We start from the raw sequence: 57671 nt of genomic DNA on the forward strand, positions 1-57671 counted from the left end.
TGTCGAACCAACGATGACGAGAAGCCCTGCCTCCAGTTCCGTCCTGTGATGTGGAAGGTCCGTCATGCCAACAACACTCGCCACCATGCTGCGCCCAGAGACCGACAGTGTCGAACACTCCGGCGGTGAGGGTTATCTCGCCGTGTTGACTGCGATTCGCGAGGCGCTGTGGGATCTGCCCCCTGGCGGCGCGGAGCCGACCGGCCGTCAAGCGAGCACCGCGATGTCTCTGCTGATCGAACTGCGCTCCATCCTGGACCATCACGCCGCCGTCGGAGCTGCCACCCTCGACCGTCTCGGTGTGGCCCGACAGTCGACCGGCAAGACGTCCGCCCTGCTGATCACAATGGGCGCAGCACCCGCAATCGCGCACCGCTGGTTGCGGATCGGCAACGCACACGCATGGCTCTCTCGGTTGCCCGGTTACACTGCCGACGGCGCGATCCCCGGGGAACACGCCGATGCCGTCGTGAACGGCATAGTTCATGTCGCGCGTCGAGCACCCGAGGGTGTCTGCGCCGAGGAACGAGCAGAGGTCGAGCAGACCCTTATCGCGCAGGCGATGTCCGGCGCCACCCCTGCCGAAATCGCCCAGAAGGCGCGCGAACTGGGCAACGAGTATGCGGTCGAGTCCGGCGGCCTGCATGCTGGCGAGGACCGCACCATCAACGAGTTCACCGTCTCCCCGACCGGGGAAGGCCGGGTCCGCGTACGCGGCGATCTCGACACAGTCATCGGCGAAAAGCTGACCGCGGCAATCGAATCTCTGAACACTCCGAGGCCTGAGCCCGACGGCACCGACGACTCACGGACCACCGGGGCCCGCAACGCGGATGCTCTGGAACTCATCCTCGATGCCGCGGCGGTGGCCGACATCACCCTTGCAACCCCACCAAAGACCCACGTCAGCGTGCTCCTGCCGGCGGCTGCTCCCGACAAGGCCAGCCTGTTGTGGCTGGGTTCGATCAGCCCCACCACCGCGTCCTTGCTTGCGTGCGACTCCTCTGTCACCGACGTGGTCATCGACGGCGACACCGTCCCCCTGGAGATGGGCACTTCCAGACGACTGTTCCCGACGCATCTGCGTAGAGCGATCATCATCCGCGACCGGTGCTGCATCAAATGCGGTGCGCCTGCGGGCCGCACCCACGTCCACCACATCCAGTTCTGGAGCAACGGCGGTTCCACCGACATCGACAACGGGTGCTTGCTCTGCCCGTCCTGCCACGCCCACATCCATGCCGGCCAGTGGGAGATCATCATGGGGCGCGACCGCCACCCGTGGCTGGTCCCACCCGCATCGATCGATCCGATCCGAACGCCATTGCCGGCATACAACCGCCGCACCATGACTCTCGATGACCGGGCCGCAGCCTGATCCACCTCGGTGGTCGATGACCGACTCGTATCGGCGAACGGCCGGAGAGCCCGAGCGCCTGATACTTCTGAAGGCGAATCCGTCGAGAGACGACGCCCCGCGTAGCACCTTTTCGCACCGATCCGTCGGAGCGCGCATGCCCTTTGAGAACTTCATAGTGTTCACGCCCGACCTGTGGTGCGGGTGAACTGCGTAAGGCCCCACCTCCCTGGTGGGGGGTGGGGCCTTACAGCGCGACTGTCAGGCCAGTGCGAAGTCACCAGCTCGACTTCTGGCACACCGGCAAGTCGACGTCGCAATTGGGTGGCATCCGTGGGCGCTGAGCCCCAACGGGATCTCGTAACGAGAAACGCTGCCATAGTTCGCTTTTCGCCATGCAGTCCGGCGGGCGGGTAACGTCGACGTCATGCCCGAAGCAAGTGCGACCGTCCTCGTCCGACAACCCCTCACCACGGTGTGGGAGTACTGCCTCATCCCGGAGCACGTCGCGGCGCTGACGCCCGGCGTGATCGGCGTCGAGACCGTCACCGACGGGCCGGTCTCGGTCGGGACCGTCTGGCGCGGCCAGATGAAGGGGCTCGGCCGCGCCGTCGACTGGACCGGCGAGTTCACGCGGGTGGATGCGCACACCGCCACCGAGTTCTCCTCCACGGAGTCACCGCTCGAGTTCGCCATCTCGGCCACGTTCGCGGAGGTTGGTCGCGGCGTCGAACTCACCTACCGCATCCGCAACGCCGGCGTCGGCGGGGCGGTCGGGAAGCTTACCGACGCGCTGGCGATCCGCGCGTATCAGCGGTCGCTCGCCGCGAACGCGAAGAAGCTGCCGCGCCTGGTCGACGAATGGGCCGCCACCCGCTGACGACGACGCGGTCCGAGGAGTGCGATGTCGGCATCAGCCACGAGCGATCGATCTCCGACGGAGAAATCCATGAGGACGACGGTCATGAAAGTCTTTGTTAGACATACGAATCGGGGACAATTCGGACGTAGCCTTCGCGGCCGACGGGGAGTACTCTGACCGGCGGATGCATCTCGTTCGGACCGTGCACCACCCGCCCCGAGACGGTGTGCGGCGTGGCTCCGGCCTGCCGACCCACAATCGTTCGCACACAAAGGGTTCCGTCATGCCCGAATCCAGCGCATCCGTCACAGTCCAGCAACCACTCGACATCGTCTGGGAGTACATGTCCGCTCCCGAACACACCACCGCCTACCTACCGGGAACCGTCGAGGTCACTCCGCTGTCCGATGGGCCACTCGCCGTCGGCTCACAGTGGAAGGGTAAGACGGCCGTCCTCGGTCGGACGGTGGACTGGCGGGGAGAGTTCACCCGCGTCGACACCTGTAAGGAGACGGAGTTCCAGACCGTCGAAGCGCCGTTCCCGTTCACCACGCACATCTCTTTGGAGGAGACCTCCGACGGCGTCCGGGTGACGTGTCGGATCACGTCCTCGACCGGTTTCGGCGGGGTGTTCGGCAAGATGGCCGATCCCATCGTCAACCGCATCTATCAGCGTTCGCTCACCGCGTCGATCGAGAGCGTCCCCGACCTCATCGAGGAGTGGCTCGCTCAGCAGTGACACGACAACGGCCCCACCTCGCCGAAGCGAGATGGGGCCGCTGGGGAATCGGTAGCACGAATGCGCTCCATGAGCGCATTCCTGCTACGAAATCCGTCGGGTGAAAATCACCAGCTGGACTTCTGCACGCCCGGCAGCTCGCCGGCGTGCGCCATGTCGCGCAGGCAGATACGGCACAGGCCGAACTTGCGGAACACCGAGTGCGGGCGGCCGCACTTGTTGCACCGGGTGTAGGCCCGCACGGCGAACTTGGGCTTCTTGTTGGCCTTGTTGACCAGAGCCTTCTTTGCCATGTCAGTTGTCCTTAACGTTGTTGTCCTTGAACGGGAAGCCCAGGGCACGCAGCAGCGCCCGGCCTTCGTCGTCCGTGGTGGCCGACGTCACGACGGTGATGTCCATACCGCGGGGCCGGTCGATGTTGTCGATGTTGATCTCGTGGAACATCGACTGCTCGTTCAGGCCGAACGTGTAGTTGCCGTTGCCGTCGAACTGACGGTCCGACAGGCCGCGGAAGTCGCGGATACGCGGGAGGGCGATGGACACGAGACGGTCCAGGAACTCCCACATGCGGTCGCCACGGAGGGTGACGCGCGCACCGATCGGCATGCCCTCGCGCAGCTTGAACTGTGCGATGGACTTGCGAGCGCGACGGATCTCCGGCTTCTGGCCGGTGATCTTGGCCAGATCCTCGACAGCGCCGTTGATCAGCTTCGCGTCACGGGCGGCGTCGCCGACGCCCATGTTCACGACAACCTTCACGACGCCCGGGATCAGCATCACGTTGGGGTATTCGAACTCTTTGTTCAGCGTGTCCTTGATCTCCTCGCGGTAGCGAGTCTTCAGGCGCGGCTGGATCTTGGGTTCAGTAGAGGTCATGTCAGATGTCCTTCCCGCTCTTGCGCGAGATCCGGACCTTCTTGCCCGTTTCCTCGTCGACGCGGTAGCCGACGCGAGTCGGGTTGCCGTCGGAGTCCACGACCATCACGTTCGAGACGTGGATCGAGGCTTCCTGGGTCACGATGCCGCCGGAGGAGGCACCGCGCTCGTTGGCCGACGCGGCGGTGTGCTTCTTGATTCGGTTGACGCCCTCGACGAGGACACGCTGGGTCTTCGGGAAGGCCTGGATGACCTTGCCCTTGGCACCCTTGTCCTTGCCCGAGATGACGATCACGGTGTCACCCTTGTGGACCTTCATGTCAGATCACCTCCGGTGCCAGCGACACGATCTTCATGAACTTCTTCTCACGCAGCTCGCGGCCGACCGGGCCGAAGATGCGGGTGCCGCGGGGGTCGCTCTCACCCTTGAGGATGACGGCGGCGTTCTCGTCGAAGCGGATGTAGCTTCCGTCCGCACGACGGCGCTCCTTGGTGGTGCGCACGATGACGGCCTTGACGACCTCACCCTTCTTGACGTTGCCGCCCGGGATGGCGTCCTTGACAGTGGCGACGATGACGTCGCCAATGCCGGCGTAGCGCCGCGAGGAACCGCCGAGCACGCGGATGCACAAGATCTCCTTGGCACCGGTGTTGTCGGCGACTCGCAGGCGGGATTCCTGCTGAATCACTCGTTAGTCTCCTTGACCTGGCTTCTTATGTACGGCGGATTTCCGACCCGACGCACACGGTCCGTTGCCATCGAACACACGCCTGCCTGGGGTTTTGACCAGGTTGTGACACCTGAGCGGTCCGCCCCAGTGGGTTCGTGAGCCGACTCGCGACACAGCGGTGCCGCAGGCAACCCCACAAGTGTAGGGGAATGCCCAGGTCCGGGCCAAATCGATGGCCCCGGCGACCGCGCGGGGTTTCGGAGGACGCCGGGCCGGGAAAGTTTTTCGCGCACTGACCCATCTGGGGTGCACCGCCACGCGAAGCACCCATGAGACGAGATCGACCAGACACAAGCCCGTCCGGCGAGCAATCAGTGCGAGCCGGAAGGGAGCGAAACACCGGGGGCGTGTCAGCGCCGGGGGTAACTCTCGGCTGCCGATCGTGAGCCGAACGATCACCATGCTCCCCGGCTCCGCAGTTCAGTCCGACAACCGCGGGCCTGACGGCGAGTCCTCGACTCCGGGCCACCCGCCCCGAGTTCGTGGACCCGAGTTCGAATCCCCACGCTCGATCCGGGTTCGACGCTGCCGTGCGGGCGCATTCACAGGGGAGGCACGCGTGACCACAGACGACGCGGTCCGGAACACCGTTGCTACCGACATCGACGCCGGCCTGACGATCCCGATGACCGCCGCACAACGCGGCATCTTCTACGCTCAGCAACTCGAGCCGGACGTGCCGATGACCATCGACGCGTACGTCGAGTTCCGCGGCGACACATCGGGTCCGCAGGCCGAGCACGGTGACGACCCCCTCGTCGACGTCGATCCGGACATCATGCAACGTGCGGTCACCCTGACCGAGCGGGAGACCGAAGCCCCACTGCTGCGGTTGATCCCGACCGACGACGGCGAACCGATGATGGTGCTCGACCGGTCGCAGGGAGTGGTACTCGGGCGACAGGACTTCTCCGACGCCGACGACCCGCGCGCGGCAGCGCTGGCCTGGATCGACCGCCGGCGAAGCGCGAGTTCGGACGTGTTCGAAGACCGCATCCTCGAGACCCACCTGCTCAAGATCGGTCCCGGGCACTCGATCTGGTACTGCCACGGTCACCACATCGGCTTCGACGGCTACGCGGCCATGTACATGATGTTGCGGGTCGCCTCGCACTACACCGCGATCGTGAACGGGACCCCGCCCCCGATCGCGGACACCGCGTCGATGGTCGACATCGCGGAGTTCGACCGTGAGTACCGCGCCTCCGCGAAGTTCGTCGAGGATCGCGAACACTGGGCGTCGCATCTGGCCGACATGCCCGAGATGACCACTCTCACCAGCCTTTCGGCCTCGGCGGCGCCGTTGTCGGACGTACGGTCGGCAGTGCTGGACGACACGCTCGTCGCGCGCATCCGCGATCTCGGCCGCACCCAGCGGGTCCGGCCCGCCTCGGTCATCACCGCCGCCGTCGCCGCCTACGTCGCGCGCTACACCGATCGCGACGAGGCGATGCTGAGCCTGCCGGTCGCCGCCCGCGATCGCGATGTCCTCCGTACCTCGGCGGGCCTGACCTCGAACGTCGTCCCGCTGCGCATCGCGCTCGACGACGACACCGCCACCCTGGCCGATCTGTTGAAGTCGGCCAATTCAGAGATCAAGGTCGCCGTCCGGCATCAGAAGTTCCGGCATGAGGACATCACCTCTCAGATCCTCGGTGCGGCCGGTGCGCGACGAGGATTCTTCGGACCGCTCGTCAACGTCATGCTCTTCTTCCAGCACATCGACTTCGGTCCGCTCAAGGGGGAATTGCACGTCCTGTCCACGGGCCCCATCGAGGACCTGTCGGTGAACGTCTACGACAGCCTCGACGGCGGGATGACCCTCGACCTCGAGGCGAACCCCAACATCTACCCGGCCGAGGAGATCACCACCCACCACCGGCGCCTGGTCGACTTCGTCACCGCCTTCGTCGGCGCGCCGGTCGAGACCAAGGTGTCGGACCTGCACGTTCTCACCTATGCCGAACGAGCCGAACTCCCCGAGCGCATGACCGGGGAGCAGGTCGAGCACGGCGACACCACCCTCGTCGACCTGCTCGACGACGCGGCCCGGGCCCACCCCGACGAGACCGCGATCACCGACGCACAGGACGGACACTCGCTCACCCACCGCGAGTTCGACTGCGCCGCAACACAGATCGCATCCGCGCTCGCGCGTCGCGGGATCGGCCCCGAGAGCGTCGTCGGCGTTCAGCTGCCCCGCAGCACCGACCAGGTCGTGTCGTTGCACGGCGTCGTCCGGGCCGGTGCCGCGTTCCTGCCGATCGATCCGGCCGAACCGGCCGACCGGCTCGGTCACATCCTCGAGGTGGCCGCCCCCGACCTCGTCATCACCGAGTCGGTGCTCGCCGAACTGCGCGCCGACGACGATTCCGACGTAGCCGCACCGACGCCCCCGAGCCCCGACACGGCCGCCTATGTGCTGTTCACCTCCGGTTCCACCGGCAAGCCGAAGGGCGTGGTCATCACCCACCGCGCCATCGTCAACCGCCTCGCGTGGATGCAGGCCCGCTACGAGCTCGCACCGGACGACCGGGTGCTGCAGAAGACCCCGTCCACCTTCGACGTGTCGGTCTGGGAGTTCTTCTGGCCGTTCACCACCGGCGCGGCACTGGTCGTACCGACTGCCGACGGTCATCGCGACCCCTGGTATCTGCGTGACGTGATCGCCGAACACCGCGTCACGACACTGCATTTCGTGCCCTCGATGCTCGCCGCCTTCACCGCGGCACTCGACGCCGACGATGCATCGGAGCTGACGAGCCTACGCCGCATCTTCACCAGCGGTGAGGCTCTGACTCCCGCGACGGTCGGTGCCGCCGCGTCGCTGACGTCCGCTCCGATCCACAACCTCTACGGCCCCACCGAGGCCGCGATCGACGTCACCCACCACGACCACTGTCGCGCCGACGTCCCGGTGATCCCGATCGGCTCCCCGGTGTGGAACACCGGTGTCCACGTGCTCGACCACCGCCTGCGGCCGCAACCGCCCGGCGCGATCGGCGAACTCTATCTCGGCGGCGTCCAGCTGGCCCGGGGCTATCGCAGCCGCGCGGACCTGACGGCATCGCGGTTCGTCGCCTCGCCCGCGGCGCCGGGCGAACGGCTCTACCGCACCGGCGATCTCGTCCGTCTGAACGCCGCCGGCGAGCTGGAATACCTCGGTCGCACCGACTCACAGGTCAAGATCCGCGGCCAGCGGGTCGAACTCGGCGAGATCGAGTCGACCCTCAGCCGGCTGGACGGCGTGACCGCCGCGGGCGTGGTCATCCGGGATGATCTGGTCGCCGGTGAGCCCACGATCGTCGGTTACGTCACCGGCACCGGACTCACCGACAAGGACCTGCGAGCCGAACTCCGAACCGCGCTACCGGATCACATGATCCCCACCGCGATCATGGTCCTCGACTCGCTGCCCACCACCGCCAACGGCAAGCTCGACCGCCGTGCGCTGCCTCGGCCCGACCTGCGGACCCACCGCGAGTTCGTCCGGGCCCGCACCGCGCTCGAACGCTTCGTCGTGGCGACCGTCGCCGATGTGCTCGACCTGCACGACGACACGTCCGACGAGGTGGCGAACGAGGCCCACGCCACGGCTCCGGCGTCGATTTCTCTAAGCGACAACTTCTTCGAGATCGGCGGGACGTCACTTTCAGCGACACGGATGGCCTCGCGGCTGTCCCGCGCCACCGGCCATCGGATCGGGATCCGTACGGTGTTCGACGCCGACGACCTCGCCGGCCTCGTCGCGGCCCTGTCCGACCTGGGCGTCGACACCGATGAGCCGGCCGTCGGCTCCGCCTCGGTCCCCTCCGACGACACCGCCGGGCGGACCGTCTCCGGAGCCGTGCCGCTGTCCCCGGCCCAGCATCGGCTGTGGCTCGCGACACGGCTGGACTCCGCGTCCTCGGCGACCTACAACATGCCGTTCACCGTCCGCTTCGTCGGCGCACTCGACACCGACGCACTCCGGACGGCCCTGGTCGACGTCGTCCGGCGACACGAGCCGCTGCGCAGCGTCGTCACCGAGATCGACGGTGTGGCGTGCATCTCCGCGATCGACCCGGACGCGGTCGACGTCGACCTGCCGGTCCTCGCGACCGGTGACGTCGCCCAGTGCGCGGACCGCGACTTCGCCTCGCTCCCCTTCGATCTGGCCGCCGAGATCCCCGTCCGTGCGCGCCTCGTCCGAACCGCCGACGACGATCATCGACTCACGATGGTCATCCATCACATCGCGGCCGACGGCTGGTCGCTGGCCCCCCTCGCCGGCGACCTGGCCACGGCCTACCGCGCCCGCCGCGACGGCATCGAGCCCGAATGGACGCAGCTGCCGGTCTCCTACTCGCAGACCAGCGCCGCACGTCACGCATGGCTCGACGAGAGTCCGCATGCCGCAGCCGAACTCGAGTTCTGGCGGGACACCCTCGACGGGGCGCCGAGCGAGACCGAGCTGCCCCTGGACCGTCCCCGAAGCCGGGATTCAGAGGTGACCGGCCGGTCCGGATCGTCGGTGACCTCGACCATCGGCCCCGACACCTACGGCGCGATCCGGACCATCGCTACCGAGGCCGACGCCACGGTCTTCATGGTGCTCCACGCCTCGGTGGCGGTCCTGCTCCGTTCCCTCGCGCAGTCCTCGGACGTCATCATCGGCACACCGGTGTCCGGACGCGGCGACGCCGACCTCGACGATCTCGTGGGCATGTTCGTCAACACGCTGGCGTTGCGCACCGTCGTCGACAAGGACCTGCCGTTCGCCGACCTGGTGGCAAGTGTCCGGGAAACCGATCTGAACGCGTTCGACAACGCCTACATGCCGTTCGACCGGCTGGTGACCGAACTGAACCCGGCCCGTTCGGGCAATGTCCACCCGTACTTCCAGGTGTCGATGGCCCTGGAGGACCGTTCCGCCATCCGGCTCGACTTCGCCGGGCTCTCGGCGACCGCATCCCGCGTGGACACCGGTCGCACCACCTTCGATCTGCAGTTCACGTTCACCGAGGTGCGCGGGGCGACCGGCGAGCCCGCCGGCCTCACCCTCGAGATCGGTTACGCCACCGCTCTCTTCGACCGGGACACGGTGGCCGGACTCGGTTCGCGCCTGGTCCGCATGCTGGAGGCGGCGACCGCGGACCCGAGCGCCCCGATCGGCGACCTGCCGGTGCTCGACCTGCACGAGCGTCTCGATCTCGTCCCGGCAGTCGGCGAAGGCCGCCGTCCGGTCGAACACCTCACCCGGCTGCTGTCGGCGGCCGCGGAGTCCTCGCCACACCGCGTCGCGGTCACCGACGGCACCCGGTCGCTGACCTACCGCGAACTCGACGCGGCGTCGAACCAGCTGGCGCGGGCGCTCATCGACGGTGGCGCCGGGCCTGAAAACCATGTGGCCGTGGCACTTCCGCGCAGTGTCGAGTGGATTGTCGCGATGTGGGCGATCGCCCGCACCGGAGCCGCCTGGCTCCCGGTCGATCCCGCGTATCCGTCCGGCCGCATCGAACACATGCTGACCGACTCGGGCGCACGACTGCTCGTCACCGATCGGTCGTCCGATCCCGGCGCCGGGCCCGCTCTGAGCACAGTCGTCCTCGACGACCCCGCGATCCGCGAATGGGTCGAAGCCGAATCAACGGAGCCCATCGCGGACTCGGAGCGACGAGGCGTCCTCGACGTCGACCAGCCCGCCTACCTGATCTACACATCGGGGACCACCGGCACGCCCAAGGGCGTCGTCGTCAGCCACCGCGGACTCGCCGACTTCGGCGCGCAACAGGTCACGCAGTACGGGATCACGCCCACCAGTCGGACGATGCACATGGCGTCGCCGAGTTTCGATGCGTCGGTACTCGAGATCCTGATGGCGATCTCCGCCGGGTCGACCATGCACATCGTGCCGCCGGGGATCGTCGGCGGCACCGAACTCGCCGAGCTGATGCGCGATGCGCGGATCACGCACGCGTTCCTGACCCCGTCGGTGCTGACGACCATGTCCCCGGACGACGTCCCCGATCTCGAGGCACTCGTCATCGGCGGCGAGCACCCGAACTCCGAGGTGGTCCGCACCTGGTCGACCGGCCCGAAGCTGTTCAACGCGTACGGTCCCACCGAGACCACCGTGGTGGCCGCGGTGTCGCCGCCGATCAGTCCCGACTACACGACGCTGACCATCGGCCGGCCCATCCGCGGCATCTCCGCGCTGGTCCTGGACGAGCGCCTGCGTCCGGTCGCCCCCGGCGCGATCGGCGAGTTGTACATCGCCGGTGAGCATCTCGCCCGCGGGTACCACGGCGTCCGACCGCTGACATCCAAACGCTTCATCGCCAACCCCTATGGCGATCCCGGCGAGCGCATGTACCGAACCGGCGACCTCGTCCGGTGGACCTCCGATCACGAACTCGAGTTCCGCGGGCGGGCCGACCATCAGACCAAGATCCGCGGGCATCGCATCGAACTCGGTGAGATCGACGCCGCCCTGGTCGCCGACGAGTCGGTGCGGGCGGCGGTCACCACCACGCACGGCGAGGGCGACCGCGCCCATCTCGTGTCCTACGTGACCGTGACCGCGGGCGCCCACGGGCAGGCCGCTGCGGTGCGAGACCGATTGGCACAGCGCCTGCCGCGGCACATGATCCCGTCGACGATCATCGAGCTCGACGAGATCCCCACGACCCCGATCGGCAAGGTCGACCTCCGGGCACTGCCCGCGCCGGAGCCGGGATCGGTGGACGGCGACGTGGCGTTCGTCGCGCCGCGCAACCCCCTGGAGCAGGCAGTCGCCGATCTGATCGCCGAGCGTCTCGAGCTGGAGCCGGGCACCATCGGCCGCGATCATGACTTCTTCGATCTCGGCGGCAACTCGTTGCTGGCGACCCAGATCGTCGGCGCACTCGAGAGTCTCACCGGGCGACGAATCCCCGTCCGCGAGGTCTTCGACCACTCGACCGTCGCCGGCATCGCCCGGCTCGGCGGCGCCGACGAGGGTGACACCGCCCTCGTCGAGGCGCGGACGCTCGCCGACCTCCGGCACGATCCGGACAGCCCGGCGCGACCGGGACCCGCGCAGCAGCAGCTCTGGTTCCTCAACCAGCTCGCGGGCGGTGCCGAGGCCGATCCGGGTCTAGCCGACTCCGACAACGGTTCGTCGACAGCCGATTACGCCATCGCCTTCGCGCTGGATCTGCGTGGCGATCTCGACGTGGACGCCCTCTCCGGCGCGCTCCGATACGCCGTCGACCGCCACGAGATGCTGCGCACCGTCTATCCCGAGCACGACGGGCGCCCCGACCTGGACGTACGTCCCACCGACGAGGTGCAGACCGAACTCACCGTCGTCGAGACGACTTCGGCGGAGTGGCCGGCCCAGGCGCAGGCGCTGGCGCGTCGTCCGTTCGACCTGACCGTCGACGTACCGCTGCGCGTCGCGCTGCACCGGATCGACAGTGACACCGCGCATCACAAGCTGACCCTCGTCATCCACCACATCGCGGCCGACGGTTGGTCGATGGTGCCGCTGCACCGCGACATCACCACCGCCTACGCCGAACTGCGGACGGCGGCCGAGAACGGTACCGAAGCCGCGGTCACCGCCGCTCCGCCGGCCCTGGACTATCGCGACTACCTGCGCTGGCAGGCCGATCACCTCGAGACCCGGACCGATCTGGCCGACCGGTGGCGACAGGACCTGGACGGGATCGATGTCGGTCCGATCCTCGTGCCCGACGCGCCGAGCGGGTCCGCCCGCACCGCGGGCGTGGTCGAGGTCGACTTCGACGCCGAACTGCGCAGCCGCCTGTCCGCACTGGGCGGCGGCCGGGCGACCGAATTCATGTGCGTGCATGCGGTGTTCGCCGCGCTGCTGCATCGGCTGAACGCCGACCCGGAGGTTCATGTCGCCGGTTCGGCGTCGGACATCGTGATCGGCACCCCCGTCGCCGGACGCGCCGATCCCCGGCTCGCCGACATCGTCGGCATGTTCGTGAACTCGGTCGTCCTCCGGACCCCGGTCGACGGGAGCCAGGGGTTCGCGGCCCTGCTCGACTCCGTCCGCAGCCGCGACCTGGACGCGCTGGCGGGCGCCGACATGCCGTTCGAGCAGATCGTCTCGATGCTCAATCCGCCTCGCACGGACCGGCATCCGATATTCCAGATCGCGCTGGCGTTCGACGCCGGGGTCTCTGACACCCTCGAACCGGACCACACCAGGGTTGATCTGCCCGGCCTGCAGGTCGTCGCCGAGGAGATCGAGACCGCGGCCGCCCGGTTCGACCTCGAACTGCGAATCCGCAATGGGCGCGCGCGGTTCACTTATGCGACCGATGTCCACACGCGCGAGCGCGTCAGCGAACTGGCCCGGATGTTCGTCGATCTCGCACGCGCGGTCGCCGCGGATCCGTCGACACCTCTCGACGACCTCACCGGGGCGGCCGATCTCGCGGCCGCCGCCGAACCCAAGGTCCGCGACCACGGCTCGATCGAGCCGAGGCATCTTGCCGACATCCTCGCCGACACCGTCATCGACCACTCCGATCGCGTGGCGGTCGAGGACGGAGACCGCACGCTGACCTACGCCGAGATCGATCGGATCTCCACGCGCTGGGCACTCACCCTGCGCGATCTCGGGGTCGGCACCGAGGACGTGGTCGCGATCGCCGTCGATCGCAGCCTGGAATCGGTGGTCGCCACATGGGCCGTGACGAAGGCGGGCGCGGCCGCATTGCCGGTCGACATGCGTTACCCGGCCGAGCGGATCGCCCACATGATCGCCGATTCGGGCGCCATCCTCGGCATCAGCAGCGCCGACCACCGTCGCGATGTGCCGCACGACATCTGGTGGCTGACCCCGGAGGATCTGCGCACCGGAGAGCGCGCGGGCTTCCGGCCCCCGGCCCGGCACCCGGATTCGATCGCCTACATCGTCTACACCTCCGGCTCCACCGGAAAACCGAAGGGCGTCAGCGTTTCCCATCGCGGCCTGGCCGCGTTCGCCCAGACCCAGCGGGAGCGGTACGAGGTCGGCCCCGGCGATCGCACCCTGCTGTTCGCCTCCCCCTCGTTCGACGCATCGATGCTGGAGTTCCTCCTCGCGGTCGAGTCCGGCGCGACGATGGTGGTGGCACCGACGACGATCTACGGTGGCGACGAACTCGTCGAGTTCCTCGACGAGCGCAAGGTGACCCACGCGTTCATCACGCCGTCGGCGCTCGCCGCCGCGGCACCCCATCCGCTCCCGCACCTGCGGACCCTCGGTGTGGGCGGCGAGGCCAGCACCCCGGAACTGGTGGCGCGCTGGGGAACCGGCCGTCGCTACATCAACTCTTACGGGCCGACCGAGACGACCATCGTCGCGACGATGTCGGCGCCGCTGCGCCCGGGTGAGCCGATCACCATCGGCACGCCGGTCCACGAGTGCACCGCACTCGTCCTCGACCACCGGTTGCGCCCGCTGCCCGACCACGTCCCCGGCGAGCTCTACCTCAGCGGGCCGGGAGTGGCACGGGGCTACCTGGGGCGCCGCAGTCTGACCGCCGGCCGGTTCGTGGCCTCCCCCGACGGAAACGGCGCCGTCATGTACCGCACCGGTGACATCGTGCACCGCGACGCCGACGGCGCGCTGACCTACCACGGTCGCAGTGACAACCAGGTGAAGGTCCGCGGTTTCCGCATCGAACTCGACGAGGTGAGTGCGGCACTGGCGGCCGTGGACGGAATCGACTTCGCCACCACCGTCGTCCGCGGCGAGAGCGCATCGGCCACCCTGGTCGGTTACGTGACGCGGTCGGGCGGGGCGGCCGGCACTGCAGACGCCCCGGAAACATTGGACAGCGCAAAGGTGTTGGAGTCGGTCCGCAGCCGCCTGCCGCGCCACATGGTCCCGTCCGCGATCGTCGTGCTGGACGAGATCCCGCTGACCGGCAACGGCAAGCTCGACCATCGGGCACTGCCGGAGCCGTCGGCGAGCAGCATGTCGTCCGTCGGTCGCGCACCGCGCGGTGATGCCGAGACCGCACTGGTCGGCATCGTCGCCGACGTGCTCGGCCTCGCCCGCGAGGAGATCGGAGCCACCGACGACTTCTTCCTGCTGGGTGGCACCTCGCTGCAGGCGACCACCCTGGTCAGTCGGATCAACCGGGTGTCGGCCGACGGTCGCCTCCGCGTCCGGGACGTCTTCGACCACCCGACCGCCGAAGCCCTCGCGGACCTGATCAGCCTGCCGGCCGACTGGGTACCGACCGCGGAGTCCGACGAGTCGTCGGGTCGCCCGGTCCGACGGGAGACATTCCCGCTCGCGCCGGTCCAGCGCCGCCTGTGGTCGCTGGCGGCGGCCGACCCCGGGTCGACCGAGTACCTGATGCCCTTCGTCCTGCGACTGACCGGGGACATCGATCTCGCGGCCCTCCGCGGTGCACTCACCGATGTCGTCGCCCGGCACACCAGCCTGCGGACGGTCTTCGAGGCGGTCGACGGGACACCGACGGGCCGGGTGCTCGACGATCCCGCGGCCGTCGTCGGCTCGCTGACCCCCGTCGTCCCCGCGGACCCCGACGCGCTGATGAGCGAGATCGCGCGCCTCGCGTCGACGCCCATCGACCCGACCACCGAGGCGCCCTTGCGTGCCACGGTCGTCGCCGACCCCGGTGCGCGTGGCGAGACCGCGACGCACATCCTCTTGCTCGTCGTGCATCACATCGCCGCCGACGGCGCGTCGTTGCCGACCCTCGTCGGCGACCTGGCGCAGGCCTACCGAGAACGACGCGCCGGCCGCGCCGAGACCTGGGATGCGGCCGCTCTCGACTATCGCGACCACGCCGTCGAGAGTGCGACGGCGCCCGCGGCGACCGACGAGCTGGGATTCTGGACCGATCACCTGGCAGGTGCTCCCGCCGAGAGCACGGTGGAACCGGTCGGCGGCGGCAGACGTGGTTCGGGTGCCCGGTCGGTGAGTCTGCCGCTCCCGGCACACACCCGGGCGGGCCTCACCGCCTTCGCCCGTGAACAGTCGACGACGCCGTTCTCCGTCCTGCACACCGCACTGGCGATCCTGCTGCACCGTCTGGGCGTCGGCGATGACCTGGTCATCGGCAGTCCGGTCGACAACCGCACCGGGATGACCGGCGTCGACCGTGACTACAGCGGCGTGGTCGGCATGTTCGTCAACATGGTGCCGCTGCGCAGCCACCTGCGCAGCGCGGAGACCGTCGCCGCACTGGTCCGCCGGACCCGCGACACCGACATCGACGCCCTCGATCACCGCGGGGTGCCCTTCGACGACATCGTGACCGCGCTCAATCCCGAACGCGCGCACGGTCGACACCCGCTCTTCCAGGTGGCGTTGTCGGTGCACGACTTCGCCGGTGGCGCGCCGACCCCGGAGGGCGGTGCTGATTCCCTCGCCGGGACCGCCGTTCCGATGGACGACGACCTGATGGCCGAGGTGGCCGAATTCGAGTCCCTCGCCGCCAAGTTCGACCTGCAATTCACCGTCACCGGCCTGGGCGCGACCGACTCCGACACCGACGCCGCCGTCCAGATCACCTACGACGCGGCGCGATACGGCCACGACGACGCCCAGATGCTGGGAACGCGGCTCATGCGCGTGTTGCGCGGCATGCTCGGCGACCCCGGACGCGCGATCGGCGACATCCGCATCACCGACCCCCTCGAGGTGGCCGAGCGCACCCCCGCTCTCGGACCGCGCGGCAACGCACCGACGACGCTGGACGTGCTGATCGCCGATGCGGTGCGGCGGCACCCCGACGGGCTCGCCGCGATCGGGCAGCCCACCGCGGACGGCGAGGGCCCCGAGACGCTCACCTACGCCGAACTCGACGCCCGCTCGAACCGGCTGGCCCGGGTCCTCCTGGGCCGCGGGGTGGGGGCCTACTCGCGCTCGGACGACGAGCCGGGCACCGAGGGACCCGACGTCCGGTCGTCCCGCGAACCGGTGGTCGCGATGGCGATCAGCCGTTCCATCGACTCCCTGGTGGCGATCTGGGCGATCGTGAAGGCCGGCGCCGCATACGTTCCCATCGACCCCGAGTATCCCGCCGACCGCATCGCGCACATGCTCGACGACAGCGGCGCGCAACTGGTCGTGACGACCTCGTCGTCGTGGGAACGCATCGCGGAGAGCTCGGCCGGGAGCGAGGTACCGACCCTCGTACTGGACGCCGCGTCGACCCGGACCCGCATGAAGCACTCCTCGCCGGCGCCGATCACCGACGCCGAGCGGGCGTCGACGATCCGCCCGGATCAGTTGGCCTACATCATCTACACGTCGGGATCGACCGGTAAGCCCAAGGGCGTCCTGGTCCCGCACAGCGGGTTGCGCGCGGTGCACGACGAACTCGCGGAACGGATGAACCCCGGACCCACGTCCCGCGTGTTGCACTTCGCCTCACCGAGTTTCGACGCCTCCGTGCTGGAGATGCTGCTCGCGCTGGCCGGTTCGTCGGCACTGACCATCGTCGAACCCCACGTCTACGGCGGCACCGCGCTCAGCGATGTGATCAGGACGCGCCATGCGACGCATGCGTTCATCACCCCCGCCGCGGTCGCCAGCATGGACCCCGCCGCCGTGCCGTCACTGCGCGCACTCGCGGTCGGTGGCGAGGCCTACGGAACCGACCTCGTGCGGCGCTGGTCGCCCGGTCGCACGATGATCAACGTCTACGGACCCACCGAGACGACGATCATCACGACCGGCAGCCGGTCGCTGACCCCGAACACGCCGCTGACGATCGGCACGCCGAACAACGGCGTCGGCGCGCTCGTCCTCGACGATCGGCTGCATCCGGTGCCGCCCGGCGTCACCGGCGACCTGTACCTGACGGGCGTGCAGCTCACGCGCGGTTATCACCGTCGGCCCGGCCTCACCGCGGTCCGATTCGTCCCGGCTCCGATGGTCACCGGGCCCAGGTTCGCCGGCCAACGGATGTACCGCACCGGCGATCTGGTCCGCTGGACCGACGACGGGCAGCTCGTCTACGTCGGCCGCAGCGATTCCCAGGTGCAGGTCCGCGGATTCCGCATCGAACTGGGTGAGATCGACGACGCGCTCGCCGCCGAACCCGACGTCGACTTCGCCGTGACACTCGTGGACGGCACCGGGGCCCAGGCGATCCTGCGCAGCTACGTGACCGCGACGCGCGGGCACGAACCCGATCCCGCCGACCTGCGGCGCCGGGTGGGACGACGGCTGCCGCGGCACATGGTGCCGGTGTCCGTCTCCGTGCTCGAGAACATTCCGCTGACCCCCACCGGCAAACTCGACCGCGCGGCGCTGCCGACCCCGGCCGTCTCCGCCTCGGGCCGGGCGCCGGCCCCCGGGACCGAGACGACCATCGCCCGCGTCTTCGCGGAGGTGCTCGAGGTCGACCTCGATGCCATCGGTGCCGACGACGGATTCTTCGACCTGGGTGGCAACTCCCTGATGGCCACCGCCGTGACCGGCAAGCTGAGCGAGCTCACCGGACAGCACCTGGCGGCGCAATCGCTGTTCGGGGCCCCGAGTCCCGCCGAACTCGCCGAGCTGCTCGACGGAGGGGCGCACTCCGACGGGGACACCGGACCGTCGGCCTCCGGTCTCGACACCCTCCTGCCGTTGCGCCGCACCAGCAGCGACGCCGGAAGCGATGCTCCCCCACCGCTCTTCGTGGTCCACCCGGCGATCGGACTGTCCTGGAGCTTCACCTCCCTGCTGCCCCACCTGCCTGCCGACCGCGCGGTCTACGGCCTACAGCACCCGGCGTTCGCCGGTGATCCGTGCCCGCAGACGATCGCCGACCTCGCCCAGGTGTACGTGGCGAAGCTGCGCACGGTGTCACCGGAGGGGCCGTACCACCTGCTCGGATGGTCGCTGGGCGGGTTGATCGCCCACGAGATGGCCGTGCAACTCCAGGAGGCCGGCGAGACCGTCGAGCAACTCGTCGTGCTCGACAGTTACGTCGTCGCCGAACGGCCCGACCTCGACACCGAGGCGTCGATCGCAGAACTCATGCGCGAGTTCGGACTCGACGTCCCCGACGGTGGCGAGGAGGGCACCGAGCCTTCGGTCGCGGACGCGTTCCGCGTCATCTCCGCGGCGGGCGGCGCGCTCGGCGGCTTGTCCGAGGAGACGCTCACGACCGTGCACGAGGTGTTCCGCCACGCGTCCCCACTCGCCCGGAACTGGCGACCCCGGGTCTTCGACGGCGACCTCACCTTCGTCACCGCGACCGTGGACGCGCACGACGGCCCGCCGGCGGTCGCCGACTGGCGCAGCAAGGTCACCGGTCGCGTCGTCGAGGTCCAGGCGACCAGCACCCACGCACGCATGTTGCTGCCGGAGAACGTCTCCGAGTGGCTGACCGCAATCGAATCAGGCCCGATCGAATCTGACCCGGGCACACCGGGAATCGCAGCACAGGAGGAGGAATCATGACGAACCCGTTCGACGACACCGCGGGGACCTTCCGCGTCCTCGTCAATCACGAGAACCAGCATTCCTTGTGGCCGGACTTCGCCCCCGTCCCCGACGGTTGGACCGTCGTGTTCGGTCCGTCGGGTCACGACGAGTGCCTCGAGTACGTCGAGGAGAACTGGCGAGACATGCGGCCCGCCAGCCTGATCCGCGCGATGGAACGTTCGCAGAACAGTGAAAGGGAGGTCACACATGGGGCGGCACAGTATGGCTGACACCACGTCGGCCGAAACCACTCCGGGGACCACGGCGTCGCCGTCCGGTCCGGTCACGACTCCCGGCGAGACGTCCACCGATGGCGTCTCCCCCGCCCGCAACGCCCTCGAGCTGCGCGGCCTGCGAAAGACGTTCCGCACCGGGCTGTTCGGCCGGGGTCGCCGCGTCCATGCCCTCAACGGCCTGGACCTGACCGTGCCCGCCGGCACCGTGCACGCGCTGCTCGGCCCCAACGGAGCCGGCAAGACCACCACCGTCCGCGCGGTGGCGACGCTGATGAAGCCCGACGAGGGCAGCGTCGTGGTCGACGGTGTCGACGCGCTCGCCGATCCCGGCGCAGCCCGCAAGATCATCGGCGTGTCCGGGCAGTACGCCGCCGTCGACGGGAACCTGACCGGCTTCGAGAACCTGCGGATGGTCGGTCAGCTGTACGGACTCTCCCGGGGCGAGGCCTCGGCACGGGCGCGCGAACTGATCGCCGACCTCGCCCTGCAGGACGCCGCCGACCGCCCGATGCGTACCTACTCCGGCGGCATGCGCCGGCGGCTCGATCTCGCCGGCGCCCTGATCAACCGACCGTCCCTGGTCATCCTCGACGAACCGACGACCGGGCTGGATCCCCGTGGGCGACGCCAGATGTGGGAGGTCATCACCGAACAGGTCGCGAACGGCGCGACGGTCCTGCTCACGACGCAGTACCTGGAAGAGGCCGACGCCCTGGCCGACGAGATCACCGTCATCGACCACGGGACGATCCGGGCCCAGGGCAGTGCCGCCGACCTCAAGGCCTCCACCGGTGCGTCGATCCTCACCATCGAGGTGCGTTCGGACGGGACCGCTCACGACGAGCTGGTCGCCACGACCCTCGCCGAGGTCGGACTCGGCATGCCCGAACGACTCGACGAGTCGGATCGCCCCGACCCGGCACACACCGACAACTCACGGTGGTCCCTGCCGGTCAGCGACGGGAGCCGCAGCGCGGTCGCCGCCGTCCGGGCGCTCGACGCCGTCGGAATCGTCGTCGTCGACGCCACCGTCGCGACGCCGACCCTCGACGATGTGTTCCTGGCCCTCACGGAGCGGGACACGCCGGACAACGATGGCGGCAGTGACCACGGCGAAACATCGGCCACGGCCGATGCCGAGACCACCGTCATCCCGACGGTGGCCGACGCCGATCCCGATCTCTCCCACGCCCCGACGACCCGAACGGATCGACTCCATGCTCACTGACACCGCAGTGCTGGTCGAGCGGAACCTGCTCACCGTCAAGCGAATTCCCACCCTGCTCATCAGTGCCACCATCCAGCCGCTGATGTTCGTCTTCCTGTTCGCCTACGTCTTCGGCGCGACCTTCGGCGGGGGTTCCTACCGGGAATTCCTGATGGCCGGCATCTTCACGCAGACCGTCGTCTTCAACGCCGCCTTCACCACGGTCGGCCTGGCCAACGACACCTCCGACGGCATCGTCGACCGGCTGCGGTCGCTACCGATGTCCCGGTTGGGCGTCATCAGCGGCCGTGTCACCTCGGACATGCTCCTGGGCGTCGTCGGCCTCGCGGTGATGGTCGCGTGCGGGCTCGCGATCGGCTGGCGGGTCCAGGGCAGTGCCGGCGACGCCGCCCTCGCCTTCGGCATCATCGGACTGTTCGCGCTCGCCATGGCGTGGGTGGGTGCGGTGACCGGTCTCGCCGCGCCGAATGTCGAAGCCGCACAGAGCATCGGGTTCTTGTGGATGTTCCCGGTCACGTTCCTGTCGAGCGCGTTCATCTCCGCCCAGAGCCTGCCGGGTCCGCTGCGCGCGATCGCCGAGTGGAATCCGGTGACGGCAGTGGCGACCGCGTCCCGGCAGCTCTTCGGCAACGAGGCACCGCCGACCTTCCCCGAGGCCACCGGATGGGTCGCCGACCACGCGGTCGGATACTCGGTGGGATCGGCACTGGTCATACTGGCGGTGTGCATACCCGCCTCGCTCATCCTGTACCGCCGCGCCGCCAACCGGTGATCTGCAGGTCAGTGATCCATGGATTCGCGATCGGTAGCCCCGGGATCGACGATCACCCGAGAAATCCCTACGTCTTCGTTACCGTGGAACCGTGACACCGGACGATGGCAGCGCGGCCACCGACGCGCACCACGGACGCGGGGGCGAAGCACAGATGCTGCGGGAGTTGCTGGCCGCAGCCGCGACAGGCGATCGGACCGCGTTCTCCACGCTGTACGACCGCACGAGTTCACGGATCTACGGACTCGCGTTCCGCGTCGTGCGGGACCGTCAGTACGCGGAGGAGATCGTCCAGGAGGCGTACCTGCAGTACTGGCAGAAGGCCGGCGAGTACCAGCCCGGGCGCGGTTCGGTCATCACATGGATGATGACCATCGCCCACCGGCGGGCCGTCGACCGCGTCCGATCCGAGGAGCTGCAGCAACAGCGCATGTCGCAGTACGGCGCGGTCTCGGTGGAGACACCGCGGAACATACCGCTCGAGGTCGTTGTGCAGACCGACGAGGCGCGTACGCTACGAACATGTCTCGGCACGCTCACGGAACTGCAACGGAGCTGCATCGAGATGTCGTATTTCGGGGGCCTGACCTATCCCGAGGTCGCCCGGCACACCGATACCCCCTTGCCCACCATCAAATCTCGGATTCGAGATGGCCTGCGTCGGTTGAGAACCTGCCTGAAGACGCACGAGGACGCCTGATCCCACAATGACCACATCCGATACGACCGGGGACCGCGGGGCCACCTGGCTCGACGACCACGTCGAATTGTTCGCCGTCGGCGCGCTGACCCCCGACGAGACCAGACGCGTCGAGTCAGAACTCGCCGCACTTCCACCCCACGAGCGGGCGGAACACGACGCCCAGATCGCCGACATCCAGGCGGCCATGGCGGGTTTCGCGACGACGTATGCGCTCGACGCACCGCCCGAACTCCGGGACCGGGTGCTGCAGCACGTCTTCGAGGGTGCGGCGCTGACCCCGGAGGCCTACGTACCCTCGGGCATCGATCCGGGCCCGCAGAACCCGGCCGCCGCGGTCGATCCCGTCCCGCCGGTCGCACCCGCGGGAACGGGCCGATCCGGCGAGAGCGACCTCGCGCCGCCGCCGCCGGTCGAATTGCGGCCCCGCGACTCGCGCCACGGACAGCATCGATCGGGTGGAACCGCGCGGCGCCCGGCACGCGCAACGGCGATCCTGGCGGCCGCGGCGGTGACCGTGGCCGTGGCGCTCGGGGCAGGCGTGCTCATCGGTCGCACCACCGCCCCCGAGTCGTCCACCTCGTCGACGGCGCTCAGCGACTCCCAGCGTGAGGTGCTCGGGGTACTCACCGCCGCGGACGCGTCCGTGAGCGTCGAGCCATTGGCCGACGACCGGGGCACCATCGCGGTGGTGACGTCCGAATCGGCCGACCAGGCGGTCGCGCTCCTGCGGGACCTGCGCACGCCCATCCCGGCCGACAGCACGTATCAGTTGTGGCTGGTGGGCGGTGCACCGCAGCCGGTGCCGGCCGGGCTGATCCCCGGAGACGACACCGCCCCGGTGGTGGTGGACGACGTGCGCGGGTCGAGCGTGCTCGCGGTCACCATCGAACCGGCCGGCGGTTCGCCGCAGCCGACGACACCGATCCTCGCCCAGGTCGCCCTCTAGGCCGGCGAGAATTCGATCCTTCGGGTGACAGCCCTGGCGATCTCCGCTCGTATCGTTCTTCTGTGTGCGGGCGATCCATAGACTGTGGGGCCGGCACGTCGGCGCGTCCGATCCGACGGGATCTCGAGAACGAGTAGGTGCGATGTGAACGGAATCGGTCGTCGGGAACAGCGGCAGCGACATCTCGGCGGGTGGCGAGTCCTCGCCGGGTTGCTGACGGTGGGTGCGGTCATCGCGGGCCTCGCGACCGCTCCCGGGGCGCCGGCGGCCGCCACCCCGTCGTCCCCCGACGGTTCCCGCGTCGTCGACTCCTACACCGATGACCCGCAGCAGGTGACGCTGCTCGTCCACTCCGCCTCGATGAACCGCACGGTCCCGGTCACGGTGCTCACGCCACGGGATCGGACCCGGCCGGCACCCACCCTGTACCTACTCAACGGCGCCGGTGGCGGGGAGGACTCCGCGACCTGGGACGCACGGACCACCTACAAGCGGTACTTCGCCGACCGGCACGCTTATGTCGTCACCCCGATCGGTGGCGCCTACTCGTACTACACCGACTGGCAGCGCGACGATCCCGCTCTCGGCCGCAACAAATGGCAGACCTTCCTCACGAAGGAACTGCCGCCCCTGATCGACGACGAGTTCGACACCACCGGCGTCAACGCGATCGCGGGGATCTCGATGGCGGGGACCTCGGTGCTCAATCTCGCCATCGCCGCCCCCGGGTTGTACCGATCCGTCGCCGCCTTCAGCGGGTGCGCTCGGACCAGCGACCCGGCCGGCCAGCAGTACATCCGATTGGTCGTCGAGGACCGCGGTCAAGCGGACATGACCAACATGTGGGGCCCGCTCGACGGTCCCGGCTGGCGAGCCAACGATCCGTACCTGAACGCGGCGAAACTGCGCGGCAGCAAGGTCTACATGACGACCGGGACGGGAGCACCGGGTGTCCACGAGCAGCTGACCGACCCGAGTATCGCGGGCGACGGTTTCACGCTGGCGAACCAGGCGATCGTGGGCGGCGGGATCGAGGTCGCCATCGACATCTGCACCCGGCAGATGGTCGAGCGTATGCGTGCGCTCGACGTCCCGGTCGAGGTGAACTTCCGCCCGACCGGCACCCACTCATGGGGCTACTGGCAGGACGACCTGTACCGGACCTGGCCGCGTATCGAACGCGACCTGCGCTGAGCGCTCAGTATTCGAGGGCCAGGCCTCACCACTGGTCGAGACCGGTGTAACCGTCCTGGAGTGCTCGCGCGAAAAGGTGGGTTTTCGTCGGCGCACTTCGCCCGACCGCGGTGTACTTCGCCCGGATGCGCGCAAGGTGCGTGCTCACCGTGGACGCCGAGATGAAGAGTCGTGCGGCGGCATCTTCTTTGGACTCGGCGGCTAGCCAGGCGAGCAGAACCTCGACCTCCCGGTCCGACAGACTCGGACGTGTCACTGCCGCTGAGCGTTCGACGGGAACCAGGTAATCAACCGGCTTGGAACGTTGCCGTGGCACGACTCCGTGCCGCGGTGCGGCCGCCGTCCTGGCTCGGAAGATATCTGAAGTGACCGTCATTGTTCCCATCCCCTGTTCAGACCGGCGCTATCTCGTGTGTCCCCGACGCCCCAAATCAATCTGTTCCAACGTTAAGACGGCGTAGTAACTGTCGGTAGACCCAGAAATGGGGACTCGACTCCCGCTGCCATGCCGTCAGCCATGTTTCGTTCGCCCCCAGGCCCCGTCAGGTGTTGACCGTCCCTCGTGCCGGTACCGCTGCGGCACCGGGAGCCATCCGTCTTCGACGGCACGCTTGAAGAGATCCACCTTGGTGCGCGTCGGCCGCCCGGCGTCCGCATATTTCTGGCGAATTCGCTTGAGGTACTCGTTGACCGTCTCCGCGGAGACCCCGAGAGCAGCCCCGACTCGGGCCGACGTCTCGCCGGACGCGTACAGCGCCAACACTTTCTGCAACTGAGGCGACAGGTCGACAGTCGCCAGTTCGGGGTCGCCGTCTATGGCGGCAGCCCATTCTGTGGTGAGGACCGCCCGGCCGTCGGCGGCCGCCCGGATGGCGTCGATGATGACCGACTCGTCCGCCGACTTGAGCACCACGCCGAGCGCTCCGGCGCGCGCCGCCGATCTCAACAGCGCCGGATGCTCTCCAGAGGTGTACACGACGGTGGCCACTCCGGCCGCCGACAATGCGTTGACGTTCTCGCGAGGCGTGGTGCCGTCGTCGAGACGGAGGTCCAGCAGGACCACGTCGAGCTGCATGACACTGAGCACGCCGGCAACCGTCGTCGCCGAGCAGACCAACGAGATGTCCGAAACCGGGTCCAACACTCGTTCGATTCCCCAGATCGGGGACCGATGGTCGTCGACCATTCCAACCCGGATCGCTGCATGACCCTCCGACGAATCCTCGTCGATCAAGGTCGTCTGCTCGTCGTTCACCAACACCCCCACGAGGCACATGCGAGACTCTCAGCCTTTACTCAGCTTCACGTTACTGAAACCTCGACCAAAGCTACGTGCCGAGTCGGACATATCACCCGTCGGAGCGCGAAACTACATCAACTGGTCCCGATCTGACCGCTGGCGTGTCCACATTCTTGGGGACACCACCCGGATGGGTCCCGCCGGGAGCGAAGGCATGCAAGACTAGAACATGTTCTAAAAAGAGTGACCGTGCCGGCGCCAGCCGGCGACAAACCGACCAGCCCCCCCCCCGACCAGACCCGACCCGACACGCAGGAGCAGAACAGGTGAGCGCACCTTCGACGCACGATGTACTCGGCACCCCGGTGACCATGCCGGTCGAGATCCGGCACGCACGGTGCTTCGTCGCCGGTTTCACCGCCGACACCCGGGCCGTGGCACGGGCCATCGACGCCGAATCGGCACAGCCCGGGACGCTTCGCCCGTTGCGCATCCGACCGGGTCGCACCATGTGCATGCTCGTGTTCGTCGACTACGTCGACGGCGACCTCGGACCGTACAACGAGTTCGGCGTGTGCTTCCTCGTCGAGGATCCGACCACCCCACCCGCCTCACCGATCCGGGCATTGCGCTCCCTGCTGAAGGGGGACGCGCGTGCGCTGGTGCACCGGCTCCCCGTCGACGGCGACTTCACCCTGGCCGCCGGGCGCGGCATCTGGGGATTCCCGAAGACACTCGCCGAGTTCGAGGTCGATCACTCCTCCGCCACCAGACGCGGCCGCCTCGTGTCCGACGGCGCACTCGTCGCCGACCTGAGTGTGAAGCCGGGGCTCAAGGTCCCGGACTCCACCGCCGACACCGTGTTGCACGCCTATTCGCAGCTGGACGGGATCACGCGGATGACACCGTGGCGGCTCACCTCGACCACCGGCACCCGCACCCGGATCGGCGGCGCGCGCCTGACCCTCGGCGACCACCCCATCGCCGACGAACTCCGATCCCTGCAGCTGGGGCGGCACGCCCTGATGTCGAGCTCGGTCGATCGGATCACGATGCGTTTCGAGAACCCCACGCTGGTCTGACCGCCATCTCCGCCGGGTTCGCGGACGTCCGTGCCGTCGTCGCGGACAATGGTTCCATGAGCAATCTCGAGACGGACCCGGTCGAGGTCGAGTGCCATGCCGATGCCGGCGTCGCCGCGGGTTCGGGCCTCCTCCACATGGACGTCCTGACCGCGCGCGACGTACCGCTCGGCGGCCCACGCGCGATGACGGTGCACCGGACCCTCCCGCAGCGGTCACGTTCGCTGATCGGAGCCTGGTGCTTCATCGACCACTACGGCCCCGATGACGTCGCGAGCAGCGGCGGGATGGACGTGCCTCCACACCCGCACACCGGACTCCAGACGGTCAGCTGGCTGTTCACCGGCGAGGTCGAGCACCGCGACACGATGGGCAACCACGCGATGGTCCGCCCCGGCGAGATCAACCTCATGACCGCCGGGCACGGCATCGCGCACACCGAGGTCTCGACACCCGACACCACCACCCTGCACGGGGTGCAGCTGTGGGTCGCGTTGCCGGCCGAGAATGCCGACACCGCACGCGACTTCGCACACCACCGGCCCGATGCTCTCGACCTCGGCGGGGTCACCGCCAAGGTCTTTCTCGGCGAACTGTTCGGCACCCGCTCGCCGGTGCACACGTTCACGCCGTTGACCGGCGCCCAGCTCGACTTCGCACCCGGCGCCGCCGTCGACATCGACGTCGACCCCGAACACGAGCACGGCATTCTCGTCGACACCGGAAGCGTCGAGGTCGCCGGCGCCGACGCCGCACCGCTGGCCCGCACCGAGCTGGGCTACATCGGGTTGGGCGCAAGGCGGATCACGCTCACCAACGTCGCCGAGACCGACGCCCGGGTGATCTTCCTCGGCGGCGCACCGCTGGCGGAGGACATCGTCATGTGGTGGAACTTCATCGGGCGCACACACGACGACATCGTCGGCTTCCGGGACCAGTGGGAGGCGCGCAGCGAACGCTTCGGGCAGGTGCAGGGTTACGTCGGTTCGACGCAGCACCTGCCCGCGCCGCCGCTGCCGCACTCACGGCTGCGCGCCCGGGCCAACACCCCGGGGCGCGCCGCCCCCGAGTGAGAACGCGTCACGCCGTTCCGAGCAACCTCGCGAAGTTCGCGATCCCCGCGGCCTCGACCGCCTGCTGCCTGCCGTCGGCCACGGCCGCGCGCGGCGGTTCCCCGTCGGCGGCATTCCCCGGCCCTGTGCCACCCCTCGGTCCGAGGAGCGAGACGAGTTCGGCTGCGGCACGGCCGATCCGGTCGTTCAACGACGCGGTGTCCCCACCGGCGCCCGCCCAGTCCGCCGACGCGGCGTAGACGCCGGTCGGCAGGACGACGGCACGTAGGTAGGCGAACAACGGTCGCAGCGCGTGGTCGAGCACCATCGAGTGGCGCGGGCTGCCGCCGGTCGCCCCGATCAGCACCGGTTTGCCCGACATGGCGTCGATGTCGACGAGATCGAAGAACATCTTGAACAGGCCGCTGTACGACGCGTTGAAGACCGGGGTCGCCACGATCAGGGCATCGGCCCCCTCGACCGCGTCGAGTGCCGCGCGTGCCCGGCCCGAGGCGAAGCCGACCGTCATCGCCTGTCCCAGGTCGGCGGCGAGGTCACGCAGGTCGACGATCTCGACGTCCGAGCGGCCCGCCCCGAGTCCTTCGGTGACGGCGGCGATCATCCGGTCGACGAGCAGTCGCGTCGACGACGGTTCGGAGAGACCGGCATTCACCGCGACGATCCGCAGGGCGGTCACGAGGACACCTCCACATTCTGTTCGGTTTCCCGGCGGGCGGCGACGAGCGAGGCGTGCGTCGGCGCGTCGGGAACGTCGTCGGGACGTCCCTCCGCGAACCCGGCGCGCAGGTCCGGCAGCACCTCGCCCAGCAGGTCGAGCTGCTCCAGCACGGTCTTGAGCGGCAGTCCCGCATGATCGACGAGGAACAGCTGACGCTGGTAGTCGCCGAAGGTCTCCCGGAAGGTCAGCGTCTTGTCGACGAACTCGGCCGGGCTGCCGACGGTCAGCGGCGTCTGCGAGGTGAAGTCCTCGAGCGACGGACCGTGTCCGTACACCGGCGCGTTGTCGAAGTACGGGAGGAACTCGCGCACCGCGTCCTGCGACTTCGGCCGGATGAAGAACTGTCCGCCGAGCCCGACGATGGCCTGGTGGGCCTTGCCGTGGCCGTAGTGCTCGTACCGTTCGCGGTAGAAGTTGATCAGCCGCTGGAAGTGCTCGTTGGGCCAGAAGATGTTGTTCGCGAAGAACCCGTCCCCGTAGTAGGCCGCCTGCTCGGCGATCTCGGGACTGCGGATCGAACCGTGCCAGACGAACGGTGCCACGTCGTCGAGCGGGCGGGGCGTCGAGGTGAAGGACGTCAGCGGGGTCCGGAACTGTCCTTCCCAATCCACCACATGCTCGGTCCACAACCGATGCAGGAGGTGGTAGTTCTCGATCGCCAGCGGGATCCCCTGCCGGATGTCCTGGCCGAACCACGGATAGACCGGACCGGTGTTGCCGCGCCCGAGCATCAGGTCGACGCGCCCGTCGGCCAGATGCTGCAGCATCGCGAAGTCCTCGGCGATCTTGACCGGGTCGTTGGTCGTGATCAGCGTGGTCGCGGTACTCAGCTGCAGGCGCTCGGTCTGCGCCGCGATGTAGGCCAGGGTCGTGGTGGGCGACGACGAGAAGAAGGGCTCGTTGTGGTGCTCACCGAGCGCGAACACGTCGAGCCCGATGTCCTCGGCCTTCTTGGCGATCTCCACGATCGCCTTGATCCGCTCGTGTTCTGTGGGCGTCGTGCCCGTGGTCGGGTCGGTGGTGATGTCACTGACGCTGAAGAGTCCGAACTGCATGTCGCGCCTCCTTGTGATGGTTACATCGACCATAACCGGACCGCGGTCCGATTAATTCCGGTGGCCGGTGAGTTAGTGTTGGCTCACTGCGGAGAAGCGCCGCGGATAGACAACTGCATCGAGGAGAGTCGCATGAAGATCCGGAAGTCCGTCGCTGCCGTCACCCTCGCCGGGGCCGCTTTGTTCGTCGCCACCGGTTGTTCGGAGTCCACCGACACCGTCGACGAGGCGACGAGCGCGGTGTCCACCGCCGTCGAGTCCGCGGCGAGCCAGGTCGAGACCGCCGCCAGCGACGCGGTCGACGAGGTCACCGGGCTCAGCAATGACGACGCACAGGAAACCTTGCGCCAGGCCATCGACCCGAACACTTCCTCCGAGGAGCTCGACCAGGTCATCGACGTCACCAACCCGGCCACCAAACCGGCCGCGATGGCTTTCGCCAAGGGCGCCTCCGCCGCGGGATACACCCCCGACGCGTTCTCCGTGAAGGAGGTCACCGAGGACGGCGACAAGGCCACCGCGACCGTCGCGGTGAAGAGCCCGCATTCTTCGACGCCGGTCGACATCCAGCTCGGCTTCGTCGAGGTCGACGGCGACTGGAAGCTCAGTGGTGACGCCATTCAGCAGCTGATCAGCATGGGCAGCGGCCAGCAAGAGGGCAACTAGACCCACGGCGTACGTCGCCTCCTCGCCTACACTCGGACGGGTGCGGTTCCGACCCGGAGCCGGGCGGCGAGGAGGTGTACGTGCGTACCGATCAACCCACCCAACCGTTCGCTCCACCGGTGACCCAGCGGCACGCGCGGTGGCCGCTCGTCAACGATCTCGACGACACCGAGTTGCCGGCTGCGGCCGAACCGACCGGCACGCGGGTCGACCTGCACGTTGCGGTACCCGCGTCGCCGAAGCTGCCGACCAAGGTCGAGCCCGCGGCGGAATCGTCACCGCGGATGGTGACGCGCGACGCGGGCCGGCTGCCGGCACGAGAGCATGCCGCACTACCACCGGTGGGCGACTTCTGGGACCTGGAGAACGCCGGACGGGCACCCCTTGCCGCTATGCCGCTGCCCGCGCGGACCTTTCCGGTGCGCTCGGCACCGTACCTGACCCGGCCCGTCGGCGGCCGTTCCGTCGCACCGGCAGCCTCACTGGCGCTGACCACCGGGCTGATCTCCATACCCCTGACCCTCCTGCTGGGACTGGGCGCGATCCTCGGACTGATCGCCGTCGTCGCCGGCGCGGTCGGCGTCAGGCAGGTTCGACGCGCCCCCGCGGAGCGCAAGGGCACCGGTCGCGCGATCACGGGCATCGTGACCGGCGCCGGCAGCGTGATCGTGGGCGGCCCGATCCTCTTCCTCGTTCTGCTCCTCGCCGGACTGTAGCCGCGGGCGCATTCTTCGAGGCCTGTCGCCGCCACGCTTGTCGCCGCCACGGTCGCACGACCGCAGAAACAACGAGACCCGCCTGTCGGCGGGTCTCGTCGGGTATGTCGGTGCGGGTCTCTAGCTGACCGCGCGGAGTCGGGGCCGGACCGAGGCGACCTCGCCGCGCTCGCGGCCGAGCCAGGCCTGGATCTCGCCGATGACCTGCAACCGGGAATCGACCGGGTCGATGTCCACGAGAGACGGCATACAGTGCATCAGGGCGGCGTAGAACGCCGAGGTCGGCGACATACCGTACTCGGCCAGCACGCTGCCGTAGTCCTCGACGCGATCGGCGAGTTCACCGTAGGTGAGAGCGTCATCGCCCAGCCGAACAGCGGTCAGGTGGGGCGTGATCGCCCCTCGTGTCTGGATGTCATCCAGTAGTAGCTGGTCCATGATTACTGCCTTCCCGCCCGTGGAGCGTCGATCGCTGTGTCCCCGCCTCCCCTGACGTTGGTACTCATGCGATCCTTCAACCAAGTGTGCCCTACCTCATTCAACTAGTAGAACACTGACTCAACATGTGTGGGATATTCCACAACAATTTCGGTAACTGTGCTGCAATCCGATGTTACGGCTGTGACTGCAGTTGCGACAGGTCACCACTGGGTTGATTCTTTACCTGTTATCCACGTGCAACTGTCCCGACATTCGAGCACGACCGACTTTCGCGATCGCGAGTGTCGGGGCCCGTCACCGACTCAGGCGTCCCCGCTCTTGTCCGCCTCCATCGCCTCGATGAGGCTCTTGGGCCGGAGGTCGGTCCAGTTCTGCTCCACGTACTCCAGGCACGCGGCGCGGCTGTCCTCGCCGAAGACCTTGGTCCACCCGGCGGGGATGTCGGCGAACGTCGGCCACAGCGAGTGCTGGTTCTCGTCGTTCACGAGCACGTAGAAGCGGCCGTCCTCGTCGTCGAATGGGTTCGTCATGGGTGTCCTTTCTCCATCGGCACGGCGACTGTCGTCACCCGCCTGCTTTGTTGTTGTCGAACGTAGTGGCTCGCCGCCCGGATTCACGCGAGGTCAGTTCGATGATGTCACGCAAATCCCCTCATTCCGGTGTCCGCTCGCCGGCGCCGTCGACCTGCGACAGCTGGGCATCGAGCGCCGGTCCGACGACCGCTAGGGCGTCGGCGTTCGCCATCCCCAGGTGGTGGGTGGCCACGTCGACGTTGTCGACGGCGCCGGTGACGAACGGCCGCCAGGCCGCGGCCAGGGTCGACGGGTCGTCCTTGTCCTCGGTCGCGGTGAACACGTGTATGTCGCCGGCGAAGACATCGGGCCGGTAGTCGAGGACCACCTGGGTCGAGGACTCGAAGCTGTCCATGATGCGTTCCACCTGATCCTCCGCGAGCAGGCCCATGCCGGAGATCTGCTGCCGGATGATCGCGGTGACCTCCTCGGAGGTGGACGCCTGCACGTCGTCGCCGAGATCGAAGAGATCCCGCCAACCGCCGAGGACGTCGACCACGGTGGACGCGTCCGGCTCGATCGCCGGCCCGGGCTCCGCCGCGGCCGTCTCGACCGGCTCCCCGTGCTGGGGGACGTCGTGGACGATCACCGGTTCGTCCTCCGGGCGGGAGTCCATGATCCCCAGGTAGGCGACCTGCTGCCCGAGTTCCACGAGGTGTACGGCCATCGCGTGGGCGATCACGCCGCCGACCGACCAGCCGAGCAGATGGTAGGGGCCATGCGGCTGGACCCGCCGGATCTCCTCGACATAGCGCCGGGCCAGCACCCGCGCGTCGGTCACGCTCGGCTCTCCGGTCACCACATGCGGGTCCTGGAGTCCGTAGATGGGCCGATCCCGCAGGTGCGGTGCCAGCCCGCCGTAGAACCACGCCAGGCCGCCGGCCGGGTGCACGCAGAACAGCGGCGGCCGCGAACCCTCGCCGCGGAGGGTGATCACCACATCGTTGCTCACCGCGTTGCCCTCGGCCAGCCTGCGGGCCAGACCACGCACCGTCGGATCGCTGAACAACCACGCGAGTTCGATGTCGAAGCCGTTGCGGTCGCGCAGCGCCGCCGCGACCCGGGTGGCCGAGAGGGAGTTGCCGCCGAGGTCGAAGAAGCTGTCGGTGGCACCGATCTGTTCGACGCCGAGGACCTCGGCGTAGGCATCGGCGACCGCCTGCTCGACCGGGGTGGCCGGGGCGACGAATTCGACGGAAGTCACCTCGGGAGCCGGCAGCGCCGCTCGGTCCAGCTTGCCGACCGGGGTCAGCGGGAACTCGTCGAGCACCGTGATCGAGGCAGGCACCATGTGTCCGGGCAGCTGCGCGGCCAGCAGACCACGCAGAGCGTCCACCTCTACACCGTCACCGACGACATAGGCGGCGAGGCTCGACGCCACCGAACTCGGGGTCCCCGACGAGCCGATGCCGACGACGACCGTGGAACGCACCTCGGGCGCCGAGCGCAGCACCGCCTCGATCTCGCCGAGTTCGATGCGCAGGCCGCGCAGCTTCACCTGGTCGTCGCTGCGGCCGGAGTACTCGAGCGTGAGGTCGCCCGACGGTGACTCGCGCCAGCGCACGACGTCGCCGGTCCGGTACATGCGGCGTCCGGGTCCGGCGAGCGGACTGGCGACGAACCGCGCGGCGGTCAGGCCGGGCTGGTCGAGATAACCGCGCGAGAGTGCGGGGCCGAGGACGTAGAGCTCCCCCGCCACACCGACCGGCACCGGCCGCAGGTGGGCGTCGAGCACGAGGAACTCGAGGCCGGGCAGCGGACCACCGAGGCGGACCGGGTCGCCGGGCGCCGCCGCGTCGGAGACCGCGACCATGATCGTGGTCTCCGTCGGGCCGTATCCGTTGTGGATGCGGGTGTGTGGCGCCCAGACGTCCATCACCGACTGCGGCACGGCCTCGCCGCCGACGGAGACCGCCTGCAGGCTGGGCAGCGCGGCCGGGTCGAGCGTCGACAGCACCGACGGCGTGAGGAAGGTCGTGGCGACCTCGTGTCGCTGCATGAACTCCTGCAGCTCCGTACCGCCGACCGCGGTCGACGGCCGGTAGACGAGCGTGCCGCCGTTGACCGTCGCGAGGAGGTACTCGAGCACCGAGGCGTCGAAGCTCGGGGACGCGAATCCCAGGACCACCGCCCCGTCCTCGGTTCCCAGCGCCGTCGACTTCGCCACGGCGAAGTTGCGCAGTCCCGAATGCGACACCGCGACGCCCTTGGGGCGTCCCGTCGACCCCGAGGTGTAGATGACGTAGGCGACGTTGTCGGTTCTGACCGGACCGGTCTGCTCGGCCGGGTCCACCGGTGCATCCGACGTGGCGTCGAGTTCGGCGGCCACCGCGGCGTCGTCGAGGCGGAGCCACTCGAAGCCCTCGTCCGGCAACGCGCCGACGGCGTGGACCGACAGCCCCATCCGGGCGCCGGAGTCCTCCACCATCGTCGCGACCCGTTCGGCAGGGTAATCCGGATCGATGGGAACGTAACCGCCGCCGGTCTTCGCGACCGCCCAGATCGCGACCAACAGGTCGACGGACCGGGGAATCGCAAGCGCCACCAGTGTTTCCGCACCGACGCCGCGACCGATCAGCCAGCGCGCCAGGCGGTTGGACCGGGCGTGCAGCGCGGAGTACGACAGCGTAGCGCCGGAGGCGTCGACCACCGCGGTACGACGCCGGTACCGCGTGCCGGCCTCGGTGAAGAGCTCGCCCAGCAACACGGCCTCGGCGGCCTGGCCGCCGTGTACCGGCACCAGCGACTCGGCCTCACCGGCCAGCAGGATGGGCGCCGCGGCGACCGGGGCGGTCGGGGTCGCGGTGAGCGCGCCGAGCAGGTTGACGAATCGAGCCGTGAAGCCGGTGGCGGTGGATTCCGCGAACAGATCGGTGGCGTATTGCAGTGCCGCCGACCAGGTCTCGCCCGCCTCCGCCTTCGCGATCGAGAACAGCAGATCGACCTTCGCCGGCACCTCGCCCGCGTCGAGCGGGCTGACCGAGATGTCGCCGAGATCGGCCGACAGCGACTGTCCGGCGAGCTCGGGGACCACCGCCTGGTCCAGGGTCAGCCACACCTGGGTGAGCGGGGCGAACGCCTCGGAACGAACCGGGTTGAGCCGGTCGACGAGGGTCTCGAACGGCAGATCGGCATGGGCGAAGGCATCGAGGTCGGTGCGTCGGACGCGACCGAGGACGTCGACGAACGTGTCACCGGCCGCGTGGGCGGTACGCAGCACGAGCGTGTTCACGAACATGCCGACCAGCGGATCGAGTACCGCGGCACCACGTCCGGCGATCGGCGTGCCGATCGCCACGTCGTCGGTTCCCGACAGGTCGGCGAGCAGGACCGCCAGCGCCGCGTGCAGCACCATGAACGGGGTGACCCCGAACTCGTCGGCGACGGTGCCCATCCGGGTGGTGACGTCCGCCGGGATCGTGAAGGACACGCGCGAGCCACGCTGCGACGCGACCGCCGGGCGAGGCCGATCCGTCGGGAGTTCCAGGAGATCGGGCATCCCGGCCAGGTGCGCGCTCCAGTACTCCAGCTGGGCACCCATCACCGACGCCGCGTCGTCGACATCGCCGAGGGCGCGGCGCTGCCAGATGGCGTAATCGGCGTACTGGACGGGCAGTGGCTCGAACGACGGCTCTGTACCGGCGGCCCGTGCCAGGTAGGCGGCGGTGAGATCGGTGACCAGCGGCCCGAGGGATTCGCCGTCGGACGCCACGTGGTGCAGGACCACCGCGAGAATGTACTCGGATGTCCCGGAACCGGTTCCGATCTCGATCAGCCTGGTCCGCACCGGCCAGTCGACGGCGAGGTCGAATCCCGTTGTGACGGCGGCCAGTACGACCTCTCCCCCGTCGCGCCCGGCCGCGGCCGGCACGAACTCGTGGTCGAGCCGGGTCGCGATGTCGGCCACCGGGGCGATCAGCTGTACCGGCTGACCGCCGGTCTCGGGATAGGTGGTGCGGAGGATGTCATGGCGCGCGACGACGTCGGCGATCGCGGCGCCGAGCGCAGCCGGATCGAGATCGCCGGTCAGGCGCATCACCGCCGGGATGTTGTAGGCCGCCAGCGTCGGATCGAAGCGGTTGATGAACCACATCCGCTGCTGGGCGTACGACAGCGGGATCCGGTCGGGACGAGGCGTCACCGCGACGATGGGCGGGAGTCCGCCGGTACGGTCGCCGAGGCGTTCGGCCAGCAGGCGCGGCGTCGGCGCCTCGAAGACGTCACGCACCGTCACGTCGACATCGAGGGCGTCCCCGAGCCGGGCGGCTGCCCGCATCGCCGACAGCGAATTGCCGCCGATGTCGAAGAAATTCGTGGTGGCGCCGACGTTCTCCGGCGACATCGACAGCAGCTCGGCGAAGACCGACGCCGCCGCCGCTTCCCGCGGGCCGGCGACCGGCACGATCGCGGCGGTGTCGACGGTCGGCGCGGGCAACTGCTGTCGCACGATCTTGCCCGCGCTGCTCAGCGGCATCTCGTCGATCAGCATCCACATCCCGGGACGCATGAACTCCGGGAGCGCCTGCGCCACCGAGTGTTTGACCGCATCCAGGTCCACCGAAGCCGGTGTCAGGTAGGCCACGAGTTGCTGCCCGGCCGGCGTCTCGACGACGGCCGCCGCCGCGTACACGACGCCCGGCGCCGACGTGAGGGCCGACTCGATCTCGCCGAGCTCGATCCGCTGGCCACGCAGCTTCACCTGGAAGTCCGTGCGGCCCTGGTATTCCAGCTCACCGTCGGCTCGCCAGCGGACCAGGTCACCGGTCCGGTACAGGCGAGACCCCGGCACGCCGTAGGGGTTCGGCACGAAGCGTTCGGCCGTGAGCGCGGGCCGCGAGGTGTATCCGCGTGCCAGCTGGATGCCGCCGAGGTACAGCTCGCCGGTGAATCCCGGTGCCACCGGGCGCAATCGATGGTCGAGCACCAGCGCGGTCGTGTTCGCCACGGGCCGCCCGATGGAGACCGAGTCGCCCGCGACCCGCGCGACGGTCGCGTAGATGGTCGCCTCGGTCGGCCCGTACTGGTTGCTGACGGGGGCATACGGGATGAGCTCGCGCACGGTCTCGGCGACGCTCTGCGGGAGCGCCTCGCCGCCCGTGTGCAGGTAGCGCAGCCGTGAGAGACCGCGCAGCTGTTCGGGATCGGCGACCTCGGTGAGCACGGCGAGCATCGAGGGCACCAGCGTCGCCGACGTCACGCCGAAGTCCGCGAGGTAGCGCAGGACGGCGACCGGGTCACGATGCGCACCCGGCTCCATGACCACCAGGCGGCCACCCGAGAGCGGCGGGCGGAGGATCTCGCCGACCGACGGATCGAAGGTGAGTTCCAACACCTGCAGGAAGACATCATCGGGGCCGAAATCGTAGGCGCCGCGGTCGTAATCGAGATGGGCGCGCAGGGTTTCGTGACTCACCGTGACGCCCTTGGGACGACCGGTCGAACCCGACGTGAAGATGGTGTAGGCCGGATTCGCGCCGACGACTGCCGACGAACGCTCCGCCGGCGCGAAGAGCGACGCCGGCTCACCGGCGTCCGAGTCGTCGTCGACGGCCACGACGGTCACACCGGGGTCGAGGGCCTCGATGCCCGCCGGGACCAGTCCCGGGCCGATCAGCACCGCCGCGACATCGGCGGTGCGCGCCAGATAGTCGATGCGATCGGCCGGCGCGGCCGGGTCCATCGGCACGAATTGCCCACCGGCGGCGAGAATCGCGTGGACGGCGACGATCATCTCCGTCGACCGCGGGATGCACACGCCGACCGCGACCTCCGGTCCGACCCCCAGACCCACCAGCCGCCGGGCGAGAACGCTCACCCTGCTTCCCAATTCGGCATAGGTCGAATGCGCGCGGGTCGAGGCCCCGGCCGGACTCTCCACCGCGATCGCGTCGGGCGACGCGGCGACGCGCTCGAGTAGGAGATCGGCGACATGGGTGCCGGACGGGATCAGCTCCGGGCCGGCCGACCATGTGTCGAGGCGGGTCTCGTCGACCTCCGACATCGGCGGGATGTCGGCGATCAGAGTCCGTGCGTCGCTCGCGATGGTCCACAGGATGCGTTCGAGGGACCGTGCGAAGACGGCGATCTCGTCGTCGGCGAAGGCGTCGGGGAGATAGGTCAACCGGACCGCGATGCCCGACGCGGTCGGCGAGGTCGCGAGGTTGAGCGGGTAGTGCGTGGCGTCGGAGACCTCGACGTCCCGGATCGACAGTCCCACTGCGGCACTGGCGGCACCGCCGGCGAGTGAGTCATTGTCGACGGGATAGGACTCGTGCACGGTCAGGGTGTCGAACAGCTGCGGCCGCCCGACGGCGGTGAGGATCTCTGGCAGGCCGATGTGCTGATGATCGAGGACGGCGGTCTTGTCCGACTGCAACCGGCCGAGCACCTCGGCGATCGTCGCGTCCGGGTCGACGTCGACGACGGCGGGCAGCGTGTTGATGAACAGGCCGACCATCGACTCGACGCCGTCGAGTCCGGCGGGACGCCCGGACACGGTCTCGCCGAAGGTGACCACCCGGTTGTCGGTCAGCCGGGACAGCAGCACAGCCCAGGCGAGCTGCAACACCGTGGCCGTCGTCGAACCGGATTGCCGCGCCGTGCGCTCGAGACCCGAGACCAGGTCGGGTTCGAGGACCCAGCGATGCTCGCGCGGCAGATGGTCTGTCGCGGAGTCGTTCTCGGCATCCTCGACGGAGTGGCCGGTGAGTCCGGGGGCGACCAGGGTCGGCTCCTCGACCGGTTCGAGGACTCGTCGCCACGCCGCGAGACCGGCGTCGAGGTCGGTGTCGGCGATGCGGGCCAGGTAGTCGGCGAAGTCGGTGCGCTCGGTCGTTCCCTGACCGGTGAACGGGGTCCCGGTCGCGTAGAGCGCCAGCAGGTCGGCCAACACGAGCGGCCCGGACCAGCCGTCGAACAGGATGTGATGGTTGGTGATGACCACGCTCGTGCCCTGTGCGTGGCGCACGACCACCGCTCGCAGCAGCGGCGGGTCGGCGAGGTCGAACGGTTCGGTGCGCTCGGCCGCCGACACCTCGTCGACGGCAGCCCGGACATCCACCTCGGCGGTGGTCGGCACGTCGAGCACGCGCCAGCGCAGCGGCACCGTCTCGGGCACGACGGTCACCACGTGCCCGCTGGGCACCCGGACGAACCCGGACTTGAGGGTGCGGTGGTGATCGAGCAGTGCGACCACCGCGGTGCGCAGCCGCTCGAGGTCGACCTCACCCTCGAGGTGCAGAACCGCTTGCGTCACATACACATCGAGTTCATCGGCGCCCGCGAGTTGGGACTGGAAGTACAGCCCGCGTTGGAGCGGCGACAGGGCCCAGACATGCGCACCGGGGAACCGCTGCGCCACGATGTCCAAGTCATGCTGGGTCACCTCGGCACCCGGGACATCCGACGGCGAGCGGCCGACGTCGACGCCGTCGGTGACGAGGCGGACGACGTCGGCGAGTTCCGCGGTCCACCGTCGTGCGATGTCGCGGACATCCTCCGGCGACAGGATCGCCGCCGGGAACTGCAGATCGGCCGAGAGCACACGCCCCTTCGAGGACGCACCGGTGCTCGCGTTGACCGTCAGCACGCTCATGGCCGCCACCCCGTCGGACACCGTGGCCGGCAGGAACGGCGCGTCGGGTGCGGGCAGGAAGCCCGCACCGACCGGTGCTGCGGTGTCGGACGACGGGGCGACCGACGACAGGGGGTCGGCCCCGACCGGGGTCGTCGGGTCCTCGCTCTGACCGGTCGTACCGCGGGTCCCGAGATAGTTGAACGCGATCGTCGGCAGTGGACGCGAATGCAGTTGCGCGGCCGGGTCGCCGGGGCCGCGGCCGTCGGCGGCGTAACGCAGCAGGCCGAACCCGATCCCGGAGTCGGGCATGCCGAGACGTTCTTCCTTGGCCGCCTTGACCGCGTGGACGACGTCGTCGGCCGGATCGAGGGCGAGCGGGGCGATCGAGGTGAACCAGCCGACCGTGCGCGACAGGTCGGCGCGACGCGGGTCCGGGCCGGTGAGCAGGACGTCCTCGTATCGGCCGTGCCCCTCGGTGAGCACGGTGACGGGAGCGGCGTCGGCGATGCCGCGATCATGTTGCCAGGAGCGGACCGCGCGCGCGAGGGTGCCGAGCAGGACGTCGACCACCGACGCCGAGAACGCCTCGGGCACAGTCGTCGTCAACGGGTCGACGATGGCCGGGTCGACGCGGTGGACGATCGAGGTCAGGGTGCCGTATCGGTCGCGGTCGGGGTCGAGCGGCGCGCCGAAGTCGGTCGGAAGGGCTGGGGACCGGTCGAGCCAGTACCCGATCTCGCCACGCCGGGCGTCGAGCTGCGCGGTGAGTGCCCGCTGCCACGCACGTTGCGAGGTCTCCTCGGCACGGACCGCCACCGGGTGCCCGGCGGACAGTTGGGCATGCACGGTGAGGAAATCCTCGATCAGGATCGGCCAGGACACCGCGTCGACGGCGAGGTGGTGCAGTACCAGCACGATTCGTGCGGGTCGGTCGGCCTCGTCGGGAGATTCCCCGGGTGCGGCGCCGCTGACCACCGTCGCGGCGACCAGCCGCCCGGCGGCCGGGTCGAGGCGGCGCGCCGCCTGCGCATGCGCGTCGACCAGCGCATCGGCGAACCCGGCCTCGCCGGGTACGGTGTCCGTCGCCACCGACACGATCGAGGCGCCGGGATCGAAAGGTGTTCCGGTGGTGAGGGTCCAAGTGTCACCGGTCTGGGTGCCCCCGGTCTGGGCGTCCCCGGCGGACTCCAGGCGCGCACCCAGCATCGGATGCGCGTCGACGACCGCGCCGAGCACCTCGCCGAGGTGGGCGACGGTGAGTCCGGCCGGTGCCGTGAGCACCATCGACTGGTTGAAGTCGGCGAGGTCGGCCGGCGTCCGCGCGGCGTCGACGAGCCAGGACACGATCGGCGGGAGGTCGACCTGTCCGGCCGGATCGTCGGTCGGCTCCGCGAGCATCGGGGCCCGGTCCCCACCTGCCGACGCCACCCGCGCCATCGCGCGAATGGTCTTCTGCTCGAAGATCTCTCGCGGCGACAGCGACAACCCGGCGGCCTTCGCGGCGGACGCGAGCTGGATGGACATGATCGAGTCCCCGCCGAGCGCGAAGAAGGACTCGGTGACCGAGACGGTGCCCAGACCCAACAGCCCCGCGACGATCGCCGTGAGGGTCTCCTCGGCGGTCGTCGCCGGTGCGACGTATCCGTCGGCGGGCGTGGTGAACTCGGGCACCGGCAGTGCGCGCCGGTCGAGCTTGCCGCCCGGGGTCACGGGTAGCTCGTCGAGCACCATCGCCGAGTGCGGGATCATGTGTCCGGCAAGCCGATCCGCCGCCCCGGCCAGGACGGAGTCGGCGTCGAGGCGGTCACCGGCGGTGTCGTCACCCACGAGGTAGGCGACGAGCCGGGTGCGACCGTGGTCGTCGTCGACACCGGTCACGACGACCGAGCCGACGCCCGGCTGGTCACCGAGAACGGACTCGATCTCGCCGAGTTCGACTCGCTGGCCGTTGATCTTGACCTGGTGGTCGGCGCGCCCGGCGAACTCGATCTCGCCGGTAGCGGTGATCCGCACCAGGTCGCCGGTGGCATACATGCGGTGGCCCGCCTCGCGGGCGAACGGGTCGGCCACGAACGACGACGCGGTGAGGCCGGGGCGGCCGAGGTATCCGCGCGCCAACGAGTCGCCGCTCGACAGGTAGAGCTCACCCACCACGCCCTGGGGTACCGGATGCAGACGGCCGTCGAGCACGTAGGCGGCGAAGCCGCGGACCGGTCGTCCGATGGTCACGGGCGCGCCGGGCTCGGATCGTCCGGTGGTCGCCCAGACGGTGGCCTCCGACGGGCCGTAGAAGTTGAACATCCGGCGGCCGGATTCCGGTGTGGCCCACCGCGCGATCAGCTCGGGTGGGCAGGCCTCGCCACCGGTGACGAGGTTGCGGACGGTGCGGCCCCGGCGCGGGTCGACGGTCGCCAGCACCGTGGGGGTGATGAGGGTGTCGGTGACCCGGTCGCGCTCAAGGATGCGGCCCAGTGCATCGCCGGCGTACTCCGCCGCGGGCGCCACGACGAGGGTGTGTCCGACCGCGATCGACCACATCATCTCCAGCACCGAGGCGTCGAAGCTCGGGGAGGCGACGTGCAGGACACGGGTGTCGGGGGCCTGCGCCGGCGTTCCGGTGACCTCGGTCAGCGCGGCGACGAAGTTCGCGATGCCGCGATGCGGAACCCCGACCGCCTTCGGCCGTCCGGTGGAACCGGAGGTGTAGACGAGGTAGGCCAGGTCGTCGAGAAGGACCGGCCGATGACGCTCGGCGTCGGTGACGGGCTCACCGGTGACGGTCGGATCGTCGAGCGAGGCGAGTTCGAGCCATTCGCAGGATGATTCACCCAACCGGTCCCGCGTCGGCGCATCGGTGATACCGAGGCGCACACCGGAATCGGTCACCATGAACGCGATCCGGTCGCTCGGGTAGGCGGGGTCGATCGGCACGTAGGCGGCACCCGCCTTGATGACACCGAACACGGCGACCACCGACCCGATCGACCGCTCGAGGCCGACGGCGACCACGTCACCGGGCCCGACCCCGCGGGAGATCAACTGGCGAGCCAGACGATTGGTCCGTTCCTCGAACTCCGCGTACGAGATCTCGGTGCCGTCGTGGACCAGTGCCGGACGATGCGGGTCGAGGTCGCGCCGCGCGAGGAGTTCGGTGAGGGTCACCGGCTCGGTGACCCCGCCGTCGGCGGCCGGTGCCGTCTCGCCGACGGAGTTGCGGCTCGGCGCGCTGAGGGCGGCGGCGTCGATGCCGACGATGTCGACGTCCCCGACGGGCAGCGACGGATCGGTGGCCATCGCGGCGATCACCTGCAGCCAGACCTCGGCGAATCGGCGGATGGTGGCGGCGTCGAACAACGAGGTGGCGTACAGGAAGTCGGCCCGCATCGGCGATGATCCGGACCGTTCGGACACCGAGACGGTGAGGTCGAACTTGGCGATCGGGGCGGCGGCCCCGAGCGGTTCGGCCCTCAGACCCGAGAACTCCACCCGGTCGATCTCCTCCGGGCGTCCGCCCGCGGCGACGAGGGTGTAGGCGATCTGGACCAGCGGCGGGTAGGCCGTCGACCGCTCCGGCGCGAGTTCCTCGATCAGATCGTCGAACTGCACGTCGGCGTGCGCGAAGGCATCGAGGTCGGTGGCGCGGATCGTGGCGATGAGGTCGTCGACGGTCGATGCCGGGTCGACGTCGGTGCGCAGCACGAGCGTGTTGACGAACATGCCGACGAGGTCATGAAGCGCGGCGTCGGGGCGGCCGGCGATGGGTGTGCCGATGACGACGTCCCGGGTGGAGGCGAGCCGCGCGACGGTGACGGCGAGTGCCGCGTGCAGCACCATGAACACCGTGACGTCGCGGTTGCGCGCCAAGTCTTCCAGGGCGGCGGCGAGCGCGTCGTCGACGGTCACGGACTCGACGGCGGCCGCGGTGTCGAGCACGGCCGGCCGCGGGCGATCCATCGGCAGGTCGGTCACCGCGGGCAGATCCGCGAGGACCTCGCGCCAGTGCGCGAGTTGACGACCCATCGGTGCGCCGGGATCGTCGGCGGCGCCCAGGTATTCGCGCTGCCACAGCGCGAAGTCTGCGTACTGGACCGCGGGCGCGGCGACCGGTGGTGCGGCGTTCGTCCGGGCCAGGTACGAGCCGAGCAGGTCGCGCACGAAGACCGGGGTCGACTCACCGTCGAAGGCGATGTGGTGCACGGTGACGACGACGTCCACCACGTCGTCGGCGCGGCGCAGGACCCTGACCCGGAGGGGGAACTCGGCGGCGACGTCGAAGCCGGTGGTCGCGGAGACGAACAGATCATCCTCGGTCTCCACCGCCTGCCAGTCGAGGCGGGCGCGGGCCGTGTCGGCATCGGTGACGAGCTGGAACGGCCCCTGTTCGTCGCTGGGGTAGGTGGTGCGCAGGATCTCGTGGTTGGCGACCACGTCGCCGACCGCGGCCGCGAGCGCGTCGAGGTCGAGGGCTCCGGTCAGCCGCAGGGCCATCGGGATGTTGTAGGCCGCCGAGGCGGTGTCGAACTGGTTGATGAACCACATGCGGCTCTGCGCCGTCGACAACGGCAACCGCGCGGGCCGCGACATCGCGGTGACGCGCGGGACGCTCCGGCCGCGTCCGGACACCAGGGCGGCCAGATCCCGCACCGACGGCGCGTCGAACAGGTCGCCCACCGACACGTCGACGTCGAGCAGGTCGGCCACGCGCGCCGCCACACGCGCCGCGGACAGCGAGTTGCCGCCGAGGTCGAAGAACGACTGCGTCACGCTGACCCGGTCGGCGCCCAGCACATCGGCGACGATGGCCGCGATCGAGGTCTCGGCGTCGGACTCGGGTGCGGCGAATTCCTCGACGGTGAGTTCGGGGACCGGCAGCTTACGCCGGGCGACCTTGCCCGCACTGTTCAGCGGCAGCTGCTCGAGTGCCATCCACACCGTCGGCCGCATGTAGGCCGGCAGTGTCCGCGCGACAACCGATTTCACCGCGTCGATGTCGACCGACGCCGGCGAGACATAGGCGACGAGGTGTGATTGCCCGGACACCTTCGCCACGGTGGCGGCCGCGTGGAGGACACCCGGCGCCGACATGAGGACGGACTCGACCTCCCCCAGCTCCAGTCGCTGTCCGCGAAGCTTCACCTGGAAGTCCGTGCGGCCCAGGTATTCCAACTGGCCACGCGCATTCCAGCGGACGAGATCGCCGGTACGGTACAGACGTTCACCGGGTTCACCGAAACCGTCGGTGTTGTCGGCCGCCTCGCCGCGCGCGGGAGCCGCGAAGGGACTGGCGACGAACCGTTCGGCGGTCAGGCCGGGCTGTGAGGCGTAACCGCGGGCGAGCTGCACGCCCCCCAGATACAGCTCACCGGGCACGCCGGAGGGCACGAGCTGAAGTCGGGAGTCGAGGACGAAGGTGGTGGTGCTCGGCACCGGGACGCCGATCGGCACCGACGTCTCCCCCGCCCGGACCTGATGAGCGGTCACGTCCACCGCCGCCTCGGTCGGACCGTACAGATTGTGGACCTCGTTGCCCGGCAACGCCGCCACCAACGCCTGCGCCACCGGCGCGGTCAACGCCTCACCCGAGGTGAACGTCAACCGCAACGACGACAGCTCACCCACCCGATCGCCCAGGACATCCAGGAACACCGACAACATCGACGGCACGAAATGGATGACCGACACCCGCTCAGCCGTGATCAACTCCGCCAGATACCGCGGATCACCATGCCGCTCCGGTTCGGCCACCACCAGCGTCGCCCCCACCGCGAACGGCAGGAACAACTCCCACACCGACACATCGAACGTCACCGGCGTCTTCTGCACGAAGACATCCGAGTCCTTGATCGAATACCAGTCCCGCATCCACTCCAGACGGTTCACGATCGCCGCATGCGACACCGTCACACCCTTCGGCCGACCCGTCGACCCCGACGTGAACAGCGTGTACGCCGCATCGGCGGGCTGCAGGGGCGCGAGCCGTTCGTCGTCGGTGACCGGTGCGGTGGCGAGGTCGACCTCGGTGGTCGTGTCGACCACGACCGCGGTGACGTCCGCCGGCAGTTCGACGGCGGAATCGGCGGCGACGAGGGCCAGCCGGGCGTCCGCGGTGTCGAGCATGTACCGGGTGCGGTCAGACGGCGCGTCGATGTCGAGCGGAACGTAGTGACCGCCCGCCGCGACGACGCCGTGGATGGCGACGAGAAGCTCGACCGACCGCGGGATGGCGACCGCGACGGCGACGTCGGGTCCGACACCGATGGAGATCAGATGACGAGCCAGTGAGTCGACCCGTGCACCGAACTCGGCGTAGCTGACGCGACGCGAACCGAACACGATGGCCGGTACGTCGGACCTCGTCGCCACATGCACCACATCGGTCACCGTTGGGCCTCCATCTCGCCTCGTCGCCTGCCGTCTCGTCCTGCGTTCCCCATTCCCCCCCGTGTGTTCGCTGCGCTCAGTCATCCCCACCGGGACCACTGCCGTCGGAACCATCGTCACCGTAGCGACCCGCGTCCCCGTTCAGGCCGTTGTACCCGCCGCGACCGTTGTACCCGACCTCGCGGCCGGCCACACCGTTCTCGCCGACTCCCGGCTCCCCCGCGCCGGGCTGCCGGGATCCGATGATGCCCGGCAGGGTCGCACCGGTCGGCCGCGTCGCGGCACCCGCCGACCAGGCCAGCACGCGATCACGTTCCGCAGGTGTCACGAGCGGACACTCCCCGATCGCGGCATCCGGTCGGGCGGTGAGCCCGTCGAGGAGCGTAACCAGGCGCTGCGCGAACAGCTCGACCGTCCCCTCGTCGAACAGGTCCGTGGCGTACACCATCGACGCCGACCAGGACCGGTCCGGACGGGCGACCACCGCGACCGTCAGGTCGAGCTGGGCGGACGTGACCGGCGACTCGAGTGGCGCGACCCGCAGCCCCTCCGCCTCGAGCACCGGTGAACCGCTGCCGGCGTTGGTCAGCGTGAGCATGACCTGTGCCAGCGGCGAGAACGCCCGCGACCGGGTCGGGTTCAGACGTTCGACCAGTGTCTCGAACGGCACGTCGGCGTTGGTGAAGGCGTCGAGGTCGACGACCCGGGTGTCCTCGAGCAGTTCGGCGAAGCTCATCGACGGGTCGACCTCGGCCCGCAGGACCAGGGTGTTGACGAACATGCCGATCAGTTGGTCGACCTCGGCGCGTCCGCGACCCGCGATGGGCGTGGCCACCGCGATGTCGTCGGTCGCGGTGACCCGGGCGAGCAGCACCGACAGGCCCGCGTGCACCACCATGAACGGCGTCATCCCGCGATCGCGCGCCAGCGCCGAGATCCGCGTCGCGACGTCGTGCGGGATCTCGAAGTCCACCCGCGCACCCCGCATCGACGCCACCGTCGGGCGAGGCCGGTCGGCGGGCAGTTCCAGCACGTCGGGTACCCCGGCGAGCTGCCTCAGCCAGTACGTCAGCTGCCGGCCGACCACCGACGTCGGGTCGTCGACCGCCCCGAGCTCGCGTTGCTGCCACAGTGCGTAGTCGGCGAACTGGACCGGCAGCGGCGGCAGCTCCGGCGTGCGGCCGGCCGCACGGTCGCGGTAGGCGGTCACGACATCGGCCAATAGCGGCCGCATGGACTCACCGTCACCCACGATGTGATGCAGCACCGCGAGCAGGACCCACGAACCCTCGCCGCGCTGCCACAACCGGATCCGGACGGGCACCTCGGTGGTGACGTCGAACCCGGCCGACAGCGCGTCGAGAAGCTCGGCCTCCGAGGCACATTCGACGAGCCGGGGCAGCGCGGCCGGACCGTCGGCGTCGTGGACGACCTGCGTCGGCCGGCCGTCGACGGCGGGGAAGGTGGTCCGCAGGATCTCGTGCCGGGCGACGACGTCGCCGATCGCCGCGCTCAGGGCCTCGACGTCGAGCTCGCCGCCGAGTTCGACACCGATCGGCAGGTTGTACGCCGCCGACGCCGGATCGAGGCGGTTGATGAACCAGATCCGCTGCTGCGCGAACGACAGCGGGATCTCCGCCGGTCTGGGCTCGACCCGGATCACCGGAGCGCGCAACCCGCCGCGGTGTTCTCCGAGAGCGGCCAGGGCCCGCGGGGTCGGTGACTCGAACACGTCCCGGACGCCGATGTCGGCGTTCAACGCGTCGCCGACGCGTGCGGCCAAGCGGGTCGCCGACAGCGAGTTGCCGCCGAGGGCGAAGAAGTCACCCGTCACCGACACCGCGTCGACGCCCAGCAGGTCGGCGAAGACGGCCACGACGCGCGCCTCGGCCGCGGTCTCCGGGGCCACGAGGTCGTCCGCCGCGATCTCCGGGGCGGGCAGGGCCCGCTTGTCCAGCTTGCCCGTCGGGGTGAGCGGCAGGGCGTCGAGCACCGTGATCGTCGCCGGGATCATGTACGTGGGCAACCGATCCGCGAGATGGTCGCGCAGATCGCCGACGTCGACGGCAGGCGCCTCCGACGCCGACACCACGTAGGCGGCCAACGACGACGCGACCGACCCGCCGACCCCGAGCACCACCGCGGTCTTCACCGCCGCATGCGAGGTCAGCGCGTTCTCGATCTCGCCCAGTTCGATGCGCAGCCCGCGCAGCTTCACCTGGTCGTCCGAACGTCCCAGGTACTCGAGCACCAGCTCACCCGACGCCGAGCGCACCCACCGGACACGGTCGCCCGTGCGGTACATGCGATCGCCGGGCACCCCGAACGGGGACGCCACGAACCGTTCGGCGGTCAGTTGCGGGCGCCCGAGGTAACCGCGTGCCAGCGAGACGCCGGTGGCGTACAGCTCGCCGGCCATCCCGACGGGCACCGGCGCCAGGCGCTGGTCGAGGACCAGCAGGCCGGTACCCGGCACGGGCGCGCCGATGGTCACCGGTCCGTCCGGATCGAGCGGACCGCTGATGGTGACCGCCACCGACGTCTCCGTCGGACCGTACGCGTTGTGGAACGCGACCCGGTGCGACCACGCGCGGACGAGGGCGGTGGAAACCGCCTCACCACCCGAGGCGAGCATCCGCAGTGCGGGCAGCTCGTCGGGTTCGACCGTTGCCAGCACACTCGGTGTCAGGAACACGTGCGTCAGCGCGTGCTCGCGGAGGAATCCGGTGAGCACCTCGCCGCCGACGACCTCGTCCGGCCGGTAGACCAGCGTCGAACCCGAGGTCGAGGCGAGCAGCCACTCGAGCACCGAGGCGTCGAAACTCGGTGAGGCGTAACCGAGTACACGTGAACCCGGACGGATACCGAACCGCTGCGCCTCGGCGACCGCAAAGGCGTGTGCACCACGATGGGTGACCGCGACACCCTTGGGCACACCGGTCGAGCCGGAGGTGTAGATGACGTAGGCGAGCGCGTCGAGACGCGGGACACCAGCCATGTCGCCCGGGGTGAGCGGACTGCCGTCGACCTCGCGCACCGCCTCGGAGAGGGTGTGCACATCGATCGACTCGACGTCGCCCGGGACATCGACGCCCGAATCCGGTCCTCGTCGATCGGACGTGATGATCAGTCGCACACCGGAATCGGTGATCATGTGCGCGATGCGATCGGCGGGCAGCGTCGGGTCGACGGACAGGTACGCCGCACCCAGCTTCGCCAAGGCCCACTGCCCGACCAGACGGTCGACGGAGCGTCCCGCCGCGAGCCCCACCACGTGATCGACGCCGATCCCCCGACCGGTCATCCACCGCGCGAGACGATTCGAGCGCTCGTCGAGCTCGGCGTAGGTGAGCGATGCGCCGGTGCCGTCGGTGACCGCGACGGTATCGGCATGCGTGGCCGCGATGTCGGCGAAGACCTCGCCCAGCAGTCGCGGCTCCGGCGCCGCCGGACCGTTCACCGGGGCGAGCTCGGCGGCTGCCGCCGCGTCGAGGAGGGCGATCGCCGAGGTCGGCCGATCCGCATCGTCGACGGTCGTCCGCAGGATCTCGCGCAGCGCCGCGCCGAACACGCGCACCTGGTCGTCGGCGAAGGCCGACGGCAGGTACTTGAGCTTCAGCAGCAGGCGGTCTCCCGACGGTGACGACGCGAGGTTGAGCGGATAGTGCGTCGAGTCGTCGGCATCCACGCCGATGATCTGCAGACCGCCGGCCAGCGACGTGTCCGCGGTCGACAGCGAGTCGGAGTCCACGGGGAACGACTCGAACACGGTGAGGGTGTCGAAGAGGGCACCCATCCCAGCCAGCGCGGCGAGGTCGGCGAGGCCGACGTGCTGATGGTCGAGGACTGCGACCTTGTCGGCCTGCATCGCGGCGAGCACGTCACCGATGGCGGCGTTCGGGTCGACGTCGACGACGCTCGGGACCGTGTTGATGAACAGGCCGACCATGCCCTCGACACCATCGAGGTCCGACGGGCGGCCCGACACGGTCTCACCGAAGGCGACGACCCGGTTACCGGTCATACGCGACAGCAGTACCGCCCACGCGAACTGCAGGACTGTGCTGACCGTGACCCCGCGCTCGCGGGCGAGCTGGTTGATCGCGGCCGTCGTCCCGGCGTCGATCCACTCCTCGTGATTGCGCGGCAACGAGGTGGTCGTGGCCTCCTCGGCGCCGGACACCAGCGTCGGTTCCTCGAGCGGCGACAGCACCTCCCGCCACGCGGCGAGACCCGCGGCCCGGTCGGTGGCGGCGAGACGCCGGACGTGATCGCCGAAGTCGGTATCCGCGGCGATGGTGGCCGTGTACGGGCCGACCCCGGCGTAGAGCGCGAGCAGGTCCGCGAGGACCAGCGGCCCGGACCAGCCGTCGAGCAGGATGTGGTGGTTGGTCACGATCAGGCTCAGCGTCGTCGCGGAACCGGCGGCGTGCTCGACACCGACGAACCGCATGAGCGGCGGATTCTCCAGATCGAACGGCGTGATCCGTTCGGCGTCGGCGATCTCGCGCACCCGCTGTGCGGCCCCGAGGTCGTCGAGACCCGCCTCCAGGGACACCTCGGACCACGGCAGGTCGACGCGCGGGGGCACGACGGTCACCAGTGCACCTCCGGGCGTACGCACGTATCCGCTGCGCAACACCCGGTGGTGGGCCACCAGTTCCTCTGCGGCCGACCGCAATCGCGAGCGGTCGACGTCGCCCCCGAGGTGCAGGACCGCCTGGGTGACGTAGACGTCCACGCTCGCGGCTCCCGCCGACAGCCCATCGTCGACGGCCGACGGGTCTCGCGACGCCATCTGCGACTGGAAGTACAGACCGGACTGCAGCGGCGTGAGCGGCCAGACGTCCGCACCCGGGAAACGCACCGCGAGCGCGTCGAGTTCGGCCTGGGTGACGGGCGTGCCCGGCACGTCCGACGGCGAGCGGCCCGGGTCGCCGACCGCGGCGACGTGCTGCGCGAGCGCGACGAGTTCATCCGCCCACAGTTCGGCGAGCGAGGCGATGTCGTCGGTCCCGAACAGTGCCGACGGGAAGGTGAAGTTGGCCGTCAGGCGCCGGGCATCGCCGTCGCTCTGTGTTCCGACGTTGACGCTCAACGGGTTCAGCGCGACCATCGCGCCCGACACCGACGGCGGCATCCCCGGTGCGCTCGGCGCGCCGGTGAACGGGATGACGTCGTGCTCGGGTTCGGCCGCGGGGCGTCCCGCGCGTCCGGCGCCGAAGAAGTTGAACCCGATGCTCGGCAGCGGACGCTGCGACAGCTCGGTATCGGCGCCGTAGCGCAGCACACCGAAACCGAGCCCGCCGTCGGGTTGCCCGAGGCGTTCCTCCTTGGCCGACTTCACCGCGTGGGTGACGTCGGTCGACGGATCGACCGACACCGGCGCGATCGTGGTGAACCAGCCGACGGTGCGGGACAGGTCGACGGCGCGCTCGCCGTCGGCCGTGGCGATCTCGTCCTTGCGACCGTGGCCCTCGACCAGGACCGTCACGGGTGCGACGTCGGCGATGCCGCGCGCGGCCTGCCACGACCGGACCGCCCGTGCGAACGTTCCCAACAGGACGTCGTTGGCGTTGCCGCGGAACGCTTCCGGCACCGAGGTCAGCGCGGCCTCGGTCACCTGCGCGTCGAACGAGTGGACCACCGACACCTCGGTGGCGAACCGGTCCCGCGACGCGTCGAAGTCGATCCCGAGATCGGTGGGCCGGGCCGGGAGCCGGTCGAGCCAGTACGGCAGCTCGGCAGAGCGCCGCTCGGCCTGTGCGCCGACCGCGTGGGCCCACGCCCGCTCGGACGTCGCCTCGGCCCGCAGGGCGATCGGCTGACCCGCCGCCCGCTGAGCCCATCCGGTCACCAGGTCCTCGACGATGATCGGCCAGGACACCGCGTCGACACCGAGATGGTGGATCGCCAGGACGACCCGGCCGACTCCCTCGGCGTCGGTGACGATGCCGGCCGCGACGAGCACACCGGTCGACGGATCGAGGTGTGCCAGCGCCTCGGCATGTGCGGCACGCAGATCGGCGTCGTGGTCGGGACTGCCCGCCGGCGCGATCGAGGACCGCGTGAACACGTGGGGCGCTGCGCTCGGACCATCGGTGCGCGAACCATCTGTGGTCTCGTCCGATCCGGCGACCAGTTGCCAGCGGTCACCGTCGCGGGTGAGACGCGCGGACAGCATCGGATGCACCGCGACGAGTTCGGACAGCAACTCCGACAACACGTCGACGGTGATCCCCGCCGGCGCGTGGAGCACCCGGTACTGCGAGAAATCTGCGAAATCGCCCGGCTCCGAAGAGTGTTCGATCATCCACGACATCACCGGCAGCAGCGGCAGGTCGCCGTGCGCGCCGCCCGCGGGTTCGTCGAGCGCCGGCAGGCGGTGGGCCTCGCCGGCGACCACGCGGGCCATCGCCCGGATGGTCCGTTGCTCGAAAATGTCTCGCGGTGTCAGCGTGAACCCGGCCGCGCGAACCGCCGAGGCGAGCTGGATCGACATGATCGAGTCGCCGCCGAGCGCGAAGAACGACTGGGTGACCGAGACCCGCTCCAGTCCGAGCAGACCCGCCACGATGCTCGCCAGGGTCTCCTCCGTCGCGTTGGCGGGCGCGACGTGATCGGCGTCGAGCCCCGCGAAGTCGGGGGCGGGCAGGGCGCGGCGGTCGAGCTTGCCCGCGCTGTTCAGCACGACGTCGTCGATCGGCATCCACAGTGTCGGACGCATGTACTCCGGGAGTGCCTGTGTCACCGCGTCGCGCAGGACCTCGAGGTCCACGGTCGACGGCGCGACATAGGCGACCAGATGCTGTCCGCCCCCCGGCGCGTCGACCACCGTCACCGCGGCGTGCACGACGCCGGGCGCGGCCGCGACGACGGACTCGATCTCGCCCAGTTCGATGCGCTGGCCGCGCAGCTTCACCTGGAAGTCGGTGCGGCCGAGGTACTCGATCTCCCCGTCGGTGTTCCACCGCACGAGATCACCGGTTCGGTAGAGCCGCGAGCCGGGCCGGCCGAACGGGTCGGCCACGAAGCGTTCGGCGGACAGTCCCGGTTGCGCGGCGTACCCGCGGGCCACCTGCTCGCCACCGAGATAGAGCTCGCCCGGGACTCCCGTCGGGACCGGGTTCAGCCGCGCGTCGAGCACGTGGGTGGTCGTGTTCCAGACCGGCACGCCGATCGGCACGACCGACGGTGCCCGGGTGACGTCGGCGTAGGCCACCTCGACCGCCGCCTCGGTGGGACCGAACAGGTTCACGATCCGCACGTGTGGCAGCAGCTCGTGGGCACGGGCCACCACCGCGGGCGGTAGCGCCTCACCGGAGGCGAACAGCCAGCGGAGCGTACCCAGGCGCGAGATCGTCTCGGCCGGTACGACATCGAGGAACACCGACAGCATCGACGGGACGAAGTGCACCGAGGTGGCACCGCTGGACGCGATCAGGTCGGCGATGTAGAGCGGGTCGGCGTGACCGCCCGGTTCGGCGATCACCATCGTCGCCCCGGTCAGCAACGGCGCGAACAGCTCCGGCACCGAGACGTCGAAGGTGTACGGCGTCTTCTGGATGATGCGATCGCCCAGGGTCCAGGGGTACTCGTCGAGTCCCCACCACAACCGGTTGGCCACGGACGCGTGCGAGACGGTGACGCCCTTCGGCCGTCCCGTCGAACCCGAGGTGAACAGGGTGTACAGCGCGTCGTCACCGCGGATGGGCCGAACGCGCTCGGCGTCGGTGACCGTCGGAGTCGACTGATCGATGTCGCGGGTCGAATCGACGGTGACGCGCCGGATCCCGTCGTCGAGACCGGACAGGTCGGCCGCCACGGGCCGCGGTCCGACGAGGAGGACCCGCGCGCCCGCGGTCTCGACCATGTAGCGCACGCGGTCGCCCGGGGCCGCGGTGTCGATGGGCACGTACTGTCCACCCGCCGCGGTCACCGCGTGGACCGCCACGACCATCTCCACGCCGCGATCGATGCACACCGCCACCGCGACGTCGGGACCGACGCCCAGCGCCAGCAGCTCGCGCGCCACATCTGCGACCCGGGCTCCGAATTCGCGATAAGACAGCTCACGGTCAGCGAAGGTCAGCGCGATCGTGTCGGGATGCCGGGTAGTGCCGGCCTCTACCCCGGCGACAACGGATTCCGCTGCGATGACGATCTCGGTGCCACGGGACCGACGCAGTATGTCCGCAACCTCGGCGGGTTCGAGGAGCGCCGCCTCGGCCACCGGCGCCTCGGTCCGCGCCGTCAGCTGATCGAGGATCGCGACGAACCTGCGGGCCAGCTGAGCCACGGTGTCCTCATCGAAGAGGTCCCGTGCAAACACGAACTCGAGCGGCCAGTCGCCGTCGCCCTCGGGGACGGTGACACCGACGGTCAGGTCGAGTTTCGCCGGCGGGTCCGCAGGCACCATCGGTTCGATGTCGAGGCCGGCGACGGACGCCGGGGCCGTATCGGCTCCCATCTCGGGGATCGCCGTCTGACCGAAGGTCAACATCACCTGCGCGAGTGGTGCGAACGCCTCCGACCGCACGGGGTTGAGTCGCTCGACGAGCATCTCGAAGGCGACATCGGCGTTGGCGAAGGCCTCGAGATCGGTCTCGCGCGCCTGCTCGAGGAGTTCGGCGAACGTCATCGACGGAGCGATCTGCGCGCGGAGGACGAGGGTGTTGACGAACATACCGACCAGCGGGTCGAGGACACGCTGGCCGCGGCCCGCCACCGGCGTCGCGATCGCCACGTCCTCCCCCGCCGACAGACGCGCCAGCAGTACCGCGAGCGCCGCATGCACCACGATGAACGGAGTCGCGTCGGCCTCACGGGCGAGATCGCGTACGCGGTCACCGATCTCGGCGGGTATCGCCGCACCGACCCGGCCGCCCCGCTGCGAGGCGACGAGCGGCCGCGGCCGATCGAACGGCAGCGTGAGCACCTCGGGCAGATCTGCGAGTTTGGTTGTCCAGTAGGACAACTGGGCGCCGATGACCGAGTCCTGGTCGGACCCGTCGCCGAGGACCTCGTGCTGCCAGAGCGCGAAGTCGGCGAACTGGACCTCGAGCGGTTCGAAGTCGGGTGCCCGCCCGGCGACCCGCGCGTCGTAGGCGTTCATCACGTCGGCCAGGAGCGGATTCATCGACTCGCCGTCGGCGGCGATGTGATGGACGACCACTGCGACCACGGATCGCCCCGGCTCGACCGGCCAGACCCGCGCACGGACCGGCCAGTCGGCGCTCACGTCGAAGCCCGCGACGATCGCGCTTTCCAGTTCGTGCTGATCCGCCACGATGTCCCAGTCGAGGCGTTCGGCGATCTGCTCGCGCGGGTGGATCAGCTGATACGCCGCCCCCTCGACGGACGGGAAGGTGGTGCGCAGGACCTCATGGCGCCCCACCACGTCGGCCATCGCCTGGTGCAGTGCGTCGGTGTCCAGAGGCCCGGTCACCTGCAACACCACCGGGATGTTGTAGGTCGGCAGCGACGGATCGAACTGGTTGATGAACCACATCCGCTGCTGTGCGAACGACAGCGGGACGAGTTCCGGCCGTTCGGCATTCGCGACGATCGGGGGCAGCGCCTCCGCGTGTCCGGACACCTCGCCCACCAGCGCACGCACCGTCGGGGCCTCGAACAGGTCGCGCACCGAGGTCTCGACGCCGAGCACCTCGCCCACCCGGGCGGCGACGCGCGTCGCCGACAGCGAGTTGCCACCGAGGTCGAAGAAGGACTCGGTCACGCTGACCTGGTCGATGCCCAGGACCTCGGCGAACACCGCGGCGACCGCGACTTCTTGGTCGGTCTCCGGTGCCACGATCTCACCGACCTCGATCACCGGTGCGGGGAGCGCCGCCTTGTCGAGCTTGCCGACCGGGGTGAGCGGGAGCTCGTCGAGCACCGCCACCGATGCCGGCACCATGTGCGCCGGAAGTCGTTCGCCGACAAATGCTCTCAGCTCTGCCGGATCGACCTCGGCCCCGGTGGTGACCACGTAGGCGGCCAGTGCGGTGGCGACCGAACCGCCGACACCGACGACCACGGCCGAGCGGACCGCCGGATGCTCGGCGAGAACTGCCTCGATCTCACCGAGTTCGATGCGCAGACCGCGCAGCTTCACCTGGTCGTCGCTGCGCCCGGAGTACTCGATGACCGGGGCGCCGGCGGAATCCTGCTTCCAGCGCACGATGTCGCCGGTGCGATACATCCGGTCACCCGGGTGACCGTGCGGGTTCGCCACGAACCGATCGGCGGTCAGGCCCGGACGGTCGAGGTATCCGCGCGACAGCGCGCCGCCGTTGACATACAGCTCACCTGCGACCCCGATGGGGACCGGACGCAACTGCGCGTCGAGCACCATCAGGCCCACGCCGGCGAGCGGGCCGCCGAGCGAAACCGGCTCGCCCACCGCCATCGGCGCACTGATGGTCACGCCGATCGTGGTCTCGGTGGGGCCGTAGAGGTTCTGGATCCGCCGGAACGGCGCCCAGCTGTCCTTGAGCGCCTGCGGCACGGCCTCGCCACCGGCGTAGACGACCCGGAGGGCCGGGACGGCCTGCGGTTCGATGGTCGCGAGCACGGTCGGCGTCAGGAACGTGTGGGTGATCGCCTGCCGCATCATGAGGTCCTGCAGCGGCGGGCCGCCGACGGCGTCGGCGGGGCGGTAGATCAGCACGCCGCCGGACACGATCGCGAGCAGGTACTCGAGCACCGACGCGTCGAAGCTGGGCGAGGCGAAGCCGAGCACCCGCGAGTACTCGTCGGCACCCGACCGGCGAATCTCCTCCGCGGCGAAGTTCGCGAGGCCGGAGTGGGTCACGGCGACACCCTTCGGTCGCCCGGTGGAGCCCGAGGTGTAGATCACGTAGGCGACGTTGTCCACCCGCACCGGCCCACGACGATCCGCTGCGGTGATCGGCGCGTCGGACAGTGTCTCGATCTCGGCGGACAGCGTGGCGTCGTCGAGACGGAGCCACGAGAAGCGTTCCCCGGGAAGGGTTCCCGACGCCTGGACGGCCAGGCCCAGGATCGCACCCGAGTCCTCGACCATGTTCGCCACCCGTTCGGCGGGATAGTCCGGGTCGATCGGCACATACCCACCACCGGTCTTGGCGACCGCCCAGATCGCGACGAGCAACTGCGCGGAGCGGCCGATCGCCAGAGCGACCAGCTTCTCCGGGCCGATGCCCTGACCGATCATCCAGCGCGCCAGGCGGTTCGACCGCGCGTCGAGATCGGCGTAGGACAGCCAGACGTTGTCGGCGTCGACGACGGCCTGACGCGGACCCCACTTCGCGGCGGCCCGGGCGAACAGATCGCCCAGGACGACCGGCTCGGTTCCCGGTCCCCCGGTGACGACCGCGTCGGAGTCGGCGATCGACACCGTTGTGCGCTCCGGCTCGGGTTGCGCTGCGGCGCGGGCGAGTTCGGCCAGCGACATCGTGTCGCCGAGGGTGATCTGCCGCAGCGGGGTCCGGGGATCGTCGACGGCCTCGGTCAGCAGTCCGACGAGCTGCTCGCCCAGGCGGACCGCGGTCGACTCGTCAAACAGGTCCGTGGCGTAGGTGATGGTGCCCGCCCACTCCTCGCCGCGGCCGGGCTGGGTCATCCCGATGAGCAGGTCGACGCGCGCCGGGGTCTGACCGGTGTCCACCGCACTCACCTGGAGGCCGGCGACCTCTCCCACCGACAGGTCGGCGCCGGCGAGCTCCGGCAGGGTGGATTGGTCGAAGGTGAGCCAGACCTGGGTGAACGGAGCGAAGGCCGCCGACCGCTGGGCACCGGCGGCATCGACGACGATCTCGAAAGGCACATCGGCATTCGCGAACGCGCCGAGATCGGCCTCCCTGGTGGCCTCGAGCAGATCGGCGAAGCCGCGGTCGAGGTCGACGCTGGTGCGCAGCACGAGCGTGTTGACGAACATTCCGATCAGCGGATCGAGCACGCGTTGACCTCGACCCGCGACCGGGGTGCCGATCGCGATGTCGTCGGTCGCCGACAGGCGCGAGAGCAGCGCGGCCAACGCCGCGTGCACGACCATGAAGGGTGTGGCGCCGGTGTCCTGCGC

At 69.6% G+C, this 57671-nt stretch carries 26 protein-coding genes (1 of these 26 running past the window's edge); 14 read left to right on the forward strand and 12 right to left on the reverse strand.

Features of this window, described 5'->3' with window-relative positions:
- Positions 1-64 precede the first annotated feature (64 nt).
- From Q9R39_RS02930 to Q9R39_RS02940, 3 genes are all read left to right on the forward strand, one after another.
- Positions 65-1378 (forward strand): HNH endonuclease signature motif containing protein, encoded by a 1314-nt coding sequence (locus tag Q9R39_RS02930; protein WP_249145026.1) that lies wholly within the window; start codon positions 65-67, stop codon positions 1376-1378.
- A gap of 406 nt (positions 1379-1784) precedes the next feature.
- On the forward strand, positions 1785-2237 hold the full coding sequence (locus tag Q9R39_RS02935; protein ID WP_211538350.1) for an SRPBCC family protein: 453 nt from the start codon (positions 1785-1787) through the stop codon (positions 2235-2237).
- Between the two features lie 265 nt (positions 2238-2502).
- A complete protein-coding gene (locus Q9R39_RS02940) occupies positions 2503-2958 on the forward strand; it encodes an SRPBCC family protein (protein ID WP_211538349.1) in 456 nt (151 codons plus the stop codon).
- Between the two features lie 107 nt (positions 2959-3065).
- Here the strand turns inward: Q9R39_RS02940 and Q9R39_RS02945 are convergent, their stop codons facing one another.
- Genes Q9R39_RS02945 through rplN form a run of 4 tightly spaced genes read right to left on the reverse strand, consistent with a single transcriptional unit; the run spans position 3066 to position 4523 of the window.
- Positions 3066-3251: a type Z 30S ribosomal protein S14 gene (locus Q9R39_RS02945; protein ID WP_004019490.1), complete on the reverse strand. Its 186-nt coding sequence runs from the start codon at positions 3249-3251 to the stop codon at positions 3066-3068.
- A 1-nt stretch (position 3252) separates the two neighbouring features.
- Positions 3253-3834 carry a 50S ribosomal protein L5 gene (rplE, locus tag Q9R39_RS02950; protein ID WP_055475154.1) on the reverse strand — a complete coding sequence of 194 codons (582 nt, stop codon included), beginning with the start codon at positions 3832-3834 and terminating at the stop codon, positions 3253-3255.
- 1 nt (position 3835) lies between these two features.
- A complete protein-coding gene (gene rplX, locus Q9R39_RS02955; protein ID WP_005197643.1) occupies positions 3836-4153 on the reverse strand; it encodes a 50S ribosomal protein L24 in 318 nt (105 codons plus the stop codon).
- A gap of 1 nt (position 4154) precedes the next feature.
- The gene (gene rplN / locus Q9R39_RS02960) at positions 4155-4523 is read right to left on the reverse strand and encodes a 50S ribosomal protein L14 (RefSeq protein ID WP_004019493.1); all 369 of its coding nucleotides are present in this window, start codon (positions 4521-4523) and stop codon (positions 4155-4157) included.
- Between the two features lie 601 nt (positions 4524-5124).
- On the opposite strand from rplN, the gene Q9R39_RS02965 reads away from it, so the two are divergent.
- The 7 genes from Q9R39_RS02965 to Q9R39_RS02995 all read left to right on the forward strand — a co-directional run bounded on the left by Q9R39_RS02965 (position 5125) and on the right by Q9R39_RS02995 (position 24087).
- Entirely contained in the window at positions 5125-18984 is a 13860-nt protein-coding gene (locus Q9R39_RS02965) for a non-ribosomal peptide synthetase (protein WP_311277070.1), read from the forward strand.
- On the forward strand, positions 18981-19238 hold the full coding sequence (locus Q9R39_RS02970; RefSeq protein ID WP_068972014.1) for an MbtH family protein: 258 nt from the start codon (positions 18981-18983) through the stop codon (positions 19236-19238). Before Q9R39_RS02965 ends, Q9R39_RS02970 begins: the two co-directional genes overlap by 4 nt.
- Entirely contained in the window at positions 19216-20472 is a 1257-nt protein-coding gene (locus Q9R39_RS02975) for an ABC transporter ATP-binding protein (protein ID WP_165629711.1), read from the forward strand. Before Q9R39_RS02970 ends, Q9R39_RS02975 begins: the two co-directional genes overlap by 23 nt.
- Positions 20462-21244, forward strand: a complete 783-nt coding sequence (locus Q9R39_RS02980; protein WP_058252001.1) for an ABC transporter permease — start codon at positions 20462-20464, stop codon at positions 21242-21244. Before Q9R39_RS02975 ends, Q9R39_RS02980 begins: the two co-directional genes overlap by 11 nt.
- A gap of 91 nt (positions 21245-21335) precedes the next feature.
- On the forward strand, positions 21336-21944 hold the full coding sequence (sigK, locus tag Q9R39_RS02985) for an ECF RNA polymerase sigma factor SigK (RefSeq protein ID WP_068972012.1): 609 nt from the start codon (positions 21336-21338) through the stop codon (positions 21942-21944).
- 7 nt (positions 21945-21951) lie between these two features.
- Positions 21952-22893, forward strand: a complete 942-nt coding sequence (locus tag Q9R39_RS02990; protein WP_137809559.1) for an anti-sigma factor — start codon at positions 21952-21954, stop codon at positions 22891-22893.
- 144 nt (positions 22894-23037) lie between these two features.
- A complete protein-coding gene (locus Q9R39_RS02995) occupies positions 23038-24087 on the forward strand; it encodes an alpha/beta hydrolase (RefSeq protein ID WP_374247445.1) in 1050 nt (349 codons plus the stop codon).
- Between the two features lie 25 nt (positions 24088-24112).
- On the opposite strand, the gene Q9R39_RS03000 is transcribed toward Q9R39_RS02995, so the two are convergent.
- Together Q9R39_RS03000 and Q9R39_RS03005 are read right to left on the reverse strand one after the other, a co-directional pair.
- The gene (locus Q9R39_RS03000) at positions 24113-24463 is read right to left on the reverse strand and encodes a response regulator transcription factor (RefSeq protein WP_374100826.1); all 351 of its coding nucleotides are present in this window, start codon (positions 24461-24463) and stop codon (positions 24113-24115) included.
- Between the two features lie 135 nt (positions 24464-24598).
- On the reverse strand, positions 24599-25273 hold the full coding sequence (locus Q9R39_RS03005; protein WP_065631886.1) for a LuxR C-terminal-related transcriptional regulator: 675 nt from the start codon (positions 25271-25273) through the stop codon (positions 24599-24601).
- 380 nt (positions 25274-25653) lie between these two features.
- Between Q9R39_RS03005 and Q9R39_RS03010 the strand changes: the two genes are divergently transcribed.
- Positions 25654-26409 carry an acetoacetate decarboxylase family protein gene (locus tag Q9R39_RS03010; protein ID WP_058252004.1) on the forward strand — a complete coding sequence of 252 codons (756 nt, stop codon included), beginning with the start codon at positions 25654-25656 and terminating at the stop codon, positions 26407-26409.
- A 56-nt stretch (positions 26410-26465) separates the two neighbouring features.
- On the forward strand, positions 26466-27482 hold the full coding sequence (locus tag Q9R39_RS03015) for a pirin family protein (protein ID WP_311277071.1): 1017 nt from the start codon (positions 26466-26468) through the stop codon (positions 27480-27482).
- A 7-nt stretch (positions 27483-27489) separates the two neighbouring features.
- Here the strand turns inward: Q9R39_RS03015 and Q9R39_RS03020 are convergent, their stop codons facing one another.
- Positions 27490-28158: a CE1759 family FMN reductase gene (locus Q9R39_RS03020; protein ID WP_311277072.1), complete on the reverse strand. Its 669-nt coding sequence runs from the start codon at positions 28156-28158 to the stop codon at positions 27490-27492.
- Positions 28155-29255, reverse strand: a complete 1101-nt coding sequence (locus Q9R39_RS03025; RefSeq protein ID WP_311277073.1) for an LLM class flavin-dependent oxidoreductase — start codon at positions 29253-29255, stop codon at positions 28155-28157. Before Q9R39_RS03025 ends, Q9R39_RS03020 begins: the two co-directional genes overlap by 4 nt.
- 132 nt (positions 29256-29387) lie before the next feature.
- Between Q9R39_RS03025 and Q9R39_RS03030 the strand changes: the two genes are divergently transcribed.
- Together Q9R39_RS03030 and Q9R39_RS03035 are read left to right on the forward strand one after the other, a co-directional pair.
- Positions 29388-29921 carry a DUF4878 domain-containing protein gene (locus tag Q9R39_RS03030; protein WP_311277074.1) on the forward strand — a complete coding sequence of 178 codons (534 nt, stop codon included), beginning with the start codon at positions 29388-29390 and terminating at the stop codon, positions 29919-29921.
- A gap of 80 nt (positions 29922-30001) precedes the next feature.
- A complete protein-coding gene (locus Q9R39_RS03035) occupies positions 30002-30637 on the forward strand; it encodes a DUF4190 domain-containing protein (protein WP_311277075.1) in 636 nt (211 codons plus the stop codon).
- A 120-nt stretch (positions 30638-30757) separates the two neighbouring features.
- Here Q9R39_RS03035 and Q9R39_RS03040 read toward each other — a convergent pair whose 3' ends face one another.
- The 4 genes from Q9R39_RS03040 to Q9R39_RS03055 form a co-directional block, all read right to left on the reverse strand.
- On the reverse strand, positions 30758-31075 hold the full coding sequence (locus Q9R39_RS03040; protein WP_006360233.1) for a hypothetical protein: 318 nt from the start codon (positions 31073-31075) through the stop codon (positions 30758-30760).
- Positions 31076-31380: 305 nt separating this feature from the next.
- Positions 31381-31608: an MbtH family protein gene (locus tag Q9R39_RS03045; RefSeq protein WP_006360234.1), complete on the reverse strand. Its 228-nt coding sequence runs from the start codon at positions 31606-31608 to the stop codon at positions 31381-31383.
- 121 nt (positions 31609-31729) lie between these two features.
- Positions 31730-45607, reverse strand: coding sequence for a non-ribosomal peptide synthetase (locus Q9R39_RS03050; RefSeq protein ID WP_311277076.1), 13878 nt, complete (start codon positions 45605-45607; stop codon positions 31730-31732).
- Between the two features lie 76 nt (positions 45608-45683).
- Positions 45684-57671, reverse strand: partial view of a non-ribosomal peptide synthase/polyketide synthase gene (locus tag Q9R39_RS03055; RefSeq protein ID WP_311277077.1) — the 3' portion only. The gene runs 28173 nt beyond the window's last position; the window shows 11988 of its 40161 coding nt (coding positions 28174-40161); its start codon lies off the right edge, out of view — the gene reads right to left on this strand; its stop codon occupies positions 45684-45686.

Origin of the sequence: Gordonia sp. AC31 (genome assembly GCF_031844505.1) — a bacterium.
Classification (GTDB): Bacteria; Actinomycetota; Actinomycetes; order Mycobacteriales; family Mycobacteriaceae; genus Gordonia; species Gordonia hongkongensis.

Coding starts and splice junctions, on each gene's coding strand:
- Q9R39_RS02975 (WP_165629711.1), top strand. CDS start 19,216: ATGGGGCGGCACAGTATGGCTGACACCACGTCGGCCGAAACCACTCCG.
- Q9R39_RS03015 (WP_311277071.1), top strand. CDS start 26,466: ATGAGCAATCTCGAGACGGACCCGGTCGAGGTCGAGTGCCATGCCGAT.
- Q9R39_RS03025 (WP_311277073.1), bottom strand. CDS start 29,255: ATGCAGTTCGGACTCTTCAGCGTCAGTGACATCACCACCGACCCGACC.
- Q9R39_RS02990 (WP_137809559.1), top strand. CDS start 21,952: ATGACCACATCCGATACGACCGGGGACCGCGGGGCCACCTGGCTCGAC.
- Q9R39_RS02940 (WP_211538349.1), top strand. CDS start 2,503: ATGCCCGAATCCAGCGCATCCGTCACAGTCCAGCAACCACTCGACATC.
- rplE (WP_055475154.1), bottom strand. CDS start 3,834: ATGACCTCTACTGAACCCAAGATCCAGCCGCGCCTGAAGACTCGCTAC.
- rplX (WP_005197643.1), bottom strand. CDS start 4,153: ATGAAGGTCCACAAGGGTGACACCGTGATCGTCATCTCGGGCAAGGAC.
- Q9R39_RS03030 (WP_311277074.1), top strand. CDS start 29,388: ATGAAGATCCGGAAGTCCGTCGCTGCCGTCACCCTCGCCGGGGCCGCT.
- Q9R39_RS02980 (WP_058252001.1), top strand. CDS start 20,462: ATGCTCACTGACACCGCAGTGCTGGTCGAGCGGAACCTGCTCACCGTC.
- Q9R39_RS03040 (WP_006360233.1), bottom strand. CDS start 31,075: ATGGACCAGCTACTACTGGATGACATCCAGACACGAGGGGCGATCACG.
- Q9R39_RS02945 (WP_004019490.1), bottom strand. CDS start 3,251: ATGGCAAAGAAGGCTCTGGTCAACAAGGCCAACAAGAAGCCCAAGTTC.
- Q9R39_RS03000 (WP_374100826.1), bottom strand. CDS start 24,463: ATGACGGTCACTTCAGATATCTTCCGAGCCAGGACGGCGGCCGCACCG.
- Q9R39_RS03005 (WP_065631886.1), bottom strand. CDS start 25,273: ATGGTCGACGACCATCGGTCCCCGATCTGGGGAATCGAACGAGTGTTG.
- Q9R39_RS02930 (WP_249145026.1), top strand. CDS start 65: ATGCCAACAACACTCGCCACCATGCTGCGCCCAGAGACCGACAGTGTC.
- Q9R39_RS02970 (WP_068972014.1), top strand. CDS start 18,981: ATGACGAACCCGTTCGACGACACCGCGGGGACCTTCCGCGTCCTCGTC.
- Q9R39_RS02935 (WP_211538350.1), top strand. CDS start 1,785: ATGCCCGAAGCAAGTGCGACCGTCCTCGTCCGACAACCCCTCACCACG.
- Q9R39_RS03045 (WP_006360234.1), bottom strand. CDS start 31,608: ATGACGAACCCATTCGACGACGAGGACGGCCGCTTCTACGTGCTCGTG.